This window comes from Phenylobacterium sp., assembly GCF_030681155.1.
Taxonomy (GTDB): Bacteria; Pseudomonadota; Alphaproteobacteria; order Caulobacterales; family Caulobacteraceae; genus Phenylobacterium.
In genome coordinates this window covers 1-48,923 of sequence record NZ_JAUXXE010000015.1, presented here as the reverse complement: position 1 = coordinate 48,923, position 48,923 = coordinate 1, and the positions used below count along the sequence as shown (strand labels likewise).

The 48,923-nt window shown below is 65.9% G+C and carries 53 protein-coding genes and 1 tRNA gene; 21 read left to right on the top strand and 33 right to left on the bottom strand.

The window, feature by feature from the left end:
- Positions 1 to 601: carboxyl transferase domain-containing protein (locus Q8M13_RS02695; protein ID WP_305298075.1), on the bottom strand; the 601-nt coding region annotated here is incomplete at its 3' end.
- The gene (locus Q8M13_RS02690; RefSeq protein WP_305298074.1) at positions 598 to 1,755 is read right to left on the bottom strand and encodes an isovaleryl-CoA dehydrogenase; all 1,158 of its coding nucleotides are present in this window, start codon (positions 1,753 to 1,755) and stop codon (positions 598 to 600) included. The genes Q8M13_RS02695 and Q8M13_RS02690, both read right to left, overlap by 4 nt.
- Positions 1,756 to 1,865: 110 nt before the next feature.
- On the opposite strand from Q8M13_RS02690, the gene Q8M13_RS02685 reads away from it, so the two are divergent.
- A complete protein-coding gene (locus tag Q8M13_RS02685; RefSeq protein WP_305298073.1) occupies positions 1,866 to 2,720 on the top strand; it encodes a LysR family transcriptional regulator in 855 nt (284 codons plus the stop codon).
- Here Q8M13_RS02685 and Q8M13_RS02680 read toward each other — a convergent pair.
- The 3 genes from Q8M13_RS02680 to Q8M13_RS02670 form a co-directional block, all read right to left on the bottom strand.
- Entirely contained in the window at positions 2,717 to 3,121 is a 405-nt protein-coding gene (locus Q8M13_RS02680; RefSeq protein ID WP_305298072.1) for an META domain-containing protein, read from the bottom strand. The two genes, Q8M13_RS02685 and Q8M13_RS02680, sit on opposite strands and share 4 nt — an antisense overlap.
- On the bottom strand, positions 3,121 to 3,720 hold the full coding sequence (locus Q8M13_RS02675) for a beta/gamma crystallin-related protein (RefSeq protein ID WP_305298071.1): 600 nt from the start codon (positions 3,718 to 3,720) through the stop codon (positions 3,121 to 3,123). The genes Q8M13_RS02680 and Q8M13_RS02675 overlap by 1 nt, the downstream gene beginning before the upstream one ends.
- A gap of 99 nt (positions 3,721 to 3,819) precedes the next feature.
- The gene (locus Q8M13_RS02670) at positions 3,820 to 4,338 is read right to left on the bottom strand and encodes a GNAT family N-acetyltransferase (protein WP_305298070.1); all 519 of its coding nucleotides are present in this window, start codon (positions 4,336 to 4,338) and stop codon (positions 3,820 to 3,822) included.
- A gap of 193 nt (positions 4,339 to 4,531) precedes the next feature.
- Between Q8M13_RS02670 and fghA the strand changes: the two genes are divergently transcribed.
- Positions 4,532 to 5,362, top strand: a complete 831-nt coding sequence (fghA, locus tag Q8M13_RS02665; RefSeq protein WP_305298069.1) for an S-formylglutathione hydrolase — start codon at positions 4,532 to 4,534, stop codon at positions 5,360 to 5,362.
- A 4-nt stretch (positions 5,363 to 5,366) separates the two neighbouring features.
- Here fghA and Q8M13_RS02660 read toward each other — a convergent pair whose 3' ends face one another.
- Positions 5,367 to 5,837 carry a DUF411 domain-containing protein gene (locus Q8M13_RS02660; protein WP_305298068.1) on the bottom strand — a complete coding sequence of 157 codons (471 nt, stop codon included), beginning with the start codon at positions 5,835 to 5,837 and terminating at the stop codon, positions 5,367 to 5,369.
- A 115-nt stretch (positions 5,838 to 5,952) separates the two neighbouring features.
- Between Q8M13_RS02660 and Q8M13_RS02655 the strand changes: the two genes are divergently transcribed.
- The 10 genes from Q8M13_RS02655 (at position 5,953) to Q8M13_RS02610 (ending at position 15,721) form a co-directional block, all read left to right on the top strand.
- Complete coding sequence (locus tag Q8M13_RS02655; protein ID WP_305298067.1) at positions 5,953 to 6,246, top strand: hypothetical protein; 294 nt, start codon at positions 5,953 to 5,955, stop codon at positions 6,244 to 6,246.
- The gene (locus Q8M13_RS02650) at positions 6,243 to 6,680 is read left to right on the top strand and encodes a Spy/CpxP family protein refolding chaperone (protein WP_305298066.1); all 438 of its coding nucleotides are present in this window, start codon (positions 6,243 to 6,245) and stop codon (positions 6,678 to 6,680) included. The genes Q8M13_RS02655 and Q8M13_RS02650 overlap by 4 nt, the downstream gene beginning before the upstream one ends.
- The gene (locus tag Q8M13_RS02645; RefSeq protein ID WP_305298065.1) at positions 6,677 to 7,264 is read left to right on the top strand and encodes an RNA polymerase sigma factor; all 588 of its coding nucleotides are present in this window, start codon (positions 6,677 to 6,679) and stop codon (positions 7,262 to 7,264) included. Before Q8M13_RS02650 ends, Q8M13_RS02645 begins: the two co-directional genes overlap by 4 nt.
- A gap of 148 nt (positions 7,265 to 7,412) precedes the next feature.
- Entirely contained in the window at positions 7,413 to 9,125 is a 1,713-nt protein-coding gene (locus tag Q8M13_RS02640; RefSeq protein WP_305298064.1) for a copper resistance system multicopper oxidase, read from the top strand.
- Positions 9,122 to 10,105: a copper resistance protein B gene (locus Q8M13_RS02635; protein ID WP_305298063.1), complete on the top strand. Its 984-nt coding sequence runs from the start codon at positions 9,122 to 9,124 to the stop codon at positions 10,103 to 10,105. Before Q8M13_RS02640 ends, Q8M13_RS02635 begins: the two co-directional genes overlap by 4 nt.
- A 59-nt stretch (positions 10,106 to 10,164) precedes the next feature.
- Positions 10,165 to 10,488, top strand: coding sequence for a copper-binding protein (locus Q8M13_RS02630; RefSeq protein ID WP_305298062.1), 324 nt, complete (start codon positions 10,165 to 10,167; stop codon positions 10,486 to 10,488).
- Positions 10,489 to 11,150: 662 nt separating this feature from the next.
- The gene (locus Q8M13_RS02625; RefSeq protein WP_305298061.1) at positions 11,151 to 13,859 is read left to right on the top strand and encodes a TonB-dependent receptor domain-containing protein; all 2,709 of its coding nucleotides are present in this window, start codon (positions 11,151 to 11,153) and stop codon (positions 13,857 to 13,859) included.
- An 83-nt stretch (positions 13,860 to 13,942) separates the two neighbouring features.
- Positions 13,943 to 14,647 carry a hypothetical protein gene (locus tag Q8M13_RS02620; protein ID WP_305298060.1) on the top strand — a complete coding sequence of 235 codons (705 nt, stop codon included), beginning with the start codon at positions 13,943 to 13,945 and terminating at the stop codon, positions 14,645 to 14,647.
- A gap of 7 nt (positions 14,648 to 14,654) precedes the next feature.
- A complete protein-coding gene (locus Q8M13_RS02615) occupies positions 14,655 to 15,392 on the top strand; it encodes a PepSY domain-containing protein (protein WP_305298059.1) in 738 nt (245 codons plus the stop codon).
- An 89-nt stretch (positions 15,393 to 15,481) separates the two neighbouring features.
- Positions 15,482 to 15,721, top strand: coding sequence for a hypothetical protein (locus tag Q8M13_RS02610; protein WP_305298058.1), 240 nt, complete (start codon positions 15,482 to 15,484; stop codon positions 15,719 to 15,721).
- Here the strand turns inward: Q8M13_RS02610 and Q8M13_RS02605 are convergent.
- The 3 genes from Q8M13_RS02605 to Q8M13_RS02595 form a co-directional block, all read right to left on the bottom strand.
- Positions 15,718 to 17,712, bottom strand: a complete 1,995-nt coding sequence (locus Q8M13_RS02605; RefSeq protein WP_305298057.1) for an OPT family oligopeptide transporter — start codon at positions 17,710 to 17,712, stop codon at positions 15,718 to 15,720. The genes Q8M13_RS02610 and Q8M13_RS02605 overlap by 4 nt on opposite strands.
- A gap of 162 nt (positions 17,713 to 17,874) precedes the next feature.
- The gene (locus Q8M13_RS02600) at positions 17,875 to 18,357 is read right to left on the bottom strand and encodes a hypothetical protein (protein ID WP_305298056.1); all 483 of its coding nucleotides are present in this window, start codon (positions 18,355 to 18,357) and stop codon (positions 17,875 to 17,877) included.
- Between the two features lie 226 nt (positions 18,358 to 18,583).
- Positions 18,584 to 18,673 (bottom strand) — tRNA-Ser (locus Q8M13_RS02595).
- Positions 18,674 to 18,908: 235 nt separating this feature from the next.
- Here Q8M13_RS02595 and msrA point away from each other — a divergent pair.
- On the top strand, positions 18,909 to 19,562 hold the full coding sequence (gene msrA, locus Q8M13_RS02590; RefSeq protein ID WP_305298055.1) for a peptide-methionine (S)-S-oxide reductase MsrA: 654 nt from the start codon (positions 18,909 to 18,911) through the stop codon (positions 19,560 to 19,562).
- Positions 19,563 to 19,602: 40 nt separating this feature from the next.
- Positions 19,603 to 19,941 carry an MmcQ/YjbR family DNA-binding protein gene (locus Q8M13_RS02585; RefSeq protein ID WP_305298054.1) on the top strand — a complete coding sequence of 113 codons (339 nt, stop codon included), beginning with the start codon at positions 19,603 to 19,605 and terminating at the stop codon, positions 19,939 to 19,941.
- On the opposite strand, the gene Q8M13_RS02580 is transcribed toward Q8M13_RS02585, so the two are convergent.
- The 4 genes from Q8M13_RS02580 to Q8M13_RS02565 all read right to left on the bottom strand — a co-directional run bounded on the left by Q8M13_RS02580 (position 19,938) and on the right by Q8M13_RS02565 (position 22,661).
- Positions 19,938 to 20,645: a DUF599 domain-containing protein gene (locus Q8M13_RS02580; RefSeq protein ID WP_305298053.1), complete on the bottom strand. Its 708-nt coding sequence runs from the start codon at positions 20,643 to 20,645 to the stop codon at positions 19,938 to 19,940. The genes Q8M13_RS02585 and Q8M13_RS02580 overlap by 4 nt on opposite strands.
- 4 nt (positions 20,646 to 20,649) lie before the next feature.
- Positions 20,650 to 21,984, bottom strand: coding sequence for an MFS transporter (locus Q8M13_RS02575; protein WP_305298052.1), 1,335 nt, complete (start codon positions 21,982 to 21,984; stop codon positions 20,650 to 20,652).
- Between the two features lie 53 nt (positions 21,985 to 22,037).
- A complete protein-coding gene (locus Q8M13_RS02570; protein ID WP_305298051.1) occupies positions 22,038 to 22,196 on the bottom strand; it encodes a DUF3309 family protein in 159 nt (52 codons plus the stop codon).
- An 87-nt stretch (positions 22,197 to 22,283) separates the two neighbouring features.
- Positions 22,284 to 22,661 (bottom strand): DUF983 domain-containing protein, encoded by a 378-nt coding sequence (locus tag Q8M13_RS02565; RefSeq protein WP_305298050.1) that lies wholly within the window; start codon positions 22,659 to 22,661, stop codon positions 22,284 to 22,286.
- Between the two features lie 149 nt (positions 22,662 to 22,810).
- On the opposite strand from Q8M13_RS02565, the gene Q8M13_RS02560 reads away from it, so the two are divergent.
- The gene (locus Q8M13_RS02560) at positions 22,811 to 22,972 is read left to right on the top strand and encodes a hypothetical protein (RefSeq protein ID WP_305298049.1); all 162 of its coding nucleotides are present in this window, start codon (positions 22,811 to 22,813) and stop codon (positions 22,970 to 22,972) included.
- Here the strand turns inward: Q8M13_RS02560 and Q8M13_RS02555 are convergent.
- Both Q8M13_RS02555 and lepA read right to left on the bottom strand, forming a co-directional pair.
- A complete protein-coding gene (locus tag Q8M13_RS02555; RefSeq protein WP_305298048.1) occupies positions 22,969 to 23,106 on the bottom strand; it encodes an entericidin EcnA/B family protein in 138 nt (45 codons plus the stop codon). The two genes, Q8M13_RS02560 and Q8M13_RS02555, sit on opposite strands and share 4 nt — an antisense overlap.
- Positions 23,107 to 23,232: 126 nt before the next feature.
- Positions 23,233 to 25,038 carry a translation elongation factor 4 gene (gene lepA, locus Q8M13_RS02550; protein ID WP_305298047.1) on the bottom strand — a complete coding sequence of 602 codons (1,806 nt, stop codon included), beginning with the start codon at positions 25,036 to 25,038 and terminating at the stop codon, positions 23,233 to 23,235.
- Between the two features lie 138 nt (positions 25,039 to 25,176).
- Here lepA and Q8M13_RS02545 point away from each other — a divergent pair, with 138 nt between their 5' ends.
- Complete coding sequence (locus Q8M13_RS02545) at positions 25,177 to 25,803, top strand: DUF1134 domain-containing protein (RefSeq protein ID WP_305298046.1); 627 nt, start codon at positions 25,177 to 25,179, stop codon at positions 25,801 to 25,803.
- Positions 25,804 to 25,939: 136 nt separating this feature from the next.
- Here the strand turns inward: Q8M13_RS02545 and pheT are convergent, their stop codons facing one another.
- The 5 genes from pheT to rpmI all read right to left on the bottom strand — a co-directional run bounded on the left by pheT (position 25,940) and on the right by rpmI (position 30,510).
- Positions 25,940 to 28,315, bottom strand: a complete 2,376-nt coding sequence (pheT, locus tag Q8M13_RS02540) for a phenylalanine--tRNA ligase subunit beta (RefSeq protein ID WP_305298045.1) — start codon at positions 28,313 to 28,315, stop codon at positions 25,940 to 25,942.
- A complete protein-coding gene (locus tag Q8M13_RS02535) occupies positions 28,312 to 28,719 on the bottom strand; it encodes an ASCH domain-containing protein (RefSeq protein ID WP_305298044.1) in 408 nt (135 codons plus the stop codon). Before Q8M13_RS02535 ends, pheT begins: the two co-directional genes overlap by 4 nt.
- The gene (gene pheS, locus Q8M13_RS02530) at positions 28,719 to 29,822 is read right to left on the bottom strand and encodes a phenylalanine--tRNA ligase subunit alpha (protein WP_305298043.1); all 1,104 of its coding nucleotides are present in this window, start codon (positions 29,820 to 29,822) and stop codon (positions 28,719 to 28,721) included. The genes Q8M13_RS02535 and pheS overlap by 1 nt, the downstream gene beginning before the upstream one ends.
- Positions 29,823 to 29,939: 117 nt before the next feature.
- Positions 29,940 to 30,296, bottom strand: a complete 357-nt coding sequence (rplT, locus tag Q8M13_RS02525; protein WP_305298042.1) for a 50S ribosomal protein L20 — start codon at positions 30,294 to 30,296, stop codon at positions 29,940 to 29,942.
- Positions 30,297 to 30,309: 13 nt separating this feature from the next.
- Entirely contained in the window at positions 30,310 to 30,510 is a 201-nt protein-coding gene (gene rpmI, locus Q8M13_RS02520) for a 50S ribosomal protein L35 (protein ID WP_305298041.1), read from the bottom strand.
- A 190-nt stretch (positions 30,511 to 30,700) separates the two neighbouring features.
- On the opposite strand from rpmI, the gene Q8M13_RS02515 reads away from it, so the two are divergent.
- The gene (locus tag Q8M13_RS02515) at positions 30,701 to 31,408 is read left to right on the top strand and encodes a DUF1345 domain-containing protein (protein WP_305298040.1); all 708 of its coding nucleotides are present in this window, start codon (positions 30,701 to 30,703) and stop codon (positions 31,406 to 31,408) included.
- On the opposite strand, the gene Q8M13_RS02510 is transcribed toward Q8M13_RS02515, so the two are convergent.
- From Q8M13_RS02510 to Q8M13_RS02490, 5 genes are all read right to left on the bottom strand, one after another.
- Positions 31,405 to 32,616: an MFS transporter gene (locus Q8M13_RS02510; protein ID WP_305298039.1), complete on the bottom strand. Its 1,212-nt coding sequence runs from the start codon at positions 32,614 to 32,616 to the stop codon at positions 31,405 to 31,407. The genes Q8M13_RS02515 and Q8M13_RS02510 overlap by 4 nt on opposite strands.
- Positions 32,613 to 33,851 (bottom strand): MFS transporter, encoded by a 1,239-nt coding sequence (locus tag Q8M13_RS02505; protein ID WP_305298038.1) that lies wholly within the window; start codon positions 33,849 to 33,851, stop codon positions 32,613 to 32,615. The genes Q8M13_RS02510 and Q8M13_RS02505 overlap by 4 nt, the downstream gene beginning before the upstream one ends.
- Positions 33,852 to 34,016: 165 nt before the next feature.
- Positions 34,017 to 34,538: a translation initiation factor IF-3 gene (infC, locus tag Q8M13_RS02500; protein WP_056731308.1), complete on the bottom strand. Its 522-nt coding sequence runs from the start codon at positions 34,536 to 34,538 to the stop codon at positions 34,017 to 34,019.
- 141 nt (positions 34,539 to 34,679) lie between these two features.
- Entirely contained in the window at positions 34,680 to 35,654 is a 975-nt protein-coding gene (locus tag Q8M13_RS02495) for a glycosyltransferase family 9 protein (RefSeq protein WP_305298037.1), read from the bottom strand.
- Positions 35,654 to 36,832: a glycosyltransferase family 4 protein gene (locus Q8M13_RS02490; RefSeq protein ID WP_305298036.1), complete on the bottom strand. Its 1,179-nt coding sequence runs from the start codon at positions 36,830 to 36,832 to the stop codon at positions 35,654 to 35,656. The genes Q8M13_RS02495 and Q8M13_RS02490 overlap by 1 nt, the downstream gene beginning before the upstream one ends.
- 84 nt (positions 36,833 to 36,916) lie before the next feature.
- On the opposite strand from Q8M13_RS02490, the gene Q8M13_RS02485 reads away from it, so the two are divergent.
- Entirely contained in the window at positions 36,917 to 37,672 is a 756-nt protein-coding gene (locus Q8M13_RS02485; protein WP_305298035.1) for an alpha/beta fold hydrolase, read from the top strand.
- A complete protein-coding gene (gene chrA / locus Q8M13_RS02480; RefSeq protein WP_305298034.1) occupies positions 37,669 to 39,015 on the top strand; it encodes a chromate efflux transporter in 1,347 nt (448 codons plus the stop codon). The genes Q8M13_RS02485 and chrA overlap by 4 nt, the downstream gene beginning before the upstream one ends.
- Before the next feature lie 30 nt (positions 39,016 to 39,045).
- Here the strand turns inward: chrA and Q8M13_RS02475 are convergent, their stop codons facing one another.
- From Q8M13_RS02475 to glmS, 4 genes are all read right to left on the bottom strand, one after another.
- Positions 39,046 to 39,906, bottom strand: coding sequence for an SDR family oxidoreductase (locus Q8M13_RS02475; protein ID WP_305298033.1), 861 nt, complete (start codon positions 39,904 to 39,906; stop codon positions 39,046 to 39,048).
- Between the two features lie 8 nt (positions 39,907 to 39,914).
- The gene (locus tag Q8M13_RS02470) at positions 39,915 to 40,784 is read right to left on the bottom strand and encodes a UTP--glucose-1-phosphate uridylyltransferase (protein ID WP_305298032.1); all 870 of its coding nucleotides are present in this window, start codon (positions 40,782 to 40,784) and stop codon (positions 39,915 to 39,917) included.
- A gap of 175 nt (positions 40,785 to 40,959) precedes the next feature.
- Positions 40,960 to 41,208, bottom strand: a complete 249-nt coding sequence (locus tag Q8M13_RS02465; RefSeq protein ID WP_305298031.1) for a hypothetical protein — start codon at positions 41,206 to 41,208, stop codon at positions 40,960 to 40,962.
- A 71-nt stretch (positions 41,209 to 41,279) separates the two neighbouring features.
- Positions 41,280 to 43,097, bottom strand: a complete 1,818-nt coding sequence (glmS, locus tag Q8M13_RS02460; RefSeq protein ID WP_305298076.1) for a glutamine--fructose-6-phosphate transaminase (isomerizing) — start codon at positions 43,095 to 43,097, stop codon at positions 41,280 to 41,282.
- A gap of 110 nt (positions 43,098 to 43,207) precedes the next feature.
- Here glmS and glmM point away from each other — a divergent pair, with 110 nt between their 5' ends.
- On the top strand, positions 43,208 to 44,560 hold the full coding sequence (gene glmM / locus Q8M13_RS02455) for a phosphoglucosamine mutase (RefSeq protein ID WP_305298030.1): 1,353 nt from the start codon (positions 43,208 to 43,210) through the stop codon (positions 44,558 to 44,560).
- A 5-nt stretch (positions 44,561 to 44,565) separates the two neighbouring features.
- Positions 44,566 to 45,582, top strand: coding sequence for an adenosine deaminase (locus tag Q8M13_RS02450; RefSeq protein WP_305298029.1), 1,017 nt, complete (start codon positions 44,566 to 44,568; stop codon positions 45,580 to 45,582).
- Here the strand turns inward: Q8M13_RS02450 and Q8M13_RS02445 are convergent.
- The 4 genes from Q8M13_RS02445 to Q8M13_RS02430 all read right to left on the bottom strand — a co-directional run.
- Positions 45,579 to 46,592 (bottom strand): DUF2891 domain-containing protein, encoded by a 1,014-nt coding sequence (locus tag Q8M13_RS02445; RefSeq protein ID WP_305298028.1) that lies wholly within the window; start codon positions 46,590 to 46,592, stop codon positions 45,579 to 45,581. The genes Q8M13_RS02450 and Q8M13_RS02445 overlap by 4 nt on opposite strands.
- Positions 46,570 to 47,520: a DUF979 domain-containing protein gene (locus Q8M13_RS02440; RefSeq protein WP_305298027.1), complete on the bottom strand. Its 951-nt coding sequence runs from the start codon at positions 47,518 to 47,520 to the stop codon at positions 46,570 to 46,572. The genes Q8M13_RS02445 and Q8M13_RS02440 overlap by 23 nt, the downstream gene beginning before the upstream one ends.
- A complete protein-coding gene (locus Q8M13_RS02435) occupies positions 47,517 to 48,188 on the bottom strand; it encodes a DUF969 domain-containing protein (protein WP_305298026.1) in 672 nt (223 codons plus the stop codon). Before Q8M13_RS02435 ends, Q8M13_RS02440 begins: the two co-directional genes overlap by 4 nt.
- 461 nt (positions 48,189 to 48,649) lie before the next feature.
- Positions 48,650 to 48,923 (bottom strand): UDP binding domain-containing protein (locus Q8M13_RS02430; protein WP_305298025.1); only part of this gene is annotated, 274 nt, incomplete at its 5' end.

Below are 48,923 nucleotides of genomic sequence, written 5' to 3'. Positions count from 1 at the left end.
CGTCCGACATGGCGGGCACATAGGCCCCGCCGGCGGTGCAGGAGCCCATGACGCAGGCGATCTGGGCGATGCCCTCGGCGCTCATCCGGGCCTGATTGTAGAAGATGCGGCCGAAGTGGTCGCGGTCGGGAAACACCTCGGCCTGGTGCGGCAGGTTCGCCCCGCCGCTATCGACCAGATAGACGCAAGGCAGACGGTTCTGCATCGCCACTTCCTGGGCGCGGAGGTGCTTCTTCACCGTCGTCGGGAAATAGGCGCCGCCCTTTACCGTGGCGTCGTTGGCGAGGATCATCACCTCGCGGCCTGCGATCCGGCCGATGCCGGTGATCAGGCCCGCGCCGGGGGCTTCGTCCCTGTACAAACCATGCGCAGCGAGGGCGGCGACTTCCAGGAACGGCGAGCCGGGATCCAGCAATCGCTCCACGCGCTCGCGCGGCAGCAGCTTGCCGCGCGAGGCGTGGCGTTGGCGCGACTGTTCAGGGCCGCCCAGGGCCGCACGGGCCGCGCGCTCGGCAAGCTGCGCCACCAGCGCCCGATTGTGGATGTCGTTGGACTGGAAGGCGGGGCTTGCCTTGTCGATGGCGGTGGCGAGTTTGGTCATGCGCCCAGCAGTTCCCGGCCAATGAGGAAGCGACGGATCTCGTTGGTTCCGGCGCCGATGTCGTAGAGCTTGGCGTCGCGGACCAGGCGTTCCACCGGGAACTCCTTGGTGTAGCCGGCGCCGCCCAGGGCCTGGACGGCCTCCAGGCTGACCTTCACCGCGTTTTCCGATGCGAGCAGGATCGCGCCGGCGGCGTCGAAGCGGGTGGTGAGGCCCGCGTCGCAAGCCTTGGCGACGGCGTAGACGTATGTGCGGGCTGAGTTCAGGGCGACGTACATGTCGGCGATCTTGCCCTGCATCAGCTGGAACGAGCCGATCGGCTTGCCGAACTGCTTGCGCTCGCGGACGTAAGGCAGAACCACGTCGAGGCAGGCCTGCATGATGCCCAGCGGCCCGCCGGCCAGCACCGCGCGTTCATAGTCGAGGCCGCTCATCAGCACCCCGGCGCCGCCGTTCAGCGGGCCGAGCACGTTCTCTTCCGGAACCTCGCAATCCTCGAACACCAGTTCGGCGGTGTCGGAGCCGCGCATGCCCATTTTGTCGAGCTTGGGCGAGACGGAAAAGCCCTTCATGCCCTTCTCGATCAGGAAGGCGGTGACGCCGCGGCTGCCTTCTTCCGGCGAGGTCTTGGCGTAGACCACCAGGGTGTCGGCGTGCGGGGCGTTGGTGATCCAGAACTTGGTCCCGTTCAGCACATAGCGGTCGCCGCGATGCTGGGCGTGGGCGCGCATGGAGATGACGTCAGAGCCGGAGCCCACCTCGCTCATGGCCAGCGAGCCGACGTGCTCGCCGCTGATCAGCTTGGGCAGGTACTGACGCTTTTGCTCGGGGCTGCCCCAGCGGCGGATCTGGTTCACGCAAAGATTGGAGTGAGCCCCATAGGAGAGGCCCACCGAGGCCGAAGCGCGGGACACCTCTTCCATCGCCACCACGTGTTCCAGGTAGCCGAGTCCGAGGCCGCCGAACTCCTCCTCGACCGTGATCCCGTGCAGGCCAAGCTCGCCCATCTGGGGCCACAGCTCGCGGGGGAAGGTGTTGGTGGCGTCGACCTGAGCGGCGATGGGGGCGATGCGGTCAGCGGCGAAACGCGCGGTGGTTTCGCGGATCGCCTCGGCGGTCTCGCCGAGGCCGAACTGGAAGCTGGGGCCGGACATGTTCGATCTGCCTTCTGGAGGGCGTCTTGGGACAACCTCGCAAAACTAGCGGCTCGTGAACAATCCACAAAATTGAACGATCATGATCAACATGATAGATATCGCCTATCATGGATCGCTATCTGCTCCGCTACTTCCTGGCCATCGTGGAGACCGGGAATTTCAGCCGGGCGGCGGCGCGCGAGAACGTGGCTCAGCCCACCTTGTCGGCTGGGATCGCCAAGCTGGAAGGTCAGCTTCAGGCCCGGCTGTTCGACCGCACCAATCGCCGGGTTCACCTGACGCAGGCCGGCAGCCGGTTTCTGGTCCACGCCCGCCGCATCGAGCATGAATTCAATCTCGCCCAGGCCTCGGTGTCGGGCGCGGCGCAGAGCGAACTGCTGCGGGTTGCGGTGCTGTCGACGATCCCGACCGGTCTGTTGGAACAGGCGTTGACGCAGCGCGTCGCCGGCGATGAGAGCCTTGAACTGCTGGAGGGCTCGGAGCGTGAGGTGATCAGTCTGTTGGACCGAGGTCGGGCCGACGTGGCGCTCACCATCCTGCGCCCCGCAACCGACAAGTTCGCCAGCGAGCGGCTGTTCGAGGAGGGCTATGGCCTAGCGCTACCGTCCACTCACCGCCTAGCCGAGGCCGCGTCGTTGCGCGGCGAGGAGCTGGCCGACGAGGTGATGATGGTGCGCAGGCATTGCGAGGTGCTGGCCGAAACCAGCCGTTACTTCACCGACCGCAATGTCCGCCCCGCCTTCAGCTATCGCGGCGTGAACGACGATCGGGTGATGGCCATGGTGCGCGCGGGGCTGGGGATCACCGTCATGCCTGACAGCTATCGCGAGGCCGGGGTGGCGCGGGTGAAGCTGGAGGGCTTCACGCCGCGCCGGATCGTCGGGCTTTGCTATGCCGGCCCGGCCGCCCGCTACCGCACTAGCGGATTTGTGCAGGCGGCTCGGGAGCTGGCGCCCGCCTAGTCCTTGCGGAACTTCAGCTGGCCTTCCGTGGTGGTGATCACCAGGGCGCCGTCCGGGGTGAAGCTGTAGGTGGTCGCGGTTTCAAGAGAGCGAAGAAACTTGCCTTCCTGGTTCATCAGGGCCGGATCGCAAGCCATCATGGTCGAACCCATCTTCCCGAGGCTTAGGGCCGAGCCCTTGACCGACCAGCTTCCGAAGAAGCGGTTGCAGCCGCCTGAGCCCGAGGCTTGGCCATCGGGGCCGAGCTTCAGGGTGACGTTGGAGCGATCAATGATCCCGCCCCCGAGCAGATCTTCCAGTTTCCATTCGGGGCCGGCGATCATGCCGCCGCCCACGGGTGGCGTCGTAGCGCAGGCGGTCGCCATCAGTGCGACGACGCCAAGAGCTGCGAGCGTTCGCATCAGTTCCACCGCGAGCAAAGGACGTCGGCCAGATATATCCGCCCACCAACGGTTTCGGCGGCGCTGTTTCGGGCGCTGACATAGCCCCTCGAGCGGCAGAAGTTCTCAGCCTCACGGGTGATGCAGGCCGCCGAACCGCCTTGAGTGTTGCAGGCGTCGATGCGTCGACCGCGCGATTCCGGCGCGGGGAAGAACTCGGCCGCCATGCCGCGCAGCGACTGACCGCCGCCGCCGGGGCCAGGGAGCGGGCCGAGACCGGGACCGGGGTTCGGCGGGATCGAGCGAGCCGGGCGAATGGAGCCGATGCGGGTGATGCCGAGCTGGCTGGTGAGGTTGGTGCTGCTGCCGGTCAGGACGGTGCAGCGACCCATGAAGTGGCGCTGCTCGCAGACTTCCCACGAGCTTCCGCCACCCATCCGAATGCTGCGCGGCTGCCAGCTTGCCTGAAGGATGGGGGTCTCGCGGGTGATGGTGAGACTGCGGCCCATGAAGTTGGTTGCCGAGAAGAGCTGGGCGTTCGGAGCCATCCGATCCTGGGCCACCGCCGGCGCCGATGCGCCGAGCAAAATGACCGACGCAAGTATTAGCCGAGACAGCATTGGAATCTCCCAGAGGATGCAGACTTGACGCCTAGAATGTTCAAGCGTCGCCGTAGTTCCTGCAAGGGTTGAATAAAGCCAGGTCTCGGCTGCTGGGCCTCAGACCTTGAGGTCTGAGATGACCACAGTCATGTAGCGCGCATCTGGGCCATAGCCGGCGACCTTGGCCTTCAGCTCTTCCGACAGATTCTCGGCTGGCGCGTAGCCCAGCTTTTCCCAAAAGCTCCAGGCGCCTTGGACGGCGATCAGGTCGCCGCGCACTAGCCCAAGTTTCAGAGCGGCGTCTGCCGCCGAGCGCACCAGGGCGTGACCGAGGCGCAGTCCCCGGGCCTGCGGCGTGATCGCCAGGTCATGGATGAACCAGTTGTCTCCGGGCGGCGGCGGGGGCAGCGCTCGGCCGATGGGCGGAGGGCTGGCCGCGGGCCAGGGGTGGCTGAGAATGTAGGCCACCAGTTCGCCGTCGGTGAAGGCGCCCCAGCAGCAGGTCGGAGCGACCGTCAGGCGGCTGCCCAGTACGTCTTGGGTCTCTCGAAAGAGCGGTTCGAAGACGCTGCTTTGGATCGCAGTCAGCGCCGGCAGGTCGCCCTCGGTCAGCGGCCGCAGTTCAGGAACGTTCATGTCAGCCTCGTTTCGCGGCCATAGCGATGACCATGGCCGACACAGAGGGGCCTATAGAGCATTCGGCTTCTGAACGGGACCTAGACGGCGCGGTCGCCTGACGATGATCTGGCTGGTTGATTGCCCTTTGCGGTTCCCGAGCGGTATGCAGCCTGCAGGTGAAACGGCGCGCAAGCGCGAGAGGTGCAAGGCCATGAGCGTTGAAATTCTCCAGCAGCATCGGGTTCATGGCGGAACCTTGAGCTATTGCCGGCACGCCAGCGCCGCCACCGGGACACCGATGCGGTTCAGCGTTTTCGTGCCACAAGTCGATGGGCCGGTCCCCTACCTGATCTGGCTGTCGGGCCTCACCTGCACTGAGGACAATTTCACCACCAAGGCCGGCGCCTATGCCGCCGCCGCCAAGGCTGGCGTCGCTATCGTCGCGCCCGACACCAGCCCGCGTGGTGAAGGCGTGGCCGACGATCCGGCCTATGACCTTGGGCAGGGCGCGGGCTTTTATGTCGATGCCGTACAGGCGCCATGGGCGCCGCACTTCAAGATGGAGAGCTATATCGTCGCCGACATGATCGCGGCGGTGGAGGGCGCGTTCCCGCTGGATCCCTCGCGACGTGGGGTGTTCGGCCATTCGATGGGTGGACACGGGGCGCTGACCCTGACACTTCGGCATCCAGAGTTGTTCAAGGCCGTCTCGGCCTTCGCCCCGATCTGCTCGCCGACGCAGTGCGCCTGGGGACAGAAGGCTTTCGCCGCCTATCTCGGTCCTGACGAGACCGCCTGGCGCGAGCATGACGCGGCGCTGTTGATCGCAGCCGGCCGGGCGCGGGTCTCGGAGATCCTAGTCGATCAGGGAACCGCGGACAATTTCCTGGCCGAACAGCTCAAGCCGGAACTATTGGCGGCTGCTTGCGAGACGGCGGGCGTGGCCCTGACCCTGCGGATGCAGGAGGGCTACGACCACTCGTACTTCTTCATCTCAAGCTTCGTGGCCGATCACGTGGCCTGGCACGCCGAACGGCTCTGAGGATCTAGCCGTGCCGGGCGAACACCTTGGTGCGGCCCTTGGCGTCGAGCAGCAGCAGGGTTTCGTAGGCTTCGGTCTTGCCGCCCGGAACTTCCATGCCGGGCGAGCCGATCGGCATGCCGGGGACCGTGATGCCCAGCGCCTTGGGGCGTTCGGCGAGCAGACGGACGACATCCTTCGGGGGCACGTGACCCTCGACAACATAGCCGCCGATCAGGCCGGTGTGGCACGAGGACAGGCGGAACGGCACGCCATGCCGGGCGCGGATCGGCGCGAGATCCTCCACCTCGATGACTTTCGGGCTAAATCCCGCGCGGATCATGTGGGTGATCCAGCCCTTGCAGCAGCCGCAGTAGGGCGTCTTGTAGACCGTGATGCTGCGGGTCGCGGCCTGGGCTGATCCACCGGCGGCGATGGCGGCGGTCAGGCCCAGGATCAGGCCCCGGCGGGGCAGGGCGGCGGCGATGGCGGTCATGCTTGGCGTCCGATTGCGTCAGTCATGAAAGATACGCGTCCGGCGCCGTCATCCCTCAGTTGAGGGTTTCGCCGTTGCGTGGCGTATATCAGGTGGGACGTTCTCGGAGTTTTCGATGAGTCAGCCATTGGACGACCTGATCGCCGGCCTTCGGGCCCAGGCGCCGGATCGCGATCTTAGCCAGTTCGAGCCCACCGTGTGGCGCGCGATCGCCAGTTCGCGTCCGCAGCGCGGCGCGTTCGGCGCCTTCATCCCTCTGCGGACCGCGGCGGTCGCCATGTCGCTGATCGTGGGCGTCGCGGTTGGCGGGGCGTCGGCGGCCGTCGCGGCGGCGCGGCCGGTGGAGACGTCGGTCTTCGCCGTGAACGTACAGTTGGCGCCCTCGACCCTGCTCGGCGGTGGCCGTTGAAGAGCCTGCGCGGACTTCTGCTGACCCTCGTCCTGGTCGCGTTGGCGGCGGGATTGGGCGCGTGGGGCGGGGCGAGATACGTGCTGCGGGCCGAGCAGGAGCCATCGCTGCACACGTTCCTGCACGACAAGCTCAATCTCAGTTCCGACCAGAAGGCCAAGCTCGATGTCCTGGAACGCGACTTCGCGGTCCGGCGCAGCGCTCGCGAGGCTGAGATGCGCTTGGCGAACGCCGAGTTGGCGGCCGCCATTGAGGCCAAGCACCAGAATTCTCCCGAAGTGCAGAGCGCAATCGAGCATTTCCACGATGTGATGGGCGAGCTCCAGAAGGAGACCATCGTTCACATCCTGGACATGCGGGCGATCCTGACCCCTAACCAGGCCGCGATCTTCGACAAGCGCGTGTCAGAGGCTCTGACCGAAGAGACGAAGTGAGCGACCCGGACGACGCGACGGACGCCGAACTCACGTCACGGGCGCTGGCGGGAGAGGACCGCGCTTTCACTCTGCTGATGCGGCGTCACAAGGATGGCCTCTATCGCTTCGTGCGCCGCTATGTCGGTGAGGCCGACACCGCCTATGAAGTGGTGCAGGAGAGCTTCGTCGCCGTCTGGAACAATCTGGCCCGCTATGATGGCGCGCGGCCGTTCGGCAGCTGGCTGCGAACCATCGCCCTGAATAAGTGTCGCGACCGCGGGAGGCGTGAAAGCGTGCGCCGACTGGTGTTCGGAACCCGGACGCTGGAGAGCGAGGCGGTCCTGGCCAAGGCGGACCAAGGCCCCGGCGCCGAGGCGATCTTGATCGGCCGCCAGCGCCAGGTCGCCCTTGATCGGGCGATTGCGTCACTGCCGGCCAAGCTGAAAGAGCCGTTGATCCTCACCTGCTTCGAGGACCTCTCTCATCAGGCGGCGGGCGAACTGCTGGGCGTGTCGGCCAAGACGATCGAAACCCGGGTCTATCGGGCGCGCCGGAAACTGAGCGAAGCGCTCGGCTTGAACGAAATCGACCCGGCGGTCTGAGGGGCGCGCGCGGCGCGTGCGTATCTATCATATGCCGCGACTTGACCCTCCCACGGTGGGAAACCTCATTTTTCCCTGATCATGACCAACAGTACCCGTACCGGCCGCCACACGCGGCCCTCTTACTTGCTTGTGAGGACCGCCTGACATGAGGGACTTCGATCGCCGCCAGCTCTTGCGTGGCGCGTCCATGATCGGTGGAGGGATGGCCGTCAGCGCCATGCTGCCAAGCTGGGCGCAGAGCGCTACGCCTGGCCTGGTTTCGACCCTGCCGACGGTGTCGGGCGAGAACATCGCCATGACCATTGGCCATACGCCCTTCAAGGTCGATGGCCGCATGGGCCACGCCGTCACGATCAATGGCACAGTGCCGGGACCGCTGGTCCGGCTGCAGGAAGGCCAGAATGTTCGGTTGGCGGTGACCAACCGCTTGGACGAGGACACCTCGATCCATTGGCATGGCTTGCTGCTGCCGTTCCAGATGGACGGCGTGCCCGGCGTCAGCTTTGCCGGAATCAAGCCCGGCGAGACCTTCAACTACGAGTTCAAGGTCCGCCAGAACGGCACCTATTGGTATCACAGCCACTCCGGCCTGCAGGAGCAGATGGGCCATTATGGCCCCATCGTCATCGACCCGGCCGGCGCCGACCCGGTCGCCTATGACCGCGAGCACGTGGTCGTGCTGTCGGACTACAGTTTCATGCATCCGCACACGATGATGCGGAAGCTGAAGGCCCATGCCGGCTACTTCAACATGCAGAAGCAGACGGTCGGCGGCCTGTTACAGGGCAAGGATCAGCCGCTGAACGACCGCGTGGAGTGGTCGAAGATGCGGATGGATCCGACCGACGTCCTCGACGTCACCGGCTCGACCTACACCTTCTTGATCAACGGCCATGGGCCAAAGGACAACTGGACCGGTCTGTTCAAGCCCGGCGAGCGCGTGCGCCTGCGGTTCGTCAACGCCGGCGCCATGACCATCTTCAACGTCCGTATCCCGGGCCTGAAGCTTAGCGTGGTCCAGGCCGACGGCCAGAACGTGCGGCCGGTCACCGTCGACGAGTTCCAGATCTCGCCGGCGGAGACCTACGACATCATCGTCCAGCCGACCGAAGACCAAGCCTACACCCTGGTGGCCGAGGCCGCCGACCGCTCGGGCATGGGCCGCGCCACCCTTGCGCCGCGCCCGGGCATGGTCGCCGCCGTCCCGCCGCTGCGCGAGCGTCCGCTGCTCAACATGCGTGACATGGGCATGGATATGTCCGGCATGGCGGGCATGGATCATGGCGATATGGATCACAGCGCGATGATGCTGGATCCGCGCAACGCGCCGCAGGTCAAGACCGGCCCTGGGGTGCAGATGATCTCGCCGATGCCGGCCGATCGCACCGGCGATCCCGGTCAGGGGTTGGAGAATGTCGGCCACAAGGTGCTGGTCTATACCGACCTCGCCTCGCTGGACCCGAACCCCGATCCGCGGCCACCGGCGCGTGAGATGGAGATCCATCTCACCGGCAACATGGAACGCTTCATGTGGTCGTTCGACGGCGAGAAATACAGCGAGCTGAAGGCCCCCATTCCATTCCGCTTCAACGAGCGGGTCCGGGTGGTGTTGGTCAACGACTCGATGATGGCGCACCCCATCCACCTGCACGGCCACTTCTTCGAGGTGGTCACCGGAAAACCGGGGCACAATCCGCGCAAGCACACGGTCAATGTGCTGCCGGGCGGCAAGGTCGCCTTCGACCTGACGGCGGACGAGCCGGGGGACTGGGCGTTCCACTGCCACCTGCTTTTCCACATGCACGCCGGCATGTTCAACGTCGTCACCGTGCGGCCGCTCGATGGAGGCACCGCATGAACCGGTTGATGTTGATCGGCTTGGCGCCGCTCGTCCTATCCACCCCCGCCTTGGCGCAAATCGACCACTCGCAGCACGCCGCGCCCGTCGCCGATCCGCACGCCGGGCATGTCATGTCCGCGCCCGCGGCTCCAGCCGACCCGCATGCGGGGCACGCGATGCCGGCCGCGCCTGCCGCGGCCGATCCCCATGCTGGTCACGACATGTCGGCCATGCCGGCGGCCGCCGATGATGTAGTGATCGGGACGCAGCCTGCGCCTCCGGTCGCGACGGACCGGGCCGCTGAGCGTTTCTACAGCCCAGAAGCTATGGCCGCCGCACGGGCGCAACTGGCGCTCGAGCACGGCGGGAGCACGGCCTGGAAGGTCATGATCTCGACCGCCGAAATACGTCCCCAGTCGGGCGATGATGGCTATGGCTGGGAAGGTGAGGCTTGGTATGGCGGCGACGAGCATCGCTTGGTGCTGAAGTCGTCGGGCGAAGGCGTCCTGGGCGGCGACCTGCACAGCGCTGAACTCCAGGCGCTCTATTCCCGCCCGATCGGTCCCTATTTCGACTGGCAGGCCGGGGTCCGCCACGACTTCGAGCCCGGCCCCCCGCGCACCTATGCGACACTCGGCTTCGAAGGGGTCGCGCCCTATTGGTTCGAGCTCGAAGGCGCGGCGTTCCTGTCCGAGAAAGGCGACCTCTCGGCGCGGCTGGAAGGCTCCTACGACCTCCGCCTGACCCAGAAGCTGATCCTTGAACCCCGAGCCGAGCTTAGCCTCGCCGCTCAGAAGGTTCGTGAGTTGGGCGTCGGTTCGGGCGTCACCGACACCGAGGTTGGCCTACGCCTGCGCTACGAGTTCCGGCGCGAGTTCGGCCCCTATATCGGCGTCATGCATGAGCGGAAGTTCGGCGAGACCGCCGATCTGGCCCGCGAGGCGGGCGAGGACCGCGACAGCACCACCTTTGTCGTCGGCGTGCGCGCCTGGTTCTAGCGCCCGCCAATACCCCAATCATTCCGCGGCTAGAGCCGCGTCTATCTCTGGAGATTGAAATGAAAACCATCGTTCTGGCGCTCGCCGCCTCGTTCGCCCTGACCACCGCCGCCGCCGCCCAGCACGCCGGGCACGGCGATCACTCGGCCCATGCCGCGGCGCCCGCCGCCGGCACGGTCGAGGGTGTCGGCGTCGTCAAGAAGATCGACGCCAAGGCCGGCACGGTCACGCTCGCCCATGATCCGATCAAGGCGCTGAACTGGCCGGCCATGGTTATGCCGTTCAAGGTCGCCGACAAGGCGCTGCTCGGTCAGATGAAGGTCGGCGCGAAGATCCGCTTCCAGCTCAATGGCCAAGTGATCGTCGGCGTCCGCCCCTTCTAGTCGCCTATCCTGGCGGCGGCGCGAGGTTCGCTCGCCGCCAGGCTCTCTTGCGAAGCGTGCCCCGCCGCGACGGCATGTCGCGACAAAATGAGGGATCGCGCTAGCCCGTGCGTATCCCTATCGAACGGCCATCTTTTGGGATGGTCGGACGGTTTCGTGGGTGGCGGAGGGCTTTCCAGAAATTTTAAGTAATAATTGGCTTTCGTCGGGTTATCGCCTGGCGATTGGTAAATGATTCTGGCCAATTTTGAGTTTAATTTCCATCCTTGGGCGATGCTCCGGGATCCGAGTCCTGCAAAAGACTCGCGGATGGATTGAAATACTCGAACCCACACCCGCATTAATCGTGATCCGGTCTGCACATTGAATGATCAATCGGGCGACTTTTCGTCTCGATGGATGTGAATATTTGAAGAAGATAAAATAACGACGATCTGGTTTCGATTGGATCAAAACATGGAAGATCGCCCCAAAACTATCGCCAATGATCGAATGATCTTATCAAATCGGGAGTTTTTTGGGAATTTTTTGCCGGCTAACGGCGGTCTAATATGTATATACATGTCTTGACGCTCAGGGGGCTGGGCACAAGACAGTTGGATGAATGAGGGGCGCGGGCTGGGTGGGTCGAGCTGTGGCTTCTAGGGATTGAGGGGGTCGGCATGCGCCGTATTTCGAAGAATCTGCTGTTCGCCAGCGCGTTGCTGACGACGGCCATGGTGGGTGGCCAGGCTTTCGCCCAAAGCGCTGAGCGCGATGTCGAGGAAGTGGTCGTAACCGGCAGCCGCATCAAGCGGGTGGACATCAGCGGCGTCGGCCCCGCGACGGTCGTGAACCAGGAGCAGATCGCCAACACCGGCATCACCAATGTCGAAACCCTGCTGCAACGCCTTCCGGCCTCCGCCGGCGCCGCCGGCGGCCAAACCAGCGCCTACTGGACCGGCAACGGCTACGGCACGGCGCAGGTCAACCTGCGCGGCCTGGGCATCAACCGCACCCTGACCCTGATCAACGGCCGCCGCGTCGTGAACGGCGGCACCGGCGCCAACAGCGCGCCCGACCTCAACATGATCCCGACGGCGATCATCGGTCGGATGGACATCCTGAAGGACGGCGCCTCGGCCATCTACGGCGCGGACGCTGTGGCCGGCGTGGTCAACATCATCACCATCAATGGCTTCGAGGGCCTGAAGGTCTCCGGCAAGTACGGCGTGACCGACGAGAACGACGGCGAGGAATACACCCTCGATCTGCTGTGGGGCATGCGCGGCGACCGTGGCGGCGTGACCGCCGCGCTCACCTATCAGAAGACCGAGGCCGTCAACCTGGCGAGCCGGGCGCCCTGCGCCCTCGGCGAGTCCGGCGGGCAGCTGGTTTGCTCCTACAGCGGCAACACGCTCGGCGGTCGCGCGCGGCTGGCCGACGGCCGGATTGTCAGCTTCAGCCAGACGGCGGGCGCTGACGGCCAGTTCTACGAGCCCTATAATGGCACGAAGCACGGCTTCAACTCGAACCCGTTCCTGAACGCGGTCTCGCCCATCGAGCGGATCAGCACCGCCTTCCTCGCCGACTACGACTTGACCGATGACGTAACCCTGTTCGGCGAATTCTTCTTCACCCATCGCAAGAGTAACCAGCTGGCCACGCCTGGCGGGCTGACCCACCGTCCGACCAACCCGGACGGCACGCCCGACCTGCTGCGTGACTTCACCATCAAGGGCTCGAACCCGAACAACCCGACCGGCCAAGACCTGGTCCTGCTGGCTCGCCGGATCGGCGAAGGCGGCCCGCGCAAGTTCTTCCAGGAAACTGACACCTATCGCCTGGTGGCCGGCGCCCGCGGCAAGGTCGTTGGCGATTGGACCTGGGAAGCGGCGGTGAACTGGGGCCGCAACACCGGCATCGATGCGATGACCAACATCGCCAACCTGGAGCGCGTGCAGAAGTCGATGGGCTGCGTGCCTGGCGCGCCGTGCGGCGACTATTTGGGCGAAGGAAGCCTGTCCAAGGAGGTGCTGGACTACATCCTCTACACCTCGCGCGACACCGGCGGTAACGAGCAGCGCAGCGTGACGCTCGACTTCGCGGGCACCATGTTCGAGCTGCCGGCCGGTCCGGTCGGCGCCGCGGCGGGCCTGCTCTATCGCGAGGAAAAGGGCTGGCGCGACCCCGACGCCCTGACGGTCCTGGGCATCGGCAACACCAACCAGCAGGAGTCCATCTCTGGCAAGATGCAGGCCAAGGAAGCCTATCTGGAAGTCTCGGCTCCATTGATCGCCGACCTTCCGATGATGAAGCTCTTGGTCGCCGACGGGGCGGTCCGCTACTCGGACTACGACCTATTCGGCGACAACCTGACCTACAAGGGCAGCCTGAACTGGACGGTGATCGACGGCCTGCGCCTGCGCGCCACCTACGGCACCGGCTTCCGCGTTCCCAGCGTGCCGGAACTGTTCGGCGGCGTGTCCGAAGGCAACCTGACGACCACCGATCCGTGCAGCGGCTACAGCGCCAGCGGCAACGCGACCCTGGTCGCCAACTGCAAGGCTTCGGGCGTTCCGGCCGGCTTCAAGCAGCTCGGCAACACCATCCTGACCACCAACGGCGGCAACAGCGACCTGCAGCCTGAAGAGGCCAAGACCCTGACCCTCGGCGTGGTCTTCACGCCGCCGCAGGTCAGCGGCCTGTCGGTGACGGTCGACTATTTCGACATCAAGATCACCGATGCGATCCGCTCGATCCCCGGCTCGACCAAGCTGGCGGTCTGCTACGCCTCGGCCGGTCTGACCCACCCGTTCTGCGGTCCGACCAACTACACCCGCAGCACACTGACCGGCGAGGTCAACTTCCTCTCCTCCATCCCGGTGAACACCGGCAAGGAAGAGATGAAGGGCGTGGACATCGGCATCCACTACGACTTCGATATTGGCTCGACGCGCGCCAGCCTCGACTGGAACACGACCTATCTCGGCGAGTACCTGATCACCGCCTATGACGGCGCCGAACCTATCCAGTTCGATGGCCATATCGGCGGCGGCAACGGCGGCTTCCCGAAGTGGCGTTCGAACGCCAGCTTCTCGGTAACGGATGAAACCTGGACCGGCACCTATTCGGTTCAGATGATCGGCAAGGCGATCGACTTCAACGCCGGGCCGAAAGACATCGGCTACCAGTCGCCGCGGGTGTTCTACCACAACGCTCAGGTCGCCTATCGCTTCGCCAAGACCGCCGACATCGCCTTCGGCGTCGACAACATCTTCGACCGCAAGGCGCCGTTCATCCAGAGCTATACGGACGGCAATACTGACACCATGACCTACGACCTGCTCGGTCGCCGGGGCTACGTGCGGCTGACCTACCAGTTCAACTAAGGCCAGCTGTCCAGGCGTCGGGCGGGGCCCCACTCCCGCCCGACGACCTACCGTTCAAACGCTTCGCGTTGAGAGAAACCAAGATGCGCTTGCCAGCTCTGGCGCGAAAAACCCACAAGTGGCTCGCCCTGATCATCGGCGTCCAAGCCGTGTTCTGGACGATCAGCGGCGTCTACATGACCGCTATCCACATCGAAACGATCCACGGCGACCATCTGGTGCGCGCGCCTGATCGTCGGCCGATCGCCATGCAGGATCTGGTCGAGCCTGGTTCGTTGATCCCGGGCGGTACGCGCTCGGTGAAGCTGGAAAGCCAGCTTGGCCGGCCGGTCTATGTCGTCGACGCCGTGCCTGGCCGCATGCTGTTCGATGCGCGTAGCGGCGAGCTGCTGTCGCCTATCGACGAGGCCGGCGCGCGAGATCGCGCCCTATCCTATTATGCAGGCGTCGGAGGCATCGAGAAGATCGAGCTGCTCGACGTCGCGCCCAGCGAAATCAAGAACCGGGCGGTCCCGATCTGGCGCGTCGAGTTCGCCGGTCTGTGGCGGCCGACCCTCTATATCTCGCCGCTGACCGGCGAGCTGGTGGCCAAGCGCCACGATCTTTGGCGCACCTTCGACTTCGTCTGGATGTTCCACATCATGGACTACGAAGAACGTACCGACATGAACAACACGCTGCTGCGTGTCGCCACCTGGATGTCCGTCGCCGCTTCGGCGAGCGGCGCCTGGCTCCTGCTCTACAGTTTCCGGCGCCGCCGCCGCGCGCGCAAAAAAGCCGCGGCCTGAGGTCCCCATGTTCCTGATCCGCACCCTGCACAAATGGTTCGGCCTGATCCTGGGCCTGCAGTTCCTCCTCTGGTCGGTCAGCGGCGCGATGATGGCCCTGCTAGACCACCACAAGGTCTCGGGTGAGCCGTCGGTCCGCGCGCCGGTTCCCGCCATCGCGCCCGCCGAGCCAGTGACGCTCGCTCGGGTCGCCGAGGCGGTCGGTGGCCCCATCCACGCGCTGAAGCTGAGGCCGCTCGGCGAGGGCTACGTCTATGAGGCGGCGACGCCGACCGGCGTGAAGCTGATCGACGCCGTCAGCGGCCAGGCCGTGGCCGTCGACGAGGTGAAGGCCGCGGCGCTTGCGGTCGCCGCCTTCAGCGGCCCTGAGAAGGTGGCCTCGATCCGCAAGGTCGAGACAGGCGACGTGGAGACCCGTTCGCTGCCGCTACCGCTTTGGCGCGTAGAGTTCGCCGACAAGGAGCAGACCACCCTGCTGCTGTCGACGACGACCGGCGAGGTGCTGGAGCGACGCAACAACACCTGGCGGCTATGGGACATCTTCTGGATGATCCACATCATGGACTACACCAAGCGTGAGAGCTTCAATCACCCGCTGATCATCACGGTCGGCAGCGGCGTGACCTGGCTGGCGCTCAGCGGCGTGATCCTGTTGTTCCGCAGCTTCCGCCGCCAGGACTTCGCCTATGTGCTCGATCCGATCGAGCGCATCCGGGACGAACGCAAGACCAAGAAGCAGGCCTGATCGCCGGGCTGCTTCTGCGGCGCCGCTTGCAAGTCGGCTCAAGCGCGAGCCTTCTTGCAGGCTAGGCGTCCCAGGAAAGCGGAGCGGCCATGTCTGCGGTGAAGTACGAGATTGTCGAACACGACGGTGGCTGGGCCTACAAGGTCGGCGACACCTATTCGGAAACCTTCGCCAGCCACGATGCGGCTTCGCACGCGGCCCACACGGCCGCGCGCGAGCAGGTGCGGCCGGGCACGACGACCAGCATCGAATATGAGGACGAGAAAGGGCGTTGGCACGCCGAGGTCTCGTCCGGCGACGACCGGCCGGAGGCCGACGTCGAGGACTAGTCGGCCTCGATCAGCAGGAAGTCGCGGGACTTCAGCTCGGTCCAGAGATAGAGGCCGAGCACGATCAGGGCGAAGACGCCGGCGCCCGCCCACATGAACTGCTCGGGGAAGCTGGCCGGGGCCACCGCGATCGGCGAGGGATTGTTGGTCGCCACGATGAAGCCGGCCAGCGCCACGTTGAACAGGCTCTCCCCGACGATGAAGCCGGAGGCCAGCAGCACGCCCATCCGCTGGGCGGCCGCGCCGTTCGGCTTCTTCGCCGCCCAGCGGTCGTAGGTCCAGCCGATCACCGCCCCGATCACCACCGGCAAGGTCACGGCGGCGGGCAGGTAGATCGCGATGCCGACGCCGAGCGGCGGCAGGCTGTACTTGCCCGTGCGCCGCAGCAATTCGTCGATCACGACCAGCGCCAGGCCGAGCACGGCGCCGACGCCGATATAGGTCCAGGGCAGGTCGCCCTGGATGACGCCCTTGGCCAGGGTCGAGATCAGCACCGCCTGCGGCGCGGCCAGCGGCTGGTCGGAAATGGTGTCGAGGTTCGCGGCACCGGCGAAGCCGAAGGCCTTGTTCAGGACGTCGAGAATAGGCGGGATCACGCAGGCCCCGGCCACGACCCCGATGATCAGCGCCACCTGCTGCTTCCAAGGCGTGGCGTCGACCAGTTGGCCGGTCTTCAGATCCTGCAGATTGTCGTTGGCGATGGTGGCGACGTTCAGCAGCACGGCGGTGACGAACAAGGCATAGGCGACCAGCGCCGCATGGCCGGTGGGGCCGACCGTCTTTGCCGCCAGCGCCACCAGCAATAGAGCCGCGCCCAGCACCGACAGGATGGCCAGGCCCGACACCGGACTGTTGGACGAGCCGATCAGCCCGGCCATGTAACCGCACACCGCCGCGACCAGGAAGCCGGCGACGACGACGTAGAGCACCCCGCCGACGATCAGCGGCGCCAGCATCGACTCCAATGGCCCGGCCGAAAGGAACGAGTGGAACAGCACGGCCAGCGGGACCAGGCTGCCAAGGATGGTGGCGCCCACGATCCAGATCGGGATGTCGCGCTCGGTGCGCGGCAGGCTTTCACCCTGGCCGCTGGAGCGGATGCTTGACGCACGCATGGCGGAGGCCAGGCCCGCCCAGACCGGCGCAGCCAACTTGGCCAGCGTCCAGATCGCCGCCGCCCCGATGGCGCCGGCGCCGATGAAGCGGACATTGGGCGCCCAGGCCGCCTGGGCGATCTCGGCGGCGCTGCCCGTGGCCACGGGATGCAGATAGGTCATGACCGGCACGGCCACGCCCCAGGCGATGATCAGGCCCGCCAGCATCGCCATGCCGACCGCGATGCCCATCAGGTGCCCCGCGCCCAGTAGGGCCAGCTGCAGACCGCCCGCCATGCCGGTCGCGGTGGTGGCGGTGGGCTTGAACCAATAGGCGATCTCGCCCGCCAGCAATCGCATCGCTACCGCCGCGGCCACGGCGGCCGAGGCGATGGATCCCACCAGCACCGCCCATAGTCCGGCCTTGGCCTCGCCACCGCCGCTGGCGTCCCGAGAGGCCGAACCGACCTTCAGCACCTCGGCCGCGGCGCGGCCTTCGGGATAGGGCAGGGTGGAATTGGTCACCAGGGCCCGGCGCAGGGGGATGGTGTACATCACCCCCAGGACCCCGCCGATCACGCAGATCCAGAACGAGGTCCAGAACGGGAAGCCGGTCCACCAGCCGACCATCACCAGGCCCGGCAGCACGAAGATGATCGATGACAGCGTCCCGGCGGCCGAGGCTACCGTCTGGACGATGTTGTTCTCCCAGATGGTCGAGGTCTTCAGCGCCCTCAGCAGGGCCATGGAGATCACGGCGGCGGGGATGGACGAGGCGAAGGTCAGCCCCACCCGCAGGCCCAGATAGACATTGGCCGCCGTGAACACGACGGTGATCAGGCAACCCAGGGCCACGCCCCGCAGGGTCAGTTCGACCCGTCTGTCCTCGGCGCGCATTGGCTGTCCCCGCAAGCGGCTTTGAGGAGCCATTTGGTGACAGATTGCTGCGTGGGCCGCCAGGGTTAGGCGGACAACTCCGGATGTGAGTTGGAAGGCCGTCGCGGTGGCGGCGGAAACGCACGGCTTTATCCGCCGGTCGGCGCCCCAGCCAGCAGGTTCCTACGGGCCGGTGCGCGGCTCAGCGAGAGGGATAACCTCTTGCCGAATGAAGGCGATGCGGCCAAGCAGCATCTCGGCGTGTTCGGGCGTCGGCGCTACCTCGATTGGGTAGCTGTCTGACAGGTCGCGGCCAGCAATGACGTTGTCGGCCCAGTCCTGCGCGATTGCGCAGTAGAGGCGTAAGGCGAGGGCCGGCGTCGGAGTATCGTCCGTTTCAAAATGCATAGAGGGCAGGTCACCGACCACCGCCCACCGTTCCGTGTCTTCAGGTTTTCGGGGATTCTCGAAACGGACCAGAAAGAGCCCAAGAATGGGCACTACGCCGAAAGCGAGCGTGAGCTTCGAAATTCGCGCGAAGCTGTCGTTCTGGACGAACGCTTTTGCCTCTGCCGCTAGAGCATCCAACTGCTCGACCTCGTCGGCGCTCTCGTAGTCGAGATCACGACCGAAGGGGAGGTCAGACGTATCAATCAGCATGTCCATGACCGATCGTAGCTTGACGGTTTCCAGGAGAAAAGAACAAAAGGAGACCGCGCTAAGTGTCCTCGCGATTGTCGTCAGAGGTGGCTGCTGCCGCCTAAACGATAAGGTCCGCAACATCGTCCTCGCTGGAGTAGCCCAAGAGGTGATTCCAAAGATGTGCGCGCCAGGAGCCGTGGCCCCCAGAGTTCCAACCTCGAAATCAGGCGAGTGGATTATCGAAAGGTGTTGGCGGTGAGAGAGGGATTCGAACCCTCGTTACGGTTTCCCGTAAACACGCTTTCCAAGCGTGCGCGATCGACCACTCCGCCACCTCACCACAGGCCCTGAGAGGCGGTGAGACCCCTCGCGGAAGGCGCGCAATATACTCATGAAGTCCTCGCGAGCAAGCGCTGTCAGGCCGCGACGCACAGGCTTTTCAATTTCCGACCGCAAAGCCCTGCCTGGCAAGGTGTTGCGGGCTGCGGCGAGGTGGGCTTGGCGGCGTGGCGCGTGCATTCGCCGGCCGGGGCTCCTATGTTCTGGTCCAAACCCCATCGATCAGGCGCGCCCCCATGCTCTTCGCCAAAAAGAACCTCGACCTTCCGACCATCGACACCGCCCTGCCGGGCCGCTCTAACCCGCTGCCCACCGCAGAGACCCATTTCATCAATGGTCGGCCATTGAAGGGTCCCTATCCGGACGGCCTGGAGATCGCCGACTTCGCGATGGGCTGCTTCTGGGGCGTGGAGCGCAAGTTCTGGGTGGTCCCCGGCGTCTGGGTGACGGCCGTGGGCTATGTCAACGGCATCACCCCGAACCCGACCTATGCAGAGGTGTGCAGCGGTCGCACCGGTCATACCGAGGCGGTGCGCGTGGTCTATGATCCGCGGGTGGTCACCTATGAGGATTTGCTGAAGGTCTTCTGGGAGAACCACGACCCGACCCAGGGCATGCGCCAGGGTAACGACATCGGCACCCAGTACCGTTCGGGCATCTATGTCCACAATGACGCCCAGGCCTCTGCGGCCGCGGCTTCGCTTCAGGCCTACCAGCAGGCGCTGTCGGACAAGGGCTATGGCGCTGTGACCACCGAGATCGCCGAGACGCCGGAGTTCTACTTCGCCGAGGACTATCACCAGCAGTACCTGGCCAAGAACCCGAACGGCTATTGCGGGATCGGCGGCACCGGCGTGACCTGCCCGATAGGCGTGGGCGTTCAGGCTTGATGTCGGAGCACTTCCGTTACGGCGCGGACAACGGCCTGGCATGACCCGCGAGGACGTGGAGGCCGTGGCGATGGCGCTGCCGGCTGCGACGAAGGTCGTCCAGTGGGGCGGGGCCGATGTCTACAAGGTCGGCGGCAAGGTGTTTGCGATCTGCGGCCTGGCCGGCGGCCTATCGTTCAAGGTGACTGAGATCGGCTTTATGGTGTTGACCGACGATGGCCCCGGCCGCCAAGCGCCGTACTTGGCCAAGGGCCATTGGGTGCTGGTCGATCTCGTTAGCTTTACGCCCGACGAGGCCGTCAGCTGGCTCACGACGTCCCACGAACTGATCGCGGCGAAACTGACCCGCAAGCTGCGGGCCGAGCTCGGCCTGGCCTAGAGCTTTTCCAGCATCCGCCGCAGATCGCCGACCGCCCGCGCGGCGGGAGACCGGCGCTGGCGCGTGAACAGCAGAGTCATGGCCGCCAAGGTGGTGAGGATGAAGGCCGCCGGACCAAACAGCCATGCGGCGGCGGCGAGGGCGAAATAGTATCCCCGAACACCCCGGTTGAACGACGATAGCGCCGGATTGAGCAGCCGGGCGGCGGTGTCGCCATAGGCGCGCTGGAAGGCCTTGTCGTCGGTTTCCGGCGCCGCGCCGATCACGGCCAGGCAGTAGTTCATCTGGCGGATGGCCCAGATGAAATCGAGCAGGCCGCGCGCCAGGGCCAGCAGGACCAACGCGATCTGGGCCTCGAACAGCAGCCGCGACGAGGTCTTGAGGACCATCAGGCTGGACACGCTGCGGAAGGCGCCTTCGCCGCCGAACAGCACCCCGGCCGCCGCCGCGATCAGGATCAGGTTGGAGGAGGCGAAGAACGAGGCTGAGTTGAGGGTGTGTCCCAGCAGTTGGCCGTCCATGAACTTGTTCTCGCGCGCCGCCATGGTCCGCATCCAGGCCGCGCGGATCGCCGTCATGTCGGTGTTGATCACGCCCTTGTTGCCGCCGACCGCGTGCAGCAGCGGTTCATAGGCCATCCAGGCGAGCGCGAAGATCGCCAGGGCCACCATGTCGGACACAGAGAGGGCTTTAAGGATGTCCATGGCCTCAGTCCTCGGTGATCAGGCTTTCGCGGTTGGTGTTGCGCAGGCGCACGGCGACGATGAACGCCACCGCCATGATCGCCGACACATAGATGTAGGAGCCGCTTTCCATACCCTGCTGCTTGAACCACAGCGCAACATATTCCGCCGTGCCGCCGAACAGGGCGTTGGCGATGGCGTAGGGCAGGGCGACGCCCAGGGCGCGCACGTGGGCGGGGAACAGCTCGGCCTTCACCAACGCGCTGACCGAGGTGTAACCCGACAGGACGACCAGCAGCAGGGTCATCAGGCCAAAGGCGACGAAGGCGTTGTCAGTCCCGGCGATGGCGCTCATGGCCGGGTAGGTGAGCAGGGCGCCGGCGCCGAACGCAAAGGCGATGGTGCGGTGTCGGCCCAGGTGATCGGACAGGTAGCCGAACAATGGCTGGCAGCACATGAAGATGAAGAGGGCCGCCGCAGTGATCGTGGTCGCGGTGTTCTTGGAGAAGCCCGAGGTGTTGACCAGGAACTTCTGCATGTAGGTCGTGTAGGCGTAGAAGGCCAGCGAGCCGCCGGCGGTCAGGCAGAAGATGATCGCGCTCTCGCGCGGGTGGTTCAGGAACAGCAGCATGGTGGTCGACCGCGGGGCGCCGCTCTCCTTGGACGCCAGGAACGAGGGGCTCTCGTCCAGGCTGCTGCGGATCCAGAACACCACGACCGCCAAAACGGCGCCGATCAGGAAGGGAATGCGCCAGCCCCAGGCCAACAGGTCGGCCTTGTCCATGACGTTCTGGAGGATGATCAGCACGGCCAAGGCCAGGAGTTGGCCCATGATCAAGGTTACGTACTGGAAGCTGGACCAGAAGCCGCGCCGCGCCCGACCGGCCATCTCCGACATATAGGTGGCGCTGGCGCCATACTCCCCGCCGACCGACAGACCCTGCAGCAGGCGCGCCAGCAGGAGGATGACGGGCGCGGCGGCGCCGACCATGGCGTAGCTGGGCGCGACGGCGATGATCAGAGAGCCGGCGCACATCATGGCGACGGCAAGCGACAGCGCCGCCTTGCGGCCGGCGCGGTCGGCATAAAGGCCCATCAGCCAGGCCCCGATCGGCCGGGCCAGGAAGCCCACCGCGAAGATGGCGGCAGCCTGCAGCAACTGCGCGGTCAGGTCGCCCTTCGGGAAGAAATGATGGGCGAAATAGAGGGTGAAGGACGAGTAGGCGAACCAGTCGTACCACTCGACCAGATTGCCGGCCGAACCTCCGAGGATCGCGCGCAGACGCTGCACGGGCGTGAGGCCCGGTGTCAGAAAATCGCTCGGCGCCTGGGCGTCGATCCCCGTTTCCGCGGCCGTCATGCAGTTTCCCCCGATATTTTGCGGGGGATGCTAGGGGCCGTTGCGGAGGAAGGCTAGATGCGTCCCATCAGCACCAGGATCAGCACGATCACCAGCACCAGGCCAAGGCCGCCGGCGGGGAAGTAGCCCCAGGAGCGCGAGTGGCCCCAGGTCGGCAAGGCGCCGATCAACAACAGGACCAGGATGATGAGCAGAATTGTCCCAACGCCCATGATGGTTCGTCTCCCTTAGGGAGCCGGCGCCACGCGGCCGGCCAGGCGAAACGAACGATCCGCCACGGCGGCGGTTCCAGGCGACCCCTAGTCGGCGATGTCGGCGGTGTGGATCGTGGCGTCGGTGTTTTTGATCTTCAGAGCGTAGAGCAGCCCGATGAACCAGCCCTTGACCACCGGCAGCAGCAGAAGCGTGACGGCCGCCAGTGGAATCAGGGTGGCCGGCAGCACGATCGCGGTCGGCGCTTCCCAGATGATGGGGAAGAACAGCAGCGGGCCGACGATCAAGTGGCCGACGATCAGGATGGTGAAATAGGCCGGGCCGTCATCAGCGGGATATTTCGCCAGGTCATGGCCGCATTCGCCGCAGCGCGGCTCGACCTTCAAGTAACGCCAGAAGAGCTTGCCCTCGCCGCAGGCGGGGCACCGGCCCTTCAGGCCGCGAAGCATCGAGCGGATAAACATCTACATGGCGCCTGAAAGCTGACGAGGGCTCGTATGCGCCCTGGCGCTCTCAGATGAAAGGGGGCTTGCCGTCGCATGCCTAGGAGACGCCAGCATGCGGGAACGTCCCGGCGACCTTAAGCCTTTCCTCTGATGGAAGGACTTTGGCCATGACCGACGAGCGTAAATCCCCTCGCGAAAAGGACCCGCACGGGCATACCGGGCCGACAACGCCCGGCGAGGACAGTTCGCGCGAGGCTCACCCGGCGGTCGTGCCGCCGAGCGACAAGGCCAAGATCGCCGAGGAGGCGTCGCGCGAGGAAGACGCCTAGCGCTTCATGTCGTCGGCTGCGCCGGCCACGGCGGCGCCGGCGGCCTGGGCGTCCCGGCCAATGCCCGCGACAGTGTTGCAGGCGGCCGTCAGCAGGGCGGCGGCGGTCACGGTGAGGATGATTATCTTGCGCATGGGTGGCTCCCCCGAATGATGTCGACGCCTCATGGCGAAGCTTCGGGGCTCTTTTTAGGCAAGGCCCGGCGGGTTGAGCAATCGCGAGCGCCTTCTCCTCTCCCAATGGGAGAGGGATTCTAGGCGCTAGTCGGCGTCCATCTTCAGTGCGGCGATGAAGGCTTCCTGCGGAATCTCGACCTTGCCGAATTGGCGCATGCGCTTCTTGCCGGCCTTCTGCTTGTCCAGCAGCTTGCGCTTGCGGCTCATGTCCCCGCCGTAGCACTTGGCCGTCACGTCCTTGCGCAGGGCGCGGATGGTTTCGCGGGCCACGATCCGGCCACCGATCGCCGCTTGCAGCGGGATCTGGAATTGGTGCGGGCTGATCAGGTCCTTCATCTTCTCGACCATTCCGCGGCCGCGCGTCTCGGCGCGGTCGCGGTGGACCAGCATCGACAGCGCATCGACGGGTTCGGAATTGACCAGGATCGACATCTTCACCAGGTCGCCGACACGGTAGCCTTCAATCGCGTAGTCGAACGACGCGTAGCCCTTCGAGACGCTCTTCAGGCGGTCGTAGAAGTCGAAGACCACTTCGTTCAGCGGCAGGTCGTAGACCACTAAAGCGCGCGATCCGACGTACGACAGCTCGCGCTGCTCGCCGCGACGGTCCTGGCAGAGCTTGATGACCGAGCCGAGATATTCGTCCGGCGTCAGGATCGTCGCCTTGATCCAGGGCTCGCTGATGCTGGTGATCTTCACCGGGTCCGGCATGTCGGCCGGATTGTGCAGCTCGATCTCCGAGCCGTCGTTCATATGGATCTTGTAGACCACGCTCGGCGCGGTCGCGATCAGGTCGAGGTCGAACTCGCGGCTGAGTCGCTCCTGGATGATTTCCAGGTGCAGCAGCCCCAGGAATCCGCACCGGAAGCCAAAGCCCAGCGCGGCGCTGGTTTCCATCTCGTAGGTGAAGGAGGCGTCGTTCAGGCGCAGGCGGCCGATGGCGGCGCGCAGGTCCTCGAAATCAGCGGCGTCCACCGGGAACAGGCCGCAGAACACCACCGATTGGGCGACGCGGAAGCCGGGCAGGGCCTTTTCGGTCTGGCGCTTTTCCTCGGTGATGGTGTCGCCGACCGCGGCGTCGGCCACCTGCTTGATCTGGGCGGTGATGTAGCCGATCTCGCCCGGGCCGAGTTCATCGACTTCGGTCTGCTTGGGAGTGAAGACGCCGATCTTGTCCACCTGGTGGGTGGCGCCGGCGTTCATCATCCGCACCTTCATGCCCGAGCGCAGGACGCCGTCGAGCACGCGCACCAGGACCACGACGCCGAGATAGGGGTCGTACCAGGCGTCGACCAGCAGCGCCTTCAGCGGCGCATCGCGGTCGCCTTTGGGCGGCGGCAGTTTGGCGATGACCGCCTCCAGCACCTCGGCGATGCCTTCGCCGGTCTTGGCCGAGCAGAGCACGGCTTCGGACGCGTCGATGCCGATCACGTCCTCGATCTGCTGGCGCACCCGGTCCGGCTCGGCCGCGGGCAGGTCGATCTTGTTGAGGACCGGGACGATCTCGTGATTGTTGTCGATCGCCTGGTAGACGTTGGCCAGGGTCTGGGCCTCGACGCCTTGCGAGGAGTCCACGACCAGGATCGAGCCTTCACAGGCGGCCAGCGAGCGGCTGACCTCATAGGCGAAGTCGACATGGCCGGGCGTGTCCATCAGGTTCAGGACATAGGTCTCGCCGTCCTTGGCCTTGTAGTCGAGGCGGACGGTCTGGGCCTTGATGGTGATGCCGCGCTCGCGCTCGATCTCCATGTTGTCCAGAACCTGCTCGGTCATCTCACGCTTGGTGAGGCCGCCAGTTTCCTGGATCAGGCGATCGGAGAGCGTCGATTTCCCATGGTCGATGTGGGCGACGATGGAGAAATTGCGGATGTGGGACAGAGGCGTCGTCATGGTCCGCTGCCTCTAGCACATTCACACGAGATCGCGAGCGCGGCGTCGCGCATGGTTAATCCAGCGTTAAGCCTGACCGCCGCATTCATGCCCTCTGGGGATGTGAGGCTCGTTCAAGCTTCGAGGATTTTGCGACACATGGATCGCCGTACGCTTATCGTTTCGGGAATGGCCACGCTTGGCGTAGCGGGCTGCGCGTCTGCTCAGCCTGGGGGGCCCGGTTCGCCGCCTTCGCCCACGCCCAGCGCGACCGCCAATCCGAGCTATTCGGCCGGGAAGGCCGAAACCTATAACCGCGACGAGATCGTCAACAACGTGTCCGATTTCCTCGGCGTTGGCGCCGAGGCAGCGGGTGGCGCGATCGAGCGGGTGTTCCAGGACAACGGCAAGCCGACCGCCTACATCGCCGGCGAAGAGGCGTCAGGCGCCTTCGTGGGCGGCGCGCGGTATGGCCGTGGCCTGCTCTATATGAAGAACCGCGAGCCCATCGAAGTCTTCTGGCAAGGTCCCTCGGTGGGTTGGGATTTCGGCGGCAACGCCAGCCGGGTCTTCACCCTCTGCTACAATCTCCAGTACCCGGAAGTGATCTTCCAGCGTTTCCCGGGCGTCGAGGGCGCGGCCTATTTCATCGCCGGCCTGGGCGTGAACTACCTGCGCTCGGACGATGTCACCATCGCGCCGATTCGCACCGGCGTCGGCCTGCGCCTAGGCGCCAATGTCGGCTATCTGGGCTTCAGCCGGAAGCAACGGGTTCTGCCGTTCTAGGACCTCATCTCCTCTCCCTTTGGGAGAGGTCGGGTGAGGGAAGCAACTGCCCCGACGCAGTGGCGTAGCGGCCCTATAGCGCCGCTACGCGCCGCCCCCTCACCTAACCTCTCCCGAGGGAGAGGGAATAGGGGCATCACACCCGCAGTTTGGCGCCTACGGCCTTTTCAGCGGCGGCCACGACCTTGGCCGACAGGGCCTCGATCTCGGCATCGGTGAGGGTCTTGTCGCGCGGTTGCAGCAGAACCTCCACCGCGACCGACTTGAAGCCATCGGGCACGCCAGGCCCCTGATAGACGTCGAACACTCGGGCCTGGGTGATCAGCACCTTGTCGGCGCCGGCCACGGCCTTGGTCAGGTCCGAGGCGGCCACCCCGCCTTCGACCACGAAGGCGAAGTCGCGCGACAGCGGCATGAGCGGCGAAAGCTCCAAGGCCGGCTTGGTCTTGGTGGCTTTCTTCTTCGGCTCGGGCAGGGCGTCGACAATCAGTTCGAAGGCCAGGATAGGCCCCTCGACGTCCAGCGCTTTCAGGATGCGTGGGTGGATCTCGCCGAACTCGACGACGGTGTTCTTGCCCAGGCGCAGCGCGGCCGAACGACCTGGATGCCACCAGTCCGATTGCCCCGATTGGGCGACTTGCAGCGACGCGGTCGGCGCGCCCAGATCATCCAGCAAGGACATCAGGTCGGCCTTCAGATCGAACAGGGCGTCGGTCTTGGCGCCGTCCCAGCGACGGGGCGGGCGCGGCGCGACGATGGCGGCGATGCTGGTCAGCTGGTCGGCAGGCTGATCGCCCCGATACAGCGGGCCGATCTCGAACAGCGCCACGTCAGGGAAGCCGCGACGGGCGTTGCGGCCGGCCGCCTCGATCAGGTTCGGCAGGATCGAGGGACGCATGCAGTCCAGGTCCGAGGCGATCGGATTGGTGATCACCAGCTCATCCTGGCCACCGCCGAACAGGCGGGCGGTCTCACGCTTCGTGAAGCTCCAGGTAATGGTCTCGGCATAGCCCTTGGCGGCCATGGCGCGGCGGCCCGCGCGGATTCGCGACTGGCGCGCGGTCAGCACGCCGCCGGCGATCGGCGGCATCTCCGGAAGCGGTAGGGCGGGCAGGGCGTCGTAGCCCTCGATGCGCGCCACTTCCTCGACCAGGTCGGCCTTGCCCTCGACGTCGCGGCGCCACGAGGGCGGTGCGACGACGTCGCCGTCGATCGTGAAGCCTAGGTCGCGCAGGATGTCGTCGATCCGCTGCGGCTGCAGGTCCAGGCCCGCCAGCTTCTTCACGTAGCCACGGTCGAATTCAATGGCCGCCGGGCGGGGCAAGGCTTCGCCCGTCACCGAAATCTCCGACGGCTCGCCGCCGCAGAGTTCCAGGATCAGCTTGGTCGCCAGCTCCAGGCCCGGAACCAGGCTCTCGGGATCGACGCCGCGCGCGAAGCGATACTGGGCGTCGGAATTGATGCCGGTGGCGCGGCCGGTTTGGGCCGTCGAGATCGGGTCGAACCAGGCGCTCTCGACGAAGACGTCGGTGGTTTCGTCTGCACTGCCGGTGCTGAGGCCGCCCATGACGCCGCCCAGGCCGATCACGCCCGAGCCGTCGGCGATGACGGTCATGTCGGGGGTGATCGCGTAGGTCTTACCGTCTAGCGCCTCGAAGCTCTCCCCCTCGCGGCCGAGGCGCGCCTCGATGAAGCCGCCCGTCAGCTTGCTGGCGTCATAGACATGCAGCGGCCGGGCGCGGTCGTAGGTGATCAGGTTCGTGACATCGACCAGGGCGTTGATGGGGCGCAGGCCGATCGAGGTCAGCTTCTTTTGCAGCCACGCGGGCGATGGGCCGTTCTTCACGCCGCGGATCAGCCGGCCGGAGAACTGGCGACAGGCGCCTGCGCCGTCCAGGCGGATCTCGACGGGATTGGGGAACTTGCCCGGGGTCTTGGCGACGCCGACGTCTTTCAGTGTCCCCAAACCGGCGGCGGCCAGGTCGCGGGCGATGCCCACGACGCCCAGCCAGTCGGGGCGGTTAGGGGTGACTTCGAAGTCGATGACGGCTTCGAGGCCGAGCGCTTCGGCGGCCGAGGTTCCGACGGCGAGGTCGTCCGGCAATTCCATGATGCCATCGGATTCCGAGGCGGTCTCAAGCTCGGAGGCCGAGCAGAGCATGCCGTTGGAAACCACGCCGCGCACCGGCTTCTCGACCAGGGTGACGCCCAGGCCCGGCACATAGGCGCCGATGGGGGCGTAGATGGTGGTCAGGCCGACGCGGGCGTTCGGGGCGCCGCAGACGATCTCCTTGCGGCCATCCCTGGTTTCGACCTGGCAGACCCGCAGCCGGTCGGCGTTGGGGTGCTGCACCGCCTCGACAATCTTGGCGACTGAAAACGCCGCCAGCTTGGCGGCCGGATCGTCGACATGCTCGACCTCAAGGCCGGCCATGGTCATGGCGTCGACCACCTGCTGAGCGGTGGCGGTGGTGTCCAGGTGATCCCGGAGCCAGGAGAGCGTGAATTTCATTGATCGGCTCCTTCGCCGATAATCTCGACCAGGCGGAAGCGCTCGCACCAGAGCAGCATGTCGGGCGCGTAGGTGCCTTCGCGTGTGAAACAGTCTTCGTGAACTGTGGCCCAGTGAGCCCGGCTGAGATCGCCTTCGCCTTCTTCGGCGGCGAAGGTGGGATCGACCTCATCGAAGCGGCGCTGGACCAGTTCGGTGGATTCGATGACGGCGCGGGGCCGCGCGGCGCCGTCGAGCACGACATAACGCGCGCCGAACTCGCTGCCCTTCAGGCCTTGCAACGCCGCCCAGCAGGTCGCGGTCTTCTTGCCCTCAATAACGAGAGCCAGGAGTGCGTCGGCGGTGGCCGGGCTGTCGCCGAAAGCAAAATGCTCCAACGAAGCGTGGGCGGCGGACACCCCCATCAGCTCAGGCCCGTCGCTGGGCTCGGCGTAGCGTAGGGGCTGAAGCCGTAGTGCTCCAACCAGCGAACGTCGCTGGCGAACATGTCGCGCAGATCGGGCATGCCGTACTTCAGGACGCCAAGGCGATCGACGCCGCAGCCGAAGGCGAAGCCCTGCCACACATCGGGATCGAGCCCGACATTGCGCAGCACGTTCGGGTGAACCATCCCGCAGCCGAGGATCTCCAGCCAGTCGGTTCCCTGGCCGATCTTAACCTCGCCGCCGGAGCGGTCGCACTGCACGTCCATCTCGGCGCTGGGCTCGGTGAACGGGAAGTGGTGCGGGCGGAAGCGGGTGACCACGTCCGGGGTTTCGAAGTAGCGGCTCAGGAAGGTTTCCAGCGTCCACTTCAGGTGGCCCATATGGATAGCCTTGTCGATCACCAGGCCTTCGATCTGGTGGAACATCGGCGTGTGGGTCTGGTCGCTGTCCTTGCGGAACGTGCGGCCGGGCACGATCACGCGGATCGGCGGCTCCTGGCCGTTGGCGATCCAGCCAGGCAGCTTCTCGTTGACCTTGTGCATGACCCGCACCTGCACCGGGCTGGTGTGGGTGCGCAGGACCTTGCGCTCGCCATTGGCGTCTTCGGGCAGGAAGAAGGTGTCGTGCATCTCCCGCGCGGGGTGCTTGGGCGGGAAGTTCAGGGCGGTGAAGTTGTTGAAGTCCGTCTCGATGTCCGGGCCTTCGGCGACGGAGAAGCCCATCTCGGCGAAGACGGCGATCATTTCGTCCATGACCTGCATGGTCGGGTGGATCGAGCCGCGACGGCGCGGCGGCGCGGGCAGCGAGAGATCGACGCGTTCGGCGGCCAGCTTGGCGTCGAGTTCGGCGGCCTCCAGAGCAGTCTTCTTCTCGGCGATCTTGGTGGCCACGCGGTCGCGCAGGCCGTTGATCTGCGGGCCGCGCTCCCGGCGCTCGTCGGGGCTCATCGAACCCAGCGACTTCAGCAGGTCCGAGACGGAGCCGGACTTGCCGAGCGCGGCGACGCGCACGGCTTCCAGCGCCTGGCCATCGGCGGCGGCGTCGATGGCGGCGGTGATTTCAGCTTCGAGTTGGGCGGTCATGACGGGCTCGTCTAAGGGAACGGACGGGACGCGTGAAGAGGGCAGCAAAAAGCCCTCCGGCGGTTCTCACCGGAGGGCTTCTCGAATGCTCAGTTAAGTCGTCGGACTCAAAGGGCCTCAAGCCAGCGCGGTGCGAACCTTGTCGGCGATGGCCTTGAACCCGACCGGATCGTTGCCCGCGATGTCCGAGAGGACTTTGCGGTCGATTTCGATCCCGGCCTTATCAAGGCCGTAGATAAACTGGGAATAGGTGAAGCCTTCGAGGCGGGCCGCAGCGTTGATGCGCTGGATCCACAGCGAGCGGAAGTTACGCTTCCGGACCTTACGGTCGCGGTAGGCGTACTGCCCGGCCTTGTCCACAGCGGCCTTGGCCGTGCGGATGGTGTTCTTGCGGCGGCCATAGAAACCCTTGGCCTGCTCGAGAACTTTTTTGTGCTTGGCGTGGGCGGTTACGCCCCGTTTGACGCGAGCCATGTGTCAGTTCTCCTTAGAGGCCGTAGGGGAGCCAAAGCTTGACGATCTTCGTATCAGCTTCGCTCATCACCTTGGTGCCGCGGTTCTGACGGATGTACTTCGCGCTGTGGTTGATCAAGCGGTGACGCTTGCCCGCCACGCCGGCTTTCAGCTTGCCGGTCGCAGTCAATTTGAAGCGCTTCTTAACGCCTGACTTGGTCTTCAGTTTGGGCATTTCTCTTACGGAGCGCTAACCCCGTCCTCTGGCGTATTGACGAGTCGCCCTGGCATGCCTTTGGCCAGACGACTCCGAAGAGCGGGGCGTTTACGTGAAAGGCCGAAGAAAGGCAAGGGCTTGAGTCCGCGCTGCGGCGACTCGGGCCCCGGCGGTATAGAGGTTTCAACAGGGCTGGAGCGAGGCTGCGATGACCACCACGCCTGCAGGGCAAGCCAAGTCGCAGCGCCGCTCCGGCATGTTGGCCCCGTTCAAGGCGCGGCCCAGGCTGCTGCTGTCGGTGCTGGCCGGCGCCTGCGTCTGGGTCCTATGCCTGCTGCTGCCGACGGGCCTCAGCATTGTCACCTCGGCGATCCTGGCGTGGGACGCGACCTGCCTGACCTTCATCGCCGCGGCGATCCACATGATGTGGCGGGCCGACGTCGGCCAGATCCGCGCGACCGCGGCCACTCAGGATCAGGGGCAGGGCGTGATCCTGGCGTTGGTGATCACCGCCGCGGCGGCCAGCATCTGGGTGATCGCCGCCGAGCTTTCCGCCGCCAAGGCCGATGAGGGGCTGATCCGGGCGTTGAGGGTCGCCCTGGTGTTCGCGACAGTAGCGGCCTCGTGGTTCACGGTGCAGCTGATCTTCGCCCTGCACTATGCGCACGAGTACTACGCGCCTGACCACGACAGTCCCAATGATGCGCAGGGCCTGTTGTTTCCGGGTGGCGAGGCCCCCGACTACTGGGATTTCGTGCACTTCTCGGTGGTCATCGGCGTCGCCAGCCAGACCGCCGATATCGCCTTCACGTCCAAGCCGCTCCGACGCATCGGCACGGTGCACGGACTGGTCGCCTTTACCTTCAACACTGTGGTGCTGGCCTTGACGATCAACCTGCTGGCGTCGCTGTTCTAGGTCCGCCTGGGGAGCAGCTTCATGACCTGATAGGCCATGACGAGGGCTGGCAGGATCAGGAAGGCGCCGAGCGCGAACGGCGCGCCAGGCGAAACCAGTGAGAAGAGCTGGCCCGCATAGATCGGGCCGCCGATCCGGGCGAGCGCATTGTTCGACATGTTCAGGCCCAGCATCTCCCCCTGCCGGTCCGGCGGTGTAGAGAGCGAGATCAGCGCGACCAGGTTGGGGAAGCAGATCGACTGGCCAAAGCCGACAATGGCCAAGCCCAGAACCGCCATCGGCCAGACCTGCGAGGAGAACTGCACCAGCATGCCGATGCACATAAGGGTGAGGCCGGCGATCAGGACGCGGGGCTCGCCGAAGCGGCGGACCAGGGCGCCGGTTCCCATCCCCTGGGCAAAGGCGCCAATGACCCCAATGACCACGAAGGCGAAGCCGATCTCGCGCGGACCCCAGCCGAACTTGGCTTCAGTCCAGAGGCCGTAGGTCGCCTCGATTCCGGCGAAACCGGAGACGATCACGAAGCCGATGATCATGATCCGCGATATGATCGGATGGGCGATCGCGTCGCGCAGGGCCGGCGGCCGGCCCTTTGGGCGGGCTTCGCCGGTGGGTGGTCGGGTCTCGCGCACGAAGAGGGCCACGCAGACCGCCGAGGTCAGGCCAAACGCGGCGGCCGCAAAGAGCGGGATGTGGAAGCCGATCGGGCCAAGCTCCGGATGGGCCAGCAGGCCGCCCAGCGCCGGACCGGTCATGAAGCCCAGGGAGAACGCCGAGCCCATCACCCCCATGCGCCCGGCGCGTTTTTCCGGAGGGGTGATGTCGGCCATGCAGCCTTGCAGGGTCGAGATGTTGCCGGCGAAGAAGCCGCCCGCGAACCGGGCGACGAAGGCCAGCCAGATGTTCGGCGCGAAGGCCAGGGCCACATAACAGAGCGCGGCGATGGCTATGGTGACGATCAGCACCGGCCTGCGACCGACCCGGTCCGACAGCCGGCCCCAGAAGGGTTCGCCCAGAAACTGACCGAACGAGAACATCGAGAACAGCAGGGCGATCTGCCAGGCGGGCGCGTTCAGCGCCTTGCCGAAGAATGGCAGCAGCGGAATGACCAGGCCAAAGCCGGCGATGTTCAGGAAGATCACCGACAGCAGGATGACCAACGCGCGCTTGTCGTCGTGCGGCGCTGGCGCTCCCGCTGGAGGGGTCATGACGTGGACGCCGTTTGCTTCTCAGCCGCGAGCTGGGCCGCGGCGCGGCGACTGGCGGCCAGCGCCAGGAAGATCGCCGGCGCGACCACCAGGGCGCCCATGATGAAGGGACCATCAAGCAGCACCGGGAAGATGAGGCCCGCGCAGAATGGTCCGACCACCCGGGCCAAGGCGCCGGTTGCGTTGTTGAGGCCGAGGATCTGGCCCTGGCGATAGGGGTCGGCGGTCTGCGAGATCATCGCGCTGACGTTCGGCCAGGCCACCGATTGTCCGATCGCCGTCAGGCACATCAGGGCGATGGTGACCCCACCGCCAGGCGAGAGGGTCTGCCCGGCCGCGGCGACGACGGTCAGGCCCATGCCGATGGCCAGCATCTTTCCTGCACCGTACTTCTCGGACAGCCGGCCGGTGAGGAAGGTCTGCGTCAGGGCCGCGGCGGCGCCGGTGAAGGCGAAACACACCCCGATCTCACGCGGCCCCCAGCCGAACTTGGCCTGGGACCAGAGGCCGAAGGTGGATTCGATGCCGGTGAAGGCGAAGCCGACCAGGAAGGTGAGCAGCATTAGCCGGCCGATCACCGGGTGGCCGACCGCGTCGCTGATCGCGGCCCAGCGGCTCGGGCGATGAGTGATCGCCTGTTCGCGAACGCGGCTTTCCTTGATGAAGACGGCGATTGCCACGACGCACAGAGCCGCCAGGCCAGAGGCCATGAACAGCGGGATGCGGAAACCGACAGGGCCGGCGTCGGGATGGGCGAACAGCCCTCCCACCATCGGGCCGAAGATCAGGCCGACGTTCCACGCGGCGCCTTGGTAAGACAGCAGGCGCGCGCGCTTTTCGGGCGGGGTGACATCGGCGATATAGCCCTGGACCACCGCGCCGTTGCCGGCGGCCAAACCGCCGACCAGGCGAATGGCGAAGGCGACCCAGATGTTGGGCGCGAAGGCCAGGGCCAGATAGCAGAGGCAGTTGCCGGTGATGGTCGAGATCAGCAGCGGCTTGCGGCCGTACTTGTCCGACAGGCGTCCCCAGAAAGGCTCGCCGAAGAAGGCCCCGACCGAATAGGCCGAGAAGATCAGCGCGATCTGCCATGCCGGGGCGTCGAACGACTTGGCATAGAAGGGCAGCAACGGAACGATGATCCCGAAGCCGAGCATATTGATAAAAATGACGGCGATCAGGGACGGCGCCGCAAGCGGGGACGGTGCGGCCCGCTTTGGCGCGGTATCGGACATGTGAACGCTGTTAAGCGGAGCTGCGACGCGCCGCAAGTCCGAGTACGGGGGTAGGTTGTTCTTCGCTGCAAAACTGCGGCTGCAACGCCTCACCTGCCATACCCGTCAAACGAAAACGGCCGCCCCGGAAGGGCGGCCGTTTCGCAATCTAGATATGACCGGAGCCTAGCGCGGCGCCAGGATCATGATCATCTGACGGCCTTCCATGCGAGGCTCGTACTCAACCTTCGCCACCGGATCGAAGTCAGCCTTCACTTGCTGAAGCAGCTTCATGCCCAGCTCGGGGTGAGCAAGTTCGCGTCCACGGAAGCGCAGGGTGACCTTCACCTTGTCGCCTTCTTCGAAGAAGCGATGCATAGCCTTGGCTTTGACGTCGTAGTCGTGGGTGTCGATGTTCGGGCGGAGTTTGATCTCCTTGATCTCGACGACCTTTTGCCGCTTGCGCGCTTCGTTCTTCTTCTTCTGCTCCTGGAACTTGAACTTGCCATAGTCCAGGATCTTGCAGACGGGGGGATCCGCGTTGGGCACGATCTCCACGAGATCGAGACCAGCTTCTGCGGCGGCCTCCATGGCTGACGAAGTCGGCATCACGCCCTGCTTCTCACCGTGTTGATCGATGAGCAGAACCTTGGGAACGCGAATGTCTTCATTGATGCGCGGTCCGTCTTTGACGGGCGGCGCCTGCATCGGGCGGCGAATAGGCTTTCGCTCCTAGAGCTGTTGTAACGGGAACGACCGGCAGCGCGGAGGCTCCGGTCGTCAAAGCATATATGACGAAGGCGGCGGCCAGTATCAAGCGGCGCTGCAAGTTCGTCTGCGGTATCGCCGTTAAGCGGCCGGAAGAAGCGCGTTCGCGGCCTGCAGAACCGCCGAGACGGGTAGCTCGGCAAGGTTGTCGGCCTTGAGCACCGTTACGTGACCGCGCGGCGCCGCGAGCTTGGGGTCTGAGGCGTTGGAGAACATCACCACGGTCGGGGCGCCGGTGGCCGCGGCCAGGTGCAGCGGCCCGGTGTCGTTGCCGACCACCAGGGCGGCCTTGGCGCCCAGCATCGCCACCTTGGCGAAGTCGGTGCGGCCGGTCAGGTCGCGGGCCTGGCCGACATAGCGTTGGATCTGGCGGGCGAGGGCGCTTTCTTGCAGGCCGCCGATGATGACGATGTCGTAGCCGCGCTCGGACAGCATCTTGCCGAGTTGGCCATAGCGTTCGGCGGGCCAGCGCTTGTCGAGCCGGTGGGCCGAGCCGCCGGGGATGAACAGGGCGTAGGGCCGCGGCCTCACGCCGCCGGGCACGGGGCGCACCTGCGAGGGCTTGGGCAGGACCCAGGAGAGGTCGGGGCCAGGCGCGCTGCCCGGCTCGGTCGGAGCGTCCGGCCAGATGCCTGCATATTTCAGCTGGTCGGCCTGGCGCTCCAGCGTGTGCATGTGGTTGCGGGCCGGGTTCTTGTGCGGCAGGGCGCAGCCGGCGGCGATTCCCGACCATTCCGGCGGGAAGGGGGCGAGCATGTGGAAGATCCGCGCCGACTGGGCGGAGGTCTGCAGGTCGTAGACGCGGTCATAGCGCGCGGCCTTGAGCCGCTTGCGCAGAGCCATCCATTCGCCCAGTCCGCTCGGCCGGCCATCGGTCTCGACGGCGTTGAAGTATGGGCAGGCCTTGGCCAGGCCCTCGAAGGGCGGCGTAGTCAGGAGGGTGATGTGCGCCCGCTTGTGCACTTGGCGGATCTTCTTCATCGCCGCCAGGGCCAGGACGAAGTCGCCCAGGGCCGAAAGCTTGATGACCAGGATCTTTTTAATCTCGCGGGCCATCAGGCGTTAGATCCCGAACGGCGCGCGGCCAGCACCTGGGCGTAAGCGGCCAGGGTGGCCTCGCACATGGCGTCGACGGAATAGAGGCGGCGCGCGCGGTTGGCGGCGGCCTGTCCCATCGCCGCCAGCCGGGGCGGACCCATGTCGATCGCCTTGGTCATGGCCTGGGCCCAGGCATCGGGGTCGTCGACTTTCACCAACCAGCCGGTTTCTCCGGACACTACGGTTTCGGTGGTGCCGCCGTGGTCGGAGGCCAGCACCGGCTTGCCCATGACCTGCGGCTCGACGGCGGTGCGGCCAAACGACTCCGGCTTGGTCGTGGGCAACATGGCGATGTCGCAGATCTGGTAGGCGGCCGGCATGTCGTCGCAGTGGCCGACGATCCGGACCTGGTCGGTCAGCCCGGCCTGGACGATTGCGTTCTCGACCTCGTGCCGATACTCGGTGCGGCCCTGATCGTCGCCGGCGAAGATGATCAGGAAGTCGTCGCGACCTTCGGCCTTCATCCGGCGGGCGGCCTCGACGATCAGCAGGTGGCCCTTGATCCGGGTCAGTCGTCCGGCCAGCAGCAGCTTGGTGCGGCGATCACGCACATCGAGCCGCCAAGTCTCCCGCAAGGCCTGGATACGTTCGGGCGTCACCCAGCTGGGATTGAAGCGTTTCAGATCGACCCCACGCGGGATCGAGACGATCTTGGCGGGATCCAGATGGTGTTCGGCCAGGACATGGTCGCGCGTGTAGTCGGAATTTGCGATCACCAGATCGCCCCGCGTCATCACGGCGTTGTACCAGCGCTTGAGCTGGCTTTTGGCGTTGTAGACGCCGTGATAGGTCGCCACGAACGGCGTTCCGGTCACCTGGGCAGCCCACAGCGCCGAGAAGGCCGGGGCGCGGCTGCGGGCATGGACGATCGAGACTTTCTCGCGCCGGATCAGGTCGACCAAGCGTGCGGCGTTTCCAAGCATCACCAGCGGATTTTTGGTCTGCACCGGCATCTGGGCGAGGCGGGCGCCATCGGCTTCCAGCCTGGCGGCCATGCGACCGCCGCGGGTGGCCACCAGGGCCTTGCCGCCGATACGCACGACCGCGTGCGCCACGTCTATTGTGGTCTGTTCAGCCCCGCCGGTTTCAAGCTCGGGCACGACCTGGAGTAGGGTGAAGTCTGGGGGAAGCGTCACGCCGTTCTGCATAGCGTAAGCCTCGGTTTGGTAAACCCCGATGGCGTACTGACGATGTCACATCCTCGCGTTATGAGGGCGATCATGGGCGAGATAGCAGGATTTCTTGAGCGGCCGGACGGGGCGAAGATCGCCTGGCGGCACGTGGCTGGCGCTGGACCCACCGTGGTTTGGCTGGGCGGGTTCCGGTCGGACATGGCCGGGGCAAAGGCGCAGGCGCTGGCCGACTGGGCGCTGGCGAGCGGCCGGGCCTATGTTCGTTTCGATTACTTCGGCCACGGGGAATCGAGCGGCGACTTCGCGGACGGGACGATCACCCGCTGGCGCGAGGACGCCTTGGCCGTATTGGACGAGCTGGTCGAGGATCAGGCCGTTCTGGTCGGGTCGTCCATGGGCGGGTGGATTTCCTGCCTGGCGGCGGCCGCGGTCCCTGAGCGCATCAAGGCGCTGGTGCTGATCGCGCCGGCCCCCGATTTCACCGAAAAGCTGATGGCGCCGGAGATGACCGAGGCCGATCGCGCCGAGTTGGCCCAGACCGGCGTGTGGCTGCGACCGTCCGACTATGGCGAGCCCTATCCGATCACCCGGGAATTGCTGGAGGACGGCGCGCGCTGGTCCATCCTGCCCGAGCCCGTGAACGTCCACGCGCCTGTGCGCATACTTCAGGGCGGCGCCGATCCGGACGTGCCTTGGCGTCATGCGCTTGAACTGGCCCAGGCGCTGCGCAGCCAGGACGTCGTCTTCACCCTGATCAAGGACGGCGACCATCGGTTGTCACGCCCGCAGGACATCGCGCGTCTGATCGAGGCCCTCGACGAGGTGATCGCTGGTCCCGCATGACGCCGGCGCCCATGCCCACCTTCTGGGAGGCCGCGCGGGTCTGGGCGCGGATCGGGGCGTTGAGTTTCGGCGGCCCGGCCGGCCAGATCGCGTTGATGCACCGGATGCTGGTCGAGGAGCGGGGCTGGATCGGGGAGCGCCGGTTCCTGCACGCGCTCAACTACTGCATGCTTTTGCCGGGTCCCGAGGCGCAGCAACTGGCCATCTATATCGGCTGGTTGATGCATCGGACGGCCGGTGGGTTGGTGGCGGGGATACTCTTCGTCCTGCCGGGCGCCATGGTCATGCTGGCCCTCAGCATCGCCTATGTTCTCTACGGGGCGACTCCGTTCGTCGCCGCTCTGTTTCTTGGCGTGAAGTCAGCGGTGCTGGCGGTGGTGGTCGAGGCGGTGTTGCGAGTGGGGCGGCGGGCGCTGAAGACCCGGGCCGCAGTGGTCATCGCAGTGACTGCGTTCTTGAGCCTCTATCTGCTGAATGTTCCATTCCCGCTGATCATCCTGGCGGCCGGCCTCTTCGGCTGGTTCGCGCCGCATCGTCTGGCGCCCCCGCTCGGGGCGGAAGACGAGGGCCATACACTTGGCCTGATCGACCACGTCATCGCCGAGGGCGGGGCGAGCCACTTGAAGCCGTCGCGGGGCAGGGCGCTCCGGGTGCTGGCGGTCTGGTTGCCCATCTGGCTGGCCCCGCTCGCCCTCCTCTATCTAGTGTTTGGCGAGGCCAGCGTCTGGACGAAGCTGGCAGGCTTCTTTTCGACCATGGGGGCGGTGACGTTCGGGGGAGCCTATGCGGTGCTGACCTATGTCGCCCAGGCCGCCGTCGACGGCTTTGGCTGGTTGAAGCCTGGCGAGATGGCTGACGGGCTGGGCTTGGCCGAAACCACGCCAGGACCATTGATCCTGGTGCTGCAATTCGTGGGCTTCCTCGCGGCCCATCGCGAGGCGTCAGGACTACATCCGCTGGTGGCTGGCGCGCTCGGGGCCTTGCTGACCACCTGGGTGACCTTCGCGCCCTGCTTCCTCTGGATCTTCCTCGGCGCGCCCTATGTCGAGGCGCTACGTGGCCATCGCGCCGCCGCCTCGGCCTTGGCCGCAATCACAGCGGCGGTGGTTGGCGTGATCGCCAACCTCGCCCTGTGGTTCGGGCTGCATGTGCTGTTCACCGACGTCGGCAGGATCACCATCATGGGCGTCGGGCCGGACGTGCCGAACCTTCTCAGCCTGGACTGGAAGCCTGCGATCCTGACCCTGGCGGCGATGATCGCCATGCTGCGGTTCAAGGCTGGTCTGGGGCCGACGCTGCTGGCGTGCGCGGCCGGCGGCTTGGCGCTGAGCTACTTGGCTTAGGTGCAATTCCCCTCTCCTGGGAAGAGGACGCTAGCTTTCCGTCGCCAGGATCGCGGCAAGCCCTTCGCGATAGGTCGGGTAGGCGGGCTTCCAGCCCAGCTCGGCTTTCGCGCGGGCGTTAGAGACCCGCTTTGTCTCGGCGTAGAAGCGCCTGGCCTGCGGCGACAGGGCGTCCAGGTTCAGCACTTCCTCAGGCGGGGCGGGCAGGCCGATCAGCCCGGCGGCGTGAGCGATCACCGTGCTGTTGGCGACCGGCTCGTCGTCGCAAAGATTGTAGATTCCGCCGGCGCGCGGCCTGGCGATGGACGCCTCCAACCCGGCAGCCAGATCATCCACGTGGATGCGGCTGAAAACCTGGCCAGGCGTGGTGATGCGGCGCGCCCGGCCTTCACGCAGGCGCTCGAACGCTGAACGGCCAGGACCGTAGATGCCGGGAAGGCGGTGGACGGTGACGGTCAGGCCCATCCCGCGACCGACCTCCAGCCAGTCGCGCTCGGCGGCGACGCGGCGCGCGCCCTCCGGCGACTGGGCCGCGAGACGACTGTCCTCGAACACCCAGCCGCCACGGCGGTCGCCGTAGACGCCGGTGGTCGACAGGTAGCCGATCCAGTCTGGAAAGGCCCCGGCGGTGGCCAAGGCCGGAACCATGACCTGGAGCGCGGGGCAACCTTCGGGTCCGGGCGGCGCGGTGATGAGAATGGCCTGGGTGTCCGCCAAGCGGGCGGCGATCGCTTCCTTGTCCAGGGCGGGCACGGGATCGACGCCATCGGCGGCCATCTGCGCGGCGCTGGCCTCGTCGCGATAGGTGGCCGAGATGCGCCACCCCTTAGCCGTCAACCGCCTCGCCAGGACGCGCCCGGCGAAGCCGTAACCGTAGACGAAGAGGCGCATGGACGTTCCTAGAGCAAATCCTTGATCGCGGCTCGGGCCGCGTCGGCGAACTCCGGGCGATCCAGGGCGAAGGCGATGTTGGCCCTCAAGAGCCCGATCTTGTCGCCGCAGTCATAGGTCACGCCGTCGTACTCAAGGGCGTGGAAGTCTTGCGACTTCATCAATTCGATCATCGAGTCGGTGAGCTGGATTTCCCCGCCGGCCCCTTTGCCCTGACGCTCCAGCAGCGGGAAGATTTCTGGCTGGAGGATGTATCGCCCGGAGATGATCAAGTTAGACGGCGCGGTTCCCTGGGCCGGCTTTTCGACCATGCCGGTCATGCGGCCGAGGCGGCCGTCACGCTCATCGAGAGCGACAATCCCATACTTGTGGGTCTCGCTGTCGGCGACAGCCTCGACCACGACGATATTGCCGCCGACCTTTTCGTAGGCCGCTACGGTCTGGGCCAGGGCCGGGGTCTTCGCGGCCATCAGCATGTCGGGCAGGATCACAGCGAACGGCTCGTCGCCGATAAGGTCCCGGGCGCACCAGACCGCATGGCCGAGGCCCAGCGGAGCCATTTGACGCACGAAGCTCATCGAGCCTGGCGGCAGCAGGTCGCGTCGCACCTCGGCCAGGACGTCGGTCTTGCCCTTGGCCTCCAGCGCGCCCTCGATCTCGGGATTGCCGTCGAAATAGTCCTCGATGGCGCCCTGGCCGCGGCTGGTGATGAAGATGAAGTGCTCAATGCCCGCGGCGCGCGCTTCTTCGACCACATAGGACAGGATGGGCCGATCAAAGACGTTCAGAAGGTTCTTTGGGGTCGCACGGGCGACGGGAAGGACACGTGTCCCCAAACCCGCCACCGGCAGCACAGCTTTACGCACACGTTTGGTCATTCAGCCCTCCCGTTTCATCCCCGACTAGACGACGAGGGCTTTCGAATCCACCATCACGCTCAGGAGATCTGACAAACGCCCTCCATTTGGCTGCTGAAGGGGTTTCCAGCCTAGATTGTGACCGGAGACCGGAACTCACGAGACCGTGAACGGTTCAAAATCTGCCACAGCTTTCTTAAGAGGGACCTTCCATGACCTTCCACACCATGTCTGTGCTGGCCGCGACGGCCGCTGCGTTTACGCTCTCAGCCTGCAGCAAGCCGGCCGAAGCACCCGCCGCCGACACAACTGCAGCCGCGGCTGAAGCCACCGCCCCCACTGGCAGCATGATGACCACCGCGCCGGCCGGTTCCATGGCCGCGACCCCGCCAGCGACCGGGTCGATGGCCGCGACACCGCCCGCCACCACGGACTCGATGGCCACGACCCCGCCGGTCAATGCGCCGGCGGACCCTATGACTTCGAACAGCGGCGCGGTCCCGCCGAAATAGGCCGCTATTCGACGGTGACCGACTTCGCCAGATTGCGGGGTTGGTCGACGTCGGCGCCCTTCTGAACGGCCACGTAATAGGCCAGGAGCTGGATGGGCGCGGCGAAGACGAGCGGCGCGATCAACGGATCGCAAGCCGGGGCGATGATCACCTTCACGCCTTCCGGCGCGCGTTTGGCGCCTTCCTCGTCGGTGATCAACAAGATCGGGCCGCCGCGCGCCATCACCTCGCTCATGTTCGACATGGTCTTCTCGAAGAGCGCGTCGGACGGGGCGATGACGATGACCGGGGTCGCTTCATCGATCAGGGCGATCGGCCCGTGCTTCAACTCGCCGGCGGCGTAGCCCTCGGCGTGGATGTAGCTGATTTCCTTGAGTTTCAAGGCGCCTTCCAGCGCGAGGGCCGACATGGCGCCGCGGCCGAAATAGAGCACGTCGCGGGCCTTGGCCAATTCCGGCGCCAGGGCGCGGATCGCCTCTTCGGCCTGGATGGATTCTGCGATCAGGCGCGGGGCCTCTAGCAACAGCTTGGAGAGCCGCGCTTCCTCGGCCGCGTCGATCTTGCCGCGCGCCGCCGCTGCGGCCACGGCCAGCGCCGCCAGGGCCGTCACCTGGGCGGTGAACGCCTTGGTCGAGGCGACGCCGATTTCGGGGCCGGCGTGGGTCGGGAAGAGGATGTCGGCCTCGCGGGCCATGGTCGATTGGTGGACATTGACCACGGCGGCGGTGGTCAGCCCTTGAGCCTTGCACCAGCGCAGGGCGGCCAGGGTGTCGGCGGTCTCGCCTGATTGCGAAACAACGATGGCCAGCGTGTTCGGCGTCACGGGCGGCTCGCGATAACGGAACTCCGAGGCGACATCGATGTCCACCGGCAGGCGGGCCAAGCTTTCGAACAGGTAGCGGCTGATCAGACCCGCATAGTAGGCGGTGCCGCAGGCGACGATCTGGATGCGGTCGATCTTGGCGAAATCTACGCCGCCTGGCGCGGTCGCCTTACCGGAGACCGGATCGATATAGGCCGACAGGGTATGCTGGCAGGCGTCGGGCTGGTCATGGATCTCTTTCTCCATGAAGTGCCGGTAGTTGCCCTTCTCGACCAGGGCGGCCGAGGCGGCGACGATCTGCATCTTGCGTTCGACCGGTTGGCCAGCGTGATCGAAGACGCGGGCGCTGGTGTGGTCGATGGCGACATAGTCGCCTTCTTCCAGGTAGGCGATGCGATTGGTGAACGGGCCGACCGCCAGCGCGTCGGAGCCGATGAACATTTCGCCGTCGCCATAACCGACAACCAGCGGGCTGCCGCGCCGGGCGCCCATCACCAGGTTCTCTTCGCCTTCGATCAACACGCCAAGCGCATAGGCGCCGGTAAGGCGGTCGAGCGTGGCCTTCAGGGCGGCGAGCGGTTCGAGGCCGGTGGCGAGTTCAGAATCAAACAGGTGGGCGATGACCTCTGTGTCGGTCTCGCTCTCGAAGACACGGCCCGCGACTTCGAGTTCGCGGCGCAGTTCGGCGAAGTTCTCGATGATGCCGTTGTGGACCAGCGTGACCTTGCCGGCCTGATGCGGGTGGGCGTTGGGAACCGACGGCGCGCCGTGAGTGGCCCAGCGGGTGTGGCCGATGCCGACCGTGGCCATCAGAGGCTGCTCGGCCAGGACGTCCTCCAGAGCCCGGATCTTGCCCTTGGCCCGGCGGCGTTCAATCTTGCCGCCGACCACTCCGGCGATGCCCGCGCTGTCGTAGCCGCGGTACTCCAGCCGCCTTAGGCTCTCGATCAACCGATCCTGGACCGGGGCCGTTCCGACGATGCCGATGATGCCGCACATGACCCGGAGTTCCTTTTGGCGCAGGAAGACGTGATAATCCTGAGCCGCCTTTAGCATTCGCAAACGCGGCGTCGACTAAATCTGAGTTTCGTATCGTTTCGAGAACCCGAATGACCAAGCGCGCCTATTTCGGAACTGACGGCATCCGTGGCCAGGCTAACAGCCATCCGATGACCGCCGAGGTGGCCCTGCGGGTCGGCCTGGCGGCGGGCAAGCTGTTCATGTCCCAGGACGAGCGCCGCCACATGGTGGTCATCGGCAAGGACACCCGGCTGTCGGGCTATATGGTTGAACCGGCCCTGGTGGCGGGGTTCGCCAGCGTGGGGATGGACGTGCGCCTGCTCGGGCCGATGCCGACGCCGGGCGTCGCGATGATGACGCGCTCTTTGCGCGCCGATCTGGGCGTGATGATCTCGGCCTCGCACAACGCCTATGTCGATAACGGCATCAAGCTGTTCGGCCCGGACGGCTACAAGCTGTCGGACGCCCGCGAGTTGGAGATCGAGGCTCTGATGGACCAGGGTCTAGCGGACGGTCTGGCCGCGCCCACCATGCTCGGCCGCGTGGCGCGGGTTGACGACTCCCAGGCCCGCTATGTGGAGATCGCCAAGGCGACGTTCCCGCGGCGGCTCAGCCTGGCCGGCCTGCGGGTGGTCATCGATTGCGCGAACGGCGCCGCCTACAAGGTCGCCCCGGTGGTGCTATATGAACTGGGCGCGGAGGTCATCAAGATCGGCGTCGATCCGGACGGCACCAACATCAACGAGGAGTGCGGCTCCACCCATCCCGAGGCCATGGCCAAGGCGGTGAAGGAGTATCGCGCCGACCTCGGGATCGCGCTGGACGGCGACGCCGACCGGCTGCTGATCTGCGACGAGAAGGGCCACGTGGTCGATGGCGACCAGATCATGGCGATCATCGCCGACGCCTGGTCGCGCAACAATCAACTGACCGGCGGCGGTGTGGTCGCGACCGTCATGTCGAACCTTGGCCTGGAGCGGTTCCTGGCCGCGCGGAACTTGAAGCTCGAGCGCACCAAGGTCGGCGACCGCTACGTCATGGCCCGCATGCGCGAAGGCGGCTTCAATCTCGGCGGGGAGCAGTCTGGGCATATGATCATGTCCGACTACTCCACCACCGGCGATGGCCTGCTGGCCGCGCTGCAGGTGTTGGCGGTTCTGAAGGATTCGGGCCAACCGATGAGCCGGCTGGCCCGCCAGTTCGATCCGGTGCCGCAACTGCTGGAAAATGTGCGGTTCGCCGGCGGCAAGCCGCTGGAGACCGAGCAGGTCAAGGATGTGATCGCCCAGGCCGAGCATCGCCTGAACGGCACTGGCCGGATCGTGGTCCGCGCCTCCGGCACCGAGCCGCTGATTCGGGTCATGGCCGAGGGCGATGACGAGAAACTCGTCAGCCAGGTGGTCAAGGACATCGTCGGGGCGGTGAAGAAAGCGGCGGCCTAGAGGTCATGAAGCAGCTTGAGGATTTCATTCGCGGGCTGCCCAAGGCCGAACTTCACCTGCACATAGAGGGCAGTCTTGAGCCGGAGCAGATGTTCGAGTTTGCCCGCCGCAACGGCGTTGAATTGCCGTTTGCGGACGTTGAGGCGGTGCGCGCGGCCTATGCGTTCTCGAACCTGCAGGACTTCCTGGACATCTACTATCAGGGCGCGCGGGTGCTGCTGACGCAGCAGGACTTCCACGACCTGACCATGGCCTATTTCCGCCGCATCGCCGCCGATGGGGCGCGACATGCGGAGATCTTCTTCGATCCTCAGACCCACACCGAGCGCGGCGTGGCCTTTGCGGTCGTCGCCGAGGGCCTGCTGGCCGGCATGGCGCAGGCCGAAGTGGAGCTGGGCGTCTCGTCCAAGCTGATCCTCTCTTTCCTGCGTCACCTCTCGGAGGACGCCGCCTTCGATACGCTTGCGCAGGCTGAGCCGTATCTGGACCGTATCGTGGGCGTGGGGCTCGATTCATCGGAGCTCGGCCATCCGCCGGAGAAGTTCGCGCGAGTCTTCGCCGCCGCCCGCGCCAAAGGCCTGAAGATCGTTGCGCATGCCGGCGAGGAGGGGCCGCCTGATTACGTCTATCAGGCGCTGGACCTGTTGGAGGTCGACCGCATCGACCACGGCAACCGGGCGCTGGAGGACGACGTCCTGACCGAGCGGCTGGCGCGCGAGGGGATGACGCTCACCGTCTGCCCGCTTTCGAACCTCAAGCTCTGCGTGGTCGACGACCTGACGTCGCACCCGCTGCGGACGATGCTGCGGCTCGGTTTGCGGGCGACAATCAATTCCGATGATCCCGCCTATTTCGGCGGCTATCTGGGCCAGAACTGGCTCGAGACGGCGCAGGCGCTTGATCTCAGCCGCGACGAGCTTGTCACCCTGGCGCGCAACAGCTTCACCGGCTCGTTCCTGGCGCCGGACGAGATCGCGACGCACCTGGCGGCGATCGACGCCTACGTGGCGCGCCCCAACTAGGCCTCCAGCGCCAGCAGGGCGAAGGTCGCTAGCCAGTGCTCGCCCATATAGTCGCCCGCCACGTGCTCAAGGCCGGCGGCCAGGTGCTCATCGGCGCTGGCGAGGGCGACGGGGCGCACCGGGTCGTTGAGCGCCAGGGTCCCGGCGATCGACCGCCAGCACCAGGCTCGGCTGAGGTTCAGGCCATCGAGGTGGGCGATCTTTCCATCGCTGCGATCGCTGACGCTGGCCGGGGTGAACAGGCTGGCTGGACGTCGCGAAGCCGCCTCCGGCAGGAACCGCGCGAACCACAGCCGGAAATCGGCGGCGGAAAGGACGCGGCGCAGACACTCGGCCTCGACCAGGGTCGGGGAAAGGAAGTCATCGCCGCTCGGTTCCCAGGCGGCGGCGCCGGCGTCGGCCAGATACCAACCCTTGGCGGTGGCCTCGATCAGCTGGGCCAGGTCGTGGTCGCCGACCTCGCCCGCATATTCGCTGGCCAGCGCCAGGGCGAAGGCGGTGCTGTAGTGCGTGCCGGTGCGGATCGGGTAGGTCGCCTTGGGCAGGAATGACTTGAAGCGGTCGGCGAAGGCTTGCGCCAGGGGACGGAGCGCTTGGGCCCAGGCCTGGCCGTCATGGCGTTCCAATTCGGCGGCCAGCATCAACAACCAGGCCCAGCCATAGGGGCGCTCGAACCCGCCGCTAGCCGGTCGAGCCAGATAGGCCAATTCGCCCGCCGCCTTGGCCGGGGTCAGGTTGGCGTCGAACAGGGCGCGGATCTGCGTGGCCTCGGGGTTCTGCGGAAAGCGGCGCAGCAGGCGGGCCAGCAGCCAGTAGCCGTGAACGCACGAGTGCCAGTCGAAGCTGCCGTGGAAGATCGGGTGAAGCACGCGCGGTGGCAGCACGTCCTCGTCCCCGGTCATCACGTGGTCGAGCTTGTAGGGATAGGGTTTGGTCACATGGCCGAGCGCGAGGCGAGCGAACTTGCCGGCGAGTTCTGGGGTCAGTTCAGAAGCGGAAGACGAGGACATACATCAGCGCCGTGTTGGCCAGGAGAAGGAGGATGGCGGTAGGGATCTGCACCCGGATCACCCCGTTGCGGTCTTTCAGTTCCAGCAGGGCGGCGGGCACGATGTTGAAGTTGGCCGCCATCGGGGTCATCAGCGTGCCGCAGAAGCCCGAGAGCATGCCGATCGCGCCCATGATGGCCGGATCGCCGCCAAAGTGCAGGACGATAAGCGGCAGGCCGATGCCGGCGGTCATCACTGGGAAGGCGGCGAAGGCGTTGCCCATGATCATCGTGAAGATCGCCATGCCGAAGGTGTAGGCGACGACGGCGGCGAGTTGGCTGCCGCTGGGCAACCAGTCGCTGGCGATCTGGCCGATGGCGGTTCCCACGCCAGCGGCGGCGAAAACCGCACCCAGGGCGGCCAGCATCTGCGGAAGTACGGCGGCCCAGCCGACCGTATCCAATAGCCGGCGGCCCTCCTGCAGCGGGGTGATCGGTTTGGCGCGCAGCATCGGCATGGCGATGGCCAGCGCCACGAAGACCCCGAGGATCAGGGACACCAGCGTCGCCTGTTTCGGATCGACCAGTCCGGCCAGTTCAGGACGCTTGAAGAGGAATGTCCCCGCCAGCGCTGTGATCGGTATGGCTAGCGCCGGCAAGAACAGGCGGTTGCCTAGGCGCAGGGCGCTTTCACGACGTTCTTCCGGGCCGGTGGTCGCTGGGAGTCCGAGGCCAAGACCACCGAAGCCCGCCGTCAGGACCATGGCGATGACGACGAGTCCGTTGGCGAAATCAGGCAGGTGAGAGCCGAACAGGAAGCTAACCGCGAACAGGCCCCAAAAGGCGGTGTTCTTCCAGCGCTTCGGATTGGTGGCGTCGCGCGCGCTCAGGACTGCTATGGCGGCGAAGAAGGCGCCGCCGATGACATAGAGGACCTCCAGCCCGATCATCGCGCGCCCAGAGTGCGGGCTAGGCGGCGGTCGAGCAGCATCAGCCGGGTTCCGTGGATCGCCAAGGCGCAGAAGGCCGTTGGAATGGCCCAGACGGAAAGCTGCAGCGGCTCGACCAATATGCCGTTCTGCTCAAGGAACCCTTTGATCAGCAGGATGGAGGCGATGGCGATGAAGATGTCTTCGCCGAAGAACAGCGCGATGTTGTCGACCGCGGCCGTGTGGGCGCGGATGGATTGGCGCGTTTCGTCGTCGAGCGGGCCATGGTGCGTTTCTGCAGCCGCCTCGGCCATCGGCGCTATCAGCGGGCGAACCATCTGGGCGTGACCGCCGAGCGAGGTCAGGCCCAAGGCGGCGGTCGCCTGGCGCACGACGAAGTAGAGCAACAGCAGTCGGCCCGTAGTCGCTGCCTGAATCTGGCCTATCAAGGTCTTTGCGCGTTCCTGCAGTCCAGCCCGTTCCAGCAGTCCGATGACCGGCAGCACCACCCAGACCACGCTGACATAGCGATTCTCCTGAAACGCCTTGCCGAAGGTCTCGATGACTTGGACGGGCCCCATTCCGCCAGCGACCCCGGTGACGAGGGCGGCGACCGTGACCACCAGAAGGGGGTTCATGCGGGCCATGAAGCCCACCACGACGACGACAATGCCGATCAGCGACAGCAAGTGGCGGACCCCCGACGCGCAAGACCTGCGCGGAGCGGCGACTCTAGCTGTATGGCCGGGCTCCGCAATTGCGGAGATGGGTTTGCGGGGACGTGAGCCGGAGGACTAGGCGCAGTCGGGTCAAGAAGAGGGATCGTTCCTCGACTTCATGCGTATTTCAAGATGAGGCGGCAGGACTATCCACGACGGTTAATTCGTGTCAGCCTCATTGCTCCACACCGCTCGACCGGGGTGGAATAACAAAGGTACTGGGAGCGAAACATGCCACGAAACGTCACCGCTGGGGGTGCGTCGCGAGGAGCCGTGCGAGGTCTGACCTCGATTGCTTGCCTTGCTTTTGTCGCCGCTCTTGCGCTGGCCTTTTGGGCCGGTGCTCTCTGGATCGGCAACACGCTCATTCATCTGCTGTCGAGCTGAACGCAGGCGCCAGCCTGATGGACCAGGCTGGCGAGTTGCTGAGCTTAAGCGCGCCCGATCGAAGCGTATTTGAAACCTCGCGCCCGAACGTCGGCGGGTTTGTAGATGTTGCGCAGGTCGACCAGCACCGGCGCGTTCATCAGCAGCTTTACGCGGTCCAGGTCGAGGGCGCGGAACTGATCCCACTCGGTGATGATCACCAGGGCGTCGGCGCCGGTGGCGACCTCGTACGGGTCAGCCTTGAAATCCACATCGCGCAGTAGCTGGCGGGCCTCATGCAGGCCCTCGGGGTCGAAGGCCTGAACCTTCGCGCCCATG

What these genes read in the sequence shown, in the direction of transcription:
- Q8M13_RS02690 (WP_305298074.1), bottom strand. Translation starts at nt 1,755, where the DNA reads ATGTCCGGCCCCAGCTTCCAGTTCGGCCTCGGCGAGACCGCCGAGGCG.
- Q8M13_RS02685 (WP_305298073.1), top strand. Translation starts at nt 1,866, where the DNA reads ATGGATCGCTATCTGCTCCGCTACTTCCTGGCCATCGTGGAGACCGGG.
- Q8M13_RS02680 (WP_305298072.1), bottom strand. Translation starts at nt 3,121, where the DNA reads ATGCGAACGCTCGCAGCTCTTGGCGTCGTCGCACTGATGGCGACCGCC.
- Q8M13_RS02675 (WP_305298071.1), bottom strand. Translation starts at nt 3,720, where the DNA reads ATGCTGTCTCGGCTAATACTTGCGTCGGTCATTTTGCTCGGCGCATCG.
- Q8M13_RS02670 (WP_305298070.1), bottom strand. Translation starts at nt 4,338, where the DNA reads ATGAACGTTCCTGAACTGCGGCCGCTGACCGAGGGCGACCTGCCGGCG.
- fghA (WP_305298069.1), top strand. Translation starts at nt 4,532, where the DNA reads ATGAGCGTTGAAATTCTCCAGCAGCATCGGGTTCATGGCGGAACCTTG.
- Q8M13_RS02660 (WP_305298068.1), bottom strand. Translation starts at nt 5,837, where the DNA reads ATGACCGCCATCGCCGCCGCCCTGCCCCGCCGGGGCCTGATCCTGGGC.
- Q8M13_RS02655 (WP_305298067.1), top strand. Translation starts at nt 5,953, where the DNA reads ATGAGTCAGCCATTGGACGACCTGATCGCCGGCCTTCGGGCCCAGGCG.
- Q8M13_RS02640 (WP_305298064.1), top strand. Translation starts at nt 7,413, where the DNA reads ATGAGGGACTTCGATCGCCGCCAGCTCTTGCGTGGCGCGTCCATGATC.
- Q8M13_RS02635 (WP_305298063.1), top strand. Translation starts at nt 9,122, where the DNA reads ATGAACCGGTTGATGTTGATCGGCTTGGCGCCGCTCGTCCTATCCACC.
- Q8M13_RS02630 (WP_305298062.1), top strand. Translation starts at nt 10,165, where the DNA reads ATGAAAACCATCGTTCTGGCGCTCGCCGCCTCGTTCGCCCTGACCACC.
- Q8M13_RS02625 (WP_305298061.1), top strand. Translation starts at nt 11,151, where the DNA reads ATGCGCCGTATTTCGAAGAATCTGCTGTTCGCCAGCGCGTTGCTGACG.
- Q8M13_RS02620 (WP_305298060.1), top strand. Translation starts at nt 13,943, where the DNA reads ATGCGCTTGCCAGCTCTGGCGCGAAAAACCCACAAGTGGCTCGCCCTG.
- Q8M13_RS02615 (WP_305298059.1), top strand. Translation starts at nt 14,655, where the DNA reads ATGTTCCTGATCCGCACCCTGCACAAATGGTTCGGCCTGATCCTGGGC.
- Q8M13_RS02610 (WP_305298058.1), top strand. Translation starts at nt 15,482, where the DNA reads ATGTCTGCGGTGAAGTACGAGATTGTCGAACACGACGGTGGCTGGGCC.
- Q8M13_RS02605 (WP_305298057.1), bottom strand. Translation starts at nt 17,712, where the DNA reads ATGCGCGCCGAGGACAGACGGGTCGAACTGACCCTGCGGGGCGTGGCC.
- Q8M13_RS02600 (WP_305298056.1), bottom strand. Translation starts at nt 18,357, where the DNA reads ATGGACATGCTGATTGATACGTCTGACCTCCCCTTCGGTCGTGATCTC.
- msrA (WP_305298055.1), top strand. Translation starts at nt 18,909, where the DNA reads ATGCTCTTCGCCAAAAAGAACCTCGACCTTCCGACCATCGACACCGCC.
- Q8M13_RS02585 (WP_305298054.1), top strand. Translation starts at nt 19,603, where the DNA reads ATGACCCGCGAGGACGTGGAGGCCGTGGCGATGGCGCTGCCGGCTGCG.
- Q8M13_RS02580 (WP_305298053.1), bottom strand. Translation starts at nt 20,645, where the DNA reads ATGGACATCCTTAAAGCCCTCTCTGTGTCCGACATGGTGGCCCTGGCG.
- Q8M13_RS02575 (WP_305298052.1), bottom strand. Translation starts at nt 21,984, where the DNA reads ATGACGGCCGCGGAAACGGGGATCGACGCCCAGGCGCCGAGCGATTTT.
- Q8M13_RS02570 (WP_305298051.1), bottom strand. Translation starts at nt 22,196, where the DNA reads ATGGGCGTTGGGACAATTCTGCTCATCATCCTGGTCCTGTTGTTGATC.
- Q8M13_RS02565 (WP_305298050.1), bottom strand. Translation starts at nt 22,661, where the DNA reads ATGTTTATCCGCTCGATGCTTCGCGGCCTGAAGGGCCGGTGCCCCGCC.
- Q8M13_RS02560 (WP_305298049.1), top strand. Translation starts at nt 22,811, where the DNA reads ATGACCGACGAGCGTAAATCCCCTCGCGAAAAGGACCCGCACGGGCAT.
- Q8M13_RS02555 (WP_305298048.1), bottom strand. Translation starts at nt 23,106, where the DNA reads ATGCGCAAGATAATCATCCTCACCGTGACCGCCGCCGCCCTGCTGACG.
- lepA (WP_305298047.1), bottom strand. Translation starts at nt 25,038, where the DNA reads ATGACGACGCCTCTGTCCCACATCCGCAATTTCTCCATCGTCGCCCAC.
- Q8M13_RS02545 (WP_305298046.1), top strand. Translation starts at nt 25,177, where the DNA reads ATGGATCGCCGTACGCTTATCGTTTCGGGAATGGCCACGCTTGGCGTA.
- pheT (WP_305298045.1), bottom strand. Translation starts at nt 28,315, where the DNA reads ATGAAATTCACGCTCTCCTGGCTCCGGGATCACCTGGACACCACCGCC.
- Q8M13_RS02535 (WP_305298044.1), bottom strand. Translation starts at nt 28,719, where the DNA reads ATGGGGGTGTCCGCCGCCCACGCTTCGTTGGAGCATTTTGCTTTCGGC.
- pheS (WP_305298043.1), bottom strand. Translation starts at nt 29,822, where the DNA reads ATGACCGCCCAACTCGAAGCTGAAATCACCGCCGCCATCGACGCCGCC.
- rplT (WP_305298042.1), bottom strand. Translation starts at nt 30,296, where the DNA reads ATGGCTCGCGTCAAACGGGGCGTAACCGCCCACGCCAAGCACAAAAAA.
- rpmI (WP_305298041.1), bottom strand. Translation starts at nt 30,510, where the DNA reads ATGCCCAAACTGAAGACCAAGTCAGGCGTTAAGAAGCGCTTCAAATTG.
- Q8M13_RS02515 (WP_305298040.1), top strand. Translation starts at nt 30,701, where the DNA reads ATGACCACCACGCCTGCAGGGCAAGCCAAGTCGCAGCGCCGCTCCGGC.
- Q8M13_RS02510 (WP_305298039.1), bottom strand. Translation starts at nt 32,616, where the DNA reads ATGACCCCTCCAGCGGGAGCGCCAGCGCCGCACGACGACAAGCGCGCG.
- Q8M13_RS02505 (WP_305298038.1), bottom strand. Translation starts at nt 33,851, where the DNA reads ATGTCCGATACCGCGCCAAAGCGGGCCGCACCGTCCCCGCTTGCGGCG.
- infC (WP_056731308.1), bottom strand. Translation starts at nt 34,538, where the DNA reads ATGCAGGCGCCGCCCGTCAAAGACGGACCGCGCATCAATGAAGACATT.
- Q8M13_RS02495 (WP_305298037.1), bottom strand. Translation starts at nt 35,654, where the DNA reads ATGGCCCGCGAGATTAAAAAGATCCTGGTCATCAAGCTTTCGGCCCTG.
- Q8M13_RS02485 (WP_305298035.1), top strand. Translation starts at nt 36,917, where the DNA reads ATGGGCGAGATAGCAGGATTTCTTGAGCGGCCGGACGGGGCGAAGATC.
- chrA (WP_305298034.1), top strand. Translation starts at nt 37,669, where the DNA reads ATGACGCCGGCGCCCATGCCCACCTTCTGGGAGGCCGCGCGGGTCTGG.
- Q8M13_RS02475 (WP_305298033.1), bottom strand. Translation starts at nt 39,906, where the DNA reads ATGCGCCTCTTCGTCTACGGTTACGGCTTCGCCGGGCGCGTCCTGGCG.
- Q8M13_RS02470 (WP_305298032.1), bottom strand. Translation starts at nt 40,784, where the DNA reads ATGACCAAACGTGTGCGTAAAGCTGTGCTGCCGGTGGCGGGTTTGGGG.
- glmS (WP_305298076.1), bottom strand. Translation starts at nt 43,097, where the DNA reads ATGTGCGGCATCATCGGCATCGTCGGAACGGCCCCGGTCCAGGATCGG.
- glmM (WP_305298030.1), top strand. Translation starts at nt 43,208, where the DNA reads ATGACCAAGCGCGCCTATTTCGGAACTGACGGCATCCGTGGCCAGGCT.
- Q8M13_RS02450 (WP_305298029.1), top strand. Translation starts at nt 44,566, where the DNA reads ATGAAGCAGCTTGAGGATTTCATTCGCGGGCTGCCCAAGGCCGAACTT.
- Q8M13_RS02445 (WP_305298028.1), bottom strand. Translation starts at nt 46,592, where the DNA reads ATGTCCTCGTCTTCCGCTTCTGAACTGACCCCAGAACTCGCCGGCAAG.
- Q8M13_RS02440 (WP_305298027.1), bottom strand. Translation starts at nt 47,520, where the DNA reads ATGATCGGGCTGGAGGTCCTCTATGTCATCGGCGGCGCCTTCTTCGCC.